40 protein-coding genes and 3 pseudogenes (1 of these 43 running past the window's edge) are annotated in these 57,283 nt (G+C 61.2%); 28 read left to right on the top strand and 15 right to left on the bottom strand.

The window, feature by feature from the left end:
• The first annotated feature begins 147 nt into the window (after positions 1-147).
• Positions 148-1,806: an ATP-binding protein gene (locus tag ACLFKU_RS22205; protein WP_410850497.1), complete on the top strand. Its 1,659-nt coding sequence runs from the start codon at positions 148-150 to the stop codon at positions 1,804-1,806.
• Here the strand turns inward: ACLFKU_RS22205 and ACLFKU_RS22200 are convergent.
• Positions 1,795-3,051 carry an ABC transporter substrate-binding protein gene (locus tag ACLFKU_RS22200; protein WP_410850496.1) on the bottom strand — a complete coding sequence of 419 codons (1,257 nt, stop codon included), beginning with the start codon at positions 3,049-3,051 and terminating at the stop codon, positions 1,795-1,797. The genes ACLFKU_RS22205 and ACLFKU_RS22200 overlap by 12 nt on opposite strands.
• A gap of 609 nt (positions 3,052-3,660) precedes the next feature.
• Positions 3,661-4,395 carry a GntR family transcriptional regulator gene (locus tag ACLFKU_RS22195; RefSeq protein ID WP_368624046.1) on the bottom strand — a complete coding sequence of 245 codons (735 nt, stop codon included), beginning with the start codon at positions 4,393-4,395 and terminating at the stop codon, positions 3,661-3,663.
• A gap of 71 nt (positions 4,396-4,466) precedes the next feature.
• On the opposite strand from ACLFKU_RS22195, the gene ACLFKU_RS22190 reads away from it, so the two are divergent.
• From ACLFKU_RS22190 to ACLFKU_RS22160, 7 genes and pseudogenes are all read left to right on the top strand, one after another.
• On the top strand, positions 4,467-5,615 hold the full coding sequence (locus tag ACLFKU_RS22190; protein WP_410850495.1) for a mandelate racemase/muconate lactonizing enzyme family protein: 1,149 nt from the start codon (positions 4,467-4,469) through the stop codon (positions 5,613-5,615).
• Between the two features lie 35 nt (positions 5,616-5,650).
• Complete coding sequence (locus tag ACLFKU_RS22185) at positions 5,651-6,910, top strand: ABC transporter substrate-binding protein (RefSeq protein WP_410850494.1); 1,260 nt, start codon at positions 5,651-5,653, stop codon at positions 6,908-6,910.
• Positions 6,911-7,070: 160 nt separating this feature from the next.
• Entirely contained in the window at positions 7,071-8,012 is a 942-nt protein-coding gene (locus ACLFKU_RS22180) for a carbohydrate ABC transporter permease (RefSeq protein ID WP_410850493.1), read from the top strand.
• A gap of 11 nt (positions 8,013-8,023) precedes the next feature.
• Positions 8,024-8,857: a carbohydrate ABC transporter permease gene (locus tag ACLFKU_RS22175; protein ID WP_184138932.1), complete on the top strand. Its 834-nt coding sequence runs from the start codon at positions 8,024-8,026 to the stop codon at positions 8,855-8,857.
• Between the two features lie 147 nt (positions 8,858-9,004).
• Positions 9,005-9,235, top strand: a pseudogene (locus ACLFKU_RS22170) (IS110 family transposase); the annotation flags it as partial.
• Positions 9,236-10,002: 767 nt separating this feature from the next.
• Positions 10,003-13,626: an AAA family ATPase gene (locus tag ACLFKU_RS22165; RefSeq protein WP_410850492.1), complete on the top strand. Its 3,624-nt coding sequence runs from the start codon at positions 10,003-10,005 to the stop codon at positions 13,624-13,626.
• Positions 13,627-13,683: 57 nt separating this feature from the next.
• Positions 13,684-13,941 carry a DUF4242 domain-containing protein gene (locus tag ACLFKU_RS22160; RefSeq protein ID WP_176379811.1) on the top strand — a complete coding sequence of 86 codons (258 nt, stop codon included), beginning with the start codon at positions 13,684-13,686 and terminating at the stop codon, positions 13,939-13,941.
• A 635-nt stretch (positions 13,942-14,576) separates the two neighbouring features.
• Here the strand turns inward: ACLFKU_RS22160 and ACLFKU_RS22155 are convergent.
• On the bottom strand, positions 14,577-15,233 hold the full coding sequence (locus ACLFKU_RS22155) for a hypothetical protein (RefSeq protein ID WP_410842448.1): 657 nt from the start codon (positions 15,231-15,233) through the stop codon (positions 14,577-14,579).
• A 443-nt stretch (positions 15,234-15,676) separates the two neighbouring features.
• Positions 15,677-15,973 carry a hypothetical protein gene (locus ACLFKU_RS22150; protein WP_410850491.1) on the bottom strand — a complete coding sequence of 99 codons (297 nt, stop codon included), beginning with the start codon at positions 15,971-15,973 and terminating at the stop codon, positions 15,677-15,679.
• A gap of 441 nt (positions 15,974-16,414) precedes the next feature.
• Here ACLFKU_RS22150 and ACLFKU_RS22145 point away from each other — a divergent pair, with 441 nt between their 5' ends.
• Positions 16,415-19,345 carry a winged helix-turn-helix domain-containing protein gene (locus ACLFKU_RS22145; RefSeq protein WP_410850490.1) on the top strand — a complete coding sequence of 977 codons (2,931 nt, stop codon included), beginning with the start codon at positions 16,415-16,417 and terminating at the stop codon, positions 19,343-19,345.
• Here ACLFKU_RS22145 and ACLFKU_RS22140 read toward each other — a convergent pair.
• Entirely contained in the window at positions 19,315-20,859 is a 1,545-nt protein-coding gene (locus tag ACLFKU_RS22140) for an ATP-binding protein (protein WP_410850489.1), read from the bottom strand. The two genes, ACLFKU_RS22145 and ACLFKU_RS22140, sit on opposite strands and share 31 nt — an antisense overlap.
• A gap of 364 nt (positions 20,860-21,223) precedes the next feature.
• Between ACLFKU_RS22140 and ACLFKU_RS22135 the strand changes: the two genes are divergently transcribed.
• From ACLFKU_RS22135 to ACLFKU_RS22105, 7 genes are all read left to right on the top strand, one after another.
• Positions 21,224-21,904 carry a winged helix-turn-helix domain-containing protein gene (locus ACLFKU_RS22135; RefSeq protein ID WP_410850488.1) on the top strand — a complete coding sequence of 227 codons (681 nt, stop codon included), beginning with the start codon at positions 21,224-21,226 and terminating at the stop codon, positions 21,902-21,904.
• A 43-nt stretch (positions 21,905-21,947) separates the two neighbouring features.
• Positions 21,948-26,933: an AAA family ATPase gene (locus ACLFKU_RS22130; RefSeq protein WP_410850487.1), complete on the top strand. Its 4,986-nt coding sequence runs from the start codon at positions 21,948-21,950 to the stop codon at positions 26,931-26,933.
• A gap of 15 nt (positions 26,934-26,948) precedes the next feature.
• Entirely contained in the window at positions 26,949-29,255 is a 2,307-nt protein-coding gene (locus ACLFKU_RS22125) for an ATP-binding protein (protein WP_410850486.1), read from the top strand.
• A 38-nt stretch (positions 29,256-29,293) separates the two neighbouring features.
• On the top strand, positions 29,294-30,406 hold the full coding sequence (locus ACLFKU_RS22120; RefSeq protein WP_410850485.1) for a response regulator: 1,113 nt from the start codon (positions 29,294-29,296) through the stop codon (positions 30,404-30,406).
• A 221-nt stretch (positions 30,407-30,627) separates the two neighbouring features.
• Entirely contained in the window at positions 30,628-32,118 is a 1,491-nt protein-coding gene (locus ACLFKU_RS22115) for a winged helix-turn-helix domain-containing protein (protein ID WP_410850484.1), read from the top strand.
• Positions 32,119-32,123: 5 nt separating this feature from the next.
• Entirely contained in the window at positions 32,124-32,525 is a 402-nt protein-coding gene (locus ACLFKU_RS22110) for a response regulator transcription factor (protein WP_410850483.1), read from the top strand.
• Between the two features lie 26 nt (positions 32,526-32,551).
• The gene (locus ACLFKU_RS22105; RefSeq protein WP_410850482.1) at positions 32,552-34,258 is read left to right on the top strand and encodes an FAD-dependent oxidoreductase; all 1,707 of its coding nucleotides are present in this window, start codon (positions 32,552-32,554) and stop codon (positions 34,256-34,258) included.
• Positions 34,259-34,278: 20 nt separating this feature from the next.
• On the opposite strand, the gene ACLFKU_RS22100 is transcribed toward ACLFKU_RS22105, so the two are convergent.
• Together ACLFKU_RS22100 and ACLFKU_RS22095 are read right to left on the bottom strand one after the other, a co-directional pair.
• Positions 34,279-35,859, bottom strand: coding sequence for a cation:proton antiporter (locus ACLFKU_RS22100; RefSeq protein ID WP_410850481.1), 1,581 nt, complete (start codon positions 35,857-35,859; stop codon positions 34,279-34,281).
• Positions 35,860-35,908: 49 nt separating this feature from the next.
• Positions 35,909-36,184: a DUF1427 family protein gene (locus tag ACLFKU_RS22095; protein WP_368582184.1), complete on the bottom strand. Its 276-nt coding sequence runs from the start codon at positions 36,182-36,184 to the stop codon at positions 35,909-35,911.
• Positions 36,185-36,466: 282 nt separating this feature from the next.
• On the opposite strand from ACLFKU_RS22095, the gene ACLFKU_RS22090 reads away from it, so the two are divergent.
• Positions 36,467-37,153, top strand: coding sequence for a hydrolase (locus ACLFKU_RS22090; RefSeq protein ID WP_368582183.1), 687 nt, complete (start codon positions 36,467-36,469; stop codon positions 37,151-37,153).
• Between the two features lie 56 nt (positions 37,154-37,209).
• Here ACLFKU_RS22090 and ACLFKU_RS22085 read toward each other — a convergent pair whose 3' ends face one another.
• Entirely contained in the window at positions 37,210-38,145 is a 936-nt protein-coding gene (locus ACLFKU_RS22085) for a LysR family transcriptional regulator (protein WP_410850480.1), read from the bottom strand.
• Between the two features lie 145 nt (positions 38,146-38,290).
• Between ACLFKU_RS22085 and ACLFKU_RS22080 the strand changes: the two genes are divergently transcribed.
• The 7 genes from ACLFKU_RS22080 (at position 38,291) to ACLFKU_RS22050 (ending at position 49,357) form a co-directional block, all read left to right on the top strand.
• Positions 38,291-38,458, top strand: a complete 168-nt coding sequence (locus tag ACLFKU_RS22080; RefSeq protein WP_368582181.1) for a DUF1427 family protein — start codon at positions 38,291-38,293, stop codon at positions 38,456-38,458.
• A 28-nt stretch (positions 38,459-38,486) separates the two neighbouring features.
• Positions 38,487-40,376, top strand: coding sequence for an amidohydrolase (locus ACLFKU_RS22075; protein ID WP_410850479.1), 1,890 nt, complete (start codon positions 38,487-38,489; stop codon positions 40,374-40,376).
• A gap of 1 nt (position 40,377) precedes the next feature.
• Positions 40,378-40,824 carry a DoxX family protein gene (locus tag ACLFKU_RS22070; protein ID WP_410850478.1) on the top strand — a complete coding sequence of 149 codons (447 nt, stop codon included), beginning with the start codon at positions 40,378-40,380 and terminating at the stop codon, positions 40,822-40,824.
• A 40-nt stretch (positions 40,825-40,864) separates the two neighbouring features.
• On the top strand, positions 40,865-41,779 hold the full coding sequence (locus ACLFKU_RS22065) for a glyoxalase (RefSeq protein WP_368582178.1): 915 nt from the start codon (positions 40,865-40,867) through the stop codon (positions 41,777-41,779).
• The gene (locus ACLFKU_RS22060; protein ID WP_410850477.1) at positions 41,776-42,471 is read left to right on the top strand and encodes a YoaK family protein; all 696 of its coding nucleotides are present in this window, start codon (positions 41,776-41,778) and stop codon (positions 42,469-42,471) included. The genes ACLFKU_RS22065 and ACLFKU_RS22060 overlap by 4 nt, the downstream gene beginning before the upstream one ends.
• A gap of 47 nt (positions 42,472-42,518) precedes the next feature.
• Positions 42,519-44,012: an alginate export family protein gene (locus tag ACLFKU_RS22055; protein WP_410850476.1), complete on the top strand. Its 1,494-nt coding sequence runs from the start codon at positions 42,519-42,521 to the stop codon at positions 44,010-44,012.
• A gap of 431 nt (positions 44,013-44,443) precedes the next feature.
• Positions 44,444-49,357, top strand: coding sequence for an ATP-binding protein (locus ACLFKU_RS22050; protein WP_410850475.1), 4,914 nt, complete (start codon positions 44,444-44,446; stop codon positions 49,355-49,357).
• Between the two features lie 53 nt (positions 49,358-49,410).
• Here the strand turns inward: ACLFKU_RS22050 and ACLFKU_RS22045 are convergent, their stop codons facing one another.
• The gene (locus tag ACLFKU_RS22045; RefSeq protein WP_410850474.1) at positions 49,411-50,091 is read right to left on the bottom strand and encodes a response regulator transcription factor; all 681 of its coding nucleotides are present in this window, start codon (positions 50,089-50,091) and stop codon (positions 49,411-49,413) included.
• A gap of 210 nt (positions 50,092-50,301) precedes the next feature.
• Here ACLFKU_RS22045 and ACLFKU_RS22040 point away from each other — a divergent pair, with 210 nt between their 5' ends.
• Positions 50,302-50,832 (top strand): hypothetical protein, encoded by a 531-nt coding sequence (locus tag ACLFKU_RS22040; protein WP_410850473.1) that lies wholly within the window; start codon positions 50,302-50,304, stop codon positions 50,830-50,832.
• Here the strand turns inward: ACLFKU_RS22040 and ACLFKU_RS22035 are convergent.
• A pseudogene (locus ACLFKU_RS22035) lies at positions 50,802-51,069 on the bottom strand (alkene reductase); the annotation flags it as partial. The gene ACLFKU_RS22040 and the pseudogene ACLFKU_RS22035 overlap by 31 nt on opposite strands.
• Positions 51,018-51,182, bottom strand: coding sequence for a hypothetical protein (locus ACLFKU_RS22030; protein ID WP_410850472.1), 165 nt, complete (start codon positions 51,180-51,182; stop codon positions 51,018-51,020). The gene ACLFKU_RS22030 and the pseudogene ACLFKU_RS22035, both read right to left, overlap by 52 nt.
• A gap of 657 nt (positions 51,183-51,839) precedes the next feature.
• Between ACLFKU_RS22030 and ACLFKU_RS22025 the strand changes: the two genes are divergently transcribed.
• Positions 51,840-52,418 (top strand): GNAT family N-acetyltransferase, encoded by a 579-nt coding sequence (locus tag ACLFKU_RS22025; protein ID WP_410850471.1) that lies wholly within the window; start codon positions 51,840-51,842, stop codon positions 52,416-52,418.
• A gap of 167 nt (positions 52,419-52,585) precedes the next feature.
• Here the strand turns inward: ACLFKU_RS22025 and ACLFKU_RS22020 are convergent, their stop codons facing one another.
• The 4 genes and pseudogenes from ACLFKU_RS22020 to ACLFKU_RS22005 form a co-directional block, all read right to left on the bottom strand.
• Positions 52,586-53,095, bottom strand: a complete 510-nt coding sequence (locus tag ACLFKU_RS22020; RefSeq protein ID WP_410850470.1) for a GNAT family N-acetyltransferase — start codon at positions 53,093-53,095, stop codon at positions 52,586-52,588.
• Positions 53,096-53,194: 99 nt separating this feature from the next.
• Positions 53,195-53,584 carry a VOC family protein gene (locus tag ACLFKU_RS22015; RefSeq protein WP_410850469.1) on the bottom strand — a complete coding sequence of 130 codons (390 nt, stop codon included), beginning with the start codon at positions 53,582-53,584 and terminating at the stop codon, positions 53,195-53,197.
• Positions 53,585-53,688: 104 nt separating this feature from the next.
• Complete coding sequence (locus tag ACLFKU_RS22010; RefSeq protein WP_410850503.1) at positions 53,689-54,222, bottom strand: GNAT family N-acetyltransferase; 534 nt, start codon at positions 54,220-54,222, stop codon at positions 53,689-53,691.
• 558 nt (positions 54,223-54,780) lie between these two features.
• Positions 54,781-54,911, bottom strand: a pseudogene (locus ACLFKU_RS22005) (integrase); the annotation flags it as partial.
• A gap of 811 nt (positions 54,912-55,722) precedes the next feature.
• Here ACLFKU_RS22005 and ACLFKU_RS22000 point away from each other — a divergent pair.
• Positions 55,723-56,295, top strand: a complete 573-nt coding sequence (locus ACLFKU_RS22000; RefSeq protein ID WP_410850468.1) for a helix-turn-helix domain-containing protein — start codon at positions 55,723-55,725, stop codon at positions 56,293-56,295.
• A 338-nt stretch (positions 56,296-56,633) separates the two neighbouring features.
• Positions 56,634-57,283: the beginning of a TonB-dependent receptor plug domain-containing protein gene (locus tag ACLFKU_RS21995; RefSeq protein ID WP_410850467.1), read on the top strand. Its footprint extends 2,104 nt past the window's final position; the window shows 650 of its 2,754 coding nt (coding positions 1-650); the start codon lies at positions 56,634-56,636; its stop codon lies beyond the right edge, outside the window.

Here is a 57,283-nt window from a genome sequence, read left to right as displayed (position 1 = left end):
GATGTCATGCGCAACGCCAATCCTGCCGTCCGGTCCGCTCGGTCACGTTCCCGAAATGACCGGTCACGTTGCCGAAATCCCCGGTCACGATCCCGAAACGGCCGGTCACGTTCATCCGAAATACGCACCGACGAGGCCACGCTTTCGATGGTCGCCGATATTTGCCGACGGCTGGACGGAATTCCCCTCGCGATCGAACTTGCCGCGTCTCGTACAGCCAGCCTCGGGCTGGAAGCGATTAAGGCAAACCTCAACCGAAGGTTTGCCATCCTGACCGGCGGTTCACGCGACGCGTTGCCGAGGCATCAGACGCTCAGGGCTGTCTTTGACTGGAGCTACCGATTGCTCTCTGCGAAGGAGCAGTTAGTGTTCCGGCTCGTCGGAGTGTTCGTCGACGGGTTTTCTCTGGAAGGCGCGTGGTCGCTCGCAACCGGCTTTGGCCTGACATCGCAAGAGACGACTGAGGCACTCGCAAGCTTAGTGTCTAAATCGCTGATCTCGATGGACCGCACGCGTGCGAAACGATATCAACTACTGGACAGCGCGCGGGCCTATGCAATCGATTGCATGGAGGCCAACGGTGAAAAGGCCGCCGCCGATCGAGCTCATGCAGAGTTTTTCAAGAGCCTTGTCGCCGATGTGCGCATAGCGGTACGCGAAGCGGCGGGTATTCCAACGTGGCCCGAGTTTGAGGCTGACCGGGGTAATCTGCGCTCCGCGATGACGTGGGCGTTCAGCCCACTCGGTGACGTGCGATTCGGCATTGAACTCGCATCGCAGTCTGCATCGCACTTCTTCGAACTGTCGGCCCTGGACGAGTGCACGTATTGGTCTTCGAAGGCACTGCAGGCGCTGCGCGATGCCTCGCTTGAAGAGCAGTTGCCGACGGTTCACCTGAATCTGCTGTGTGCGTATGCAGCTGCGCTTGTGTACATTGAAGGTCCAAGCCCTCTTGTGTACACGTTGTGGGAACAAACGTTGGCTGTTGCCTTGGCGCACGACGCGTTAAGCCACCAGTTACGTGCGATGTGGGGTCTTTGGAACGCGAGCCAGTACGGCGGATTCGCCTATACCGCGCTCAACCGCGTAAAGGAGTTCGACAAGGTCGCTTCAACGCGCGGAAGCACCTTCCAGGCAACCCTGAGTCACCGACTGTACGGCATTGCCTTGCACTACCTCGGACGTCACCACGAGGCTGCGGTCGAGCTCAAAGCGGCGCTCAGTTCTGACGAACTTGACACGAAGAAGTGGGTGATCACCGGGATACGAACAGGTCAGGCTGCGGTCACCAAGGCGACGCTTGCCAGAGTGTTGTGGTTTCAGAGCGATCGAGAGGGCGCCCTTGCCATGACGCGTGAGGCCGAGGACGATGGAAGGACATTCGGCCACGAATTGACGTTAGCTTATATCCTGCTTGAAGCGAGCGTATCCATCGCCATATTTACCCGAGATTCCGTTGCCCTGGTGGATGCGGTCGAGGAGCTTGCTCGTGAGTGCAAAAAAGCCGCACTCCATATTTGGCTCCAGTGTTGTGATGCGTTTATGTGGGTCGCGCGCGCGATGAACTCGCGCCTCGATTCGAGCGAGCTCCGTAGCTTCGAGACTGCCATCGTACGACTCAAGCAGACACACTATCTGGCGGTCTATCCGCTGGTTGCCGTTGAGTACGCGCGCGCGTTGCACACTGCCGGCCGTTCCTCCGGCGCAGTCGATTTCCTGTCCGACGTCATTGGCGAGTGCGAACTGTCGGGCAACCTTTGGTATATCGACGAGCTTCGAGCAGTGCTCCGCGACCTACCTGGATGATGTGCGAGTCTGATCGAGTTCCGACGTCGCGGCCTCCACCGACATCGATCCGGCAAGCATACGCTGCGTATCTCGACGCAAGACTTCAACTTCGGACAACCCGATAGAGTTCTGCGGCATCGGAGCGCGACAGCAGGAAATCCATTCAAGAATTTTCTTTCCATTCGGGCTGTCGATGCCATCACGCGAGAATTGGCCATCGGACACCATCGCTCCGCCTGTTTCGAACAGCGTCCTGAGGTGTGTGCTCGAGACCATCGATTTCACGTAAGCGAGTGCAAGGTCTTTATGCGGAGACCAACGCGTGATCGCCCACCCGATGCCGCCGGCAATGGGCAGCGAGAGTTTCGCACCCGGGGCATTGGCACCCGCTGAGCCCGAGAGCGCGACGGGCAAATAGCTTCCGACCTTATCGGGCCCGACGACCGCTTCGAATTGCTTCCAGTGTGCGGTGTCCGAGACGAGACCGATGACATTTGCGGCTTCTCCGCGCATGAATCGATCGTATTGGTCTGGGAATGTCGCTGTCGAGTTCACCCCTTTGGTGTACCAGCCTGCTTTTGATTTCTCGACCCAGACACGCAGGATGCTGCTCACAGCAGGGTCGCTCCACGCGAGCTTTCGGTCCGCCCAGGCGGCTCGCTGTGCGTCGCTCCATGAATTCGCCGCAATAGAATTGAAGAAGAACATCGAGCCATAGCCATCCTTGTTGCCCATCGTGAAGCATGCGACATGCAATCTCGCGATGAGCCGGGTGCAGTCGGCTTCGAGTTCCGCCCAATTGACCGGAGGCTTGTCTGGATCGAGTCCGGCCTTACGATAAAGATCCTTGTTGTAGTAAACGACCTGGCCTTGCAGCGTGAGCGGAACTGCGTAGATCGTATTGTTCTCAGCCGAGAACGCTTCCCATCCGACAAGCCGGTCTCGAAGCCTGCCGAGATCTGGATTCAGCGCCACGAGCGCACCGGCCCGCTCGCGGGTCGGGGTGCCTCCGTGAAGCATCACGATATCCGGTCCTTGATTCGCACCGATCGCGGCACCCAGCAGCGAATAATACTGGTCGTGGGGCTGCGCGACATGCTTGACGATGACGCCCGGATGTACCGCTTCAAAATCTTTGACCGTCTGCTGGAAGTATGCAGCGATCGAGGGGTCCGCCGATTTAAAATCCCAGACCGTGATCGTGGTGGTTTCTGCCGAGGCGATTCCGCTAGATGCCGCCAATGTGACGAGAATGACCCACATCGCTACGCACTCGCAAAGCTGTTGCCATATAACGCGGTACTGCTCAAAACGCATTGAAATTCTCCGATGGAGGTTAAATCAGTTGCTGGCGAAACACCTGCGATCGCTCCGTCGTGCGGTGGCCACCGCCGTTTGTTAGCGCAAGAGAATATAGCTGAAAATATAAGGTCGTCTTCGCCGCCCAGTCGCGGTGACGTTGCGAGTGGGTAAATGGATCGCTGCGACGTCTGTAACACAGGGCTCGCCGCCGGCAGCCCCCTCATTACCAGACGGCGTAGTTTCGCGACAGACGTTGGCGCGAGTTTGCACGCCTACACTGCGAACCGGTTGGAACTCGTTCTGCCTTCGGCGTCGTCCATCCGGAGAGAGCCCCATGTGTCATTTATCTTGAGAACGGAGAGCGTACATGTCGAACGACAATGCAATACTGGTTTTGGGCGCATGAGAACTCGGCCTGGCCGTGCTGCGCAACCTGGCGCGACGTGCGATGCGTGCGGCCGGCGTATCCATCAATACCGGATCGCGGCGACTCATCGGCACCGGCATATTTGCCTGAACCCTGCGATGCGTCTCAGATACGAGACGTTGTCGAGCGCGTGCGCTTCTCGCTCAATACATCCCGAGATTGCGCTGCAACGCCGCCGCGAAGTGCGCCGTGACGGCGGCTTCGGCGGCATCCGGATCACGCAGCCTGCAAGCCTCGAGAATCGCGAGGTGTTCCTTGAGCGTGCGCAGTACTAACGGCGCAGTGAGCTTGCGTTCGAGGCGCAACAGCTTCAGGTAATTGTGCATGCGCCGGTAACTGTTCTCGACGAGCGGATTGCCGAGCGACGTGATGACCGCATGATGCAGCGAGGTTTCGAGCGCTTCGACTTCGGTGAGGTACTGCGCATTGAGACCTTGCTTCTCGATCGCGGTCACCAGCGCGAGATGGCGCTTTTCGAGTGAACCAATCGACTCTTCATCCGCGGTCTCGGCGAACACGCGAATCGCCGCGCGCTCGATGATGCTGCGGAACTGATACGTCGCACGAGTAAGTTCGAGCCCCGGCTTGATGAACTGAATGCCCGAGCGCGGGTGAATTGTCAGTACCCCTTCCGCTTCGAGCACGCGCAATGCGTCACGCAGCGGCGCTACGGGTATACCCAGAAGCTGGACGAGTTCGTTCTGCGAAACGAATGCGCCGGCAGGCAGTTTGCGCTCGAACAGCCCCTCGAGAATCCGCTCGTACGCAATGTCGCTGAGCCGCCCGCCGCCGCTTGCAGTCTCGGTGGCCGGAGAACTCTCCACGGCCGTTTTAGCGGATGCCGGCTCGGCGAGGGCATCTTTTCTCGTTCTACCCACTTGTGATCTCCGATCGCAACGACTAACATGATATATCAATTACGGCATCTGATCTATCAGAGCACTCGATCATGCGTATCGTTGACTTCCGTATTACGCGTTTCCAGTTTGCCCGAGATCGGGTGATCGGCGATAGCCAGGTCCGGGCCGACGATGCTCACGTCGTGGCGCTCGAGCTGATCGGTGAGAACGGGCTCACCGGCCTGGGCTTTGCGCAGTCATTATTCGTACCGTTGCCGCCCGAAGCGGAAATCGAGCGCATTTTCCGCTTCGAAGTTTGGCCCACGCTGGAAGGAGAGCGGCCGCTCGCACTGGTGCACCGTGTAGCGCGTCCGCGAGGCGGCAACCACCGCGCGTGGACGTTGCCTTTCCATGAAGCAATCCAGGTCGCGCTATGGGACCTGGCCGCGAAGCAGGCGGGCATGCCGCTTTGGCAGATGCTCGGTGCGCGGCGCGACCGGATCAAGGCGTACGCAAGCGGGCTCGACTTTCATCTGAGCGACACCGACTTCGCCGAACTTTTTGGACGTGCCGACGCACTCGGCTATACCGCGTTCAAGATAAAGGTCGGGCACCCGGACTTCGAGCGCGACCTTCATCGCCTCGACTTGCTCAAGAAGGCCGTGCGGGCCGACGCGCACGTCATGATCGATGCGAACGAAGCGTGGTCACCCAAGGAAGCCGTCGTGAAACTCGAACGCATCCGCGACGCCGGTCACGCCTTGCTCTGGGTCGAGGATCCGACGTTGCGCGACGATTTCGAAGGCCTGCGGCACATCCGGCACAACGCCACGTGGACCGCGCTGAATACCGGTGAGTATCTCGATGCCAGTGGCAAGCGTGCATTGATGGAGGCCGGCGCGGTCGATATCCTCAATGTGCACGGGCAGGTGACGGATGTCATGCGCGTGGGCTGGCTCGCGGCCGACCTCGGTGTGCCGGTCAGCATGGGCAATACCTTCCTCGAAGTCGGCGTGCACTGCGCATGCGCGCTGCCCGATGTCGAATGGCTTGAATACTCGTTCCAGAACTTCGACGCGCTCGTCGAAGAGTCGATCGCCATTGTCGACGGCATTGCGATGGCACCCGATCGTCCCGGACACGGGCTCGAACTCAGCGAATATGCGCGCCGCGAACTACGGCGGCCCGATGTGCGTGACCGGAGCGAGCTTGGCCCGCCGCCGCTCTCGAAACCGGCGGCCGTACCGACGGCCGGCTAGCCATGGATTTCATATAAAAACCATTGGAGACAGCTGTGCGAAGCCCATTCATCTCACGCATCGCGGTGTGTCTTGCCGGACTCGCATTTTTCGCCGCCGCCGCGGCACAGACCCTGACGGTCTGGGACTGGAAGTCGAGCGATCCCGTTACGTCGACGTATTTCAAGAAGGTCAAGAAAGACTTTGAAGCCTCGCATCCGGGCGTCACGGTGAAGTTCGTCGGCCAGCCGATCGAGCAGTACTACACGATCCTCGGCACCTCGCTGTCGGCTAACGCCGGGCCCGACGTGTTCCTGATGAACGGCGGCGCGCAGGCACGTGCACGGATGTCGGACCTCGTCGACCTCAGCGGGCTCGACAAAGGCATGCTCGGGGTGAAGGAGTTTCAGGACGCGAGCGGGAAGACCTATGCATTGCCGCTGACGCTTCAGGGGTTTGTCGTGTATTACAACAAGGCCCTCTACACGCAGGTCGGACTCGATCCGAACAAGCCGCCGAAGAACTGGGACGATCTCAAGCGCGTTTGCGCGGCCTTCAAGGCCAAGGGCGGCAAGATCCCGTGCTTTGCGCTCGGCAACAAGGAAGGCTACGGTGCCGAATTCGTCTTCTCCTCGCTGGCCGCGACGTCGATGACACCCGACGAACAGGCGCAATTCGCGGCGGGCAAGCTCAAGTGGTCGAGCCCGCAGGTCAAGGGGATTCTCCAGGCGTGGGTCGATACGCAAAAGGATGGCTGGTATCCGAAGGGCGCGAACTCGACGACGAAGTTCATGGATGAATACGAGCAATTCATGCGCGGCGATGCGGGCAACACGATCGGCCTGATTTCCGATGTCGCGCACTGGAAGCAGTTCGAGAATTTCCTCACGCCCGAAAAGCTCGGTGTCTACAAGATGCCGTCGCCGACCGTTGCGGCCGGCGATCCGCCCGACAATCCGCGTGTGCCCGTGTCCGGCGGTATCGGCTACGGCGTGAACAAGGCGTCGAAGAATGTCGCGCTGGCCAGGCAACTCGTGCAAGAGCTGGCGAGCCCGGCGGCCCTCCAGGTCTTCGCCAACGATGCGGGCGCGCTGCCGGCGAACAGCAGTGTCGACCTCACTTCGTTCAAGGGCCCGACCGTCAAGATCATTCTCGGATGGCTCAAGGACTCCGCCGTGACGACGACGCTGCTCGGCGCATCGGCGGCCGAGATGGAGGAGTGGCACCGTCAGAGCCAGCTGTTGCTTAATGGCGATACGACGGTCGACAAGGCCGCTGCGCGTATGGATGAAGTCCAGGCGTCGGCAAAGCGGTGATGTGTAGCTTGTTGGGCGCGCCGGATTGTTGCAAGGTGAAGCCATCGCAGCACCCCACGTGGTGCGACTCAGGGGGCAGCGCCACCCGATAGTGAAGCGAATCAGGCCAGCCCTTGGCGATTGTGTGGCACTCGAAGGCACGTTGAACTACGACCCAGACATGTCGAAACCTTCTGCATCTATGACGAGCGGCGCGGCGCCCGCATCAAAGGCGTCGCCTGCGGTGGCCAGGTCGGGCGGTGACCGTTCGGAGCAGCGCATGGCGTTCGTGCTGTTGCTTCCCGCGTTGCTGCTCGTCATCGTCTTCCGCATCTTTCCGCTCGGATGGGGCGCAGTGCTGTCGTTCCTCGGCGTGACGTCGTCGGGTGCGGTCGGCTTTGTCGGTGTGTCGAATTACGTCGCGCTCGCGCACGATCCGTCGTTCCGCGATTCGATGGTCAACACACTGATCCTGCTGGCCACGCTGCCAGTCTGGGTCATGCTGCCGATGGTGCTGGCGATTCTGATTCATCAGGGGGTGCCGGGCGGCAAGGTGTTTCGTGCGGTCTATTTCTTCCCGGCCGTGTTGTCGAGCGTGATCATCGGCTCGATCTTCAATGTGGTCCTGCGATACGACGGCAACCTCAATGCGATGCTGGATACGTTTGGCATCGATGCGGTCGACTGGCTTGGCAACGGTTCGACTGCGCTCATGAGCCTGATCGGCGTGCAGATGTGGTCGACCTTCGGCATGGGCGTGCTGATCTTCATGGCGGGCCTGTCGACGGTGCCCGATGAGATGATCGAAGCCGCGCGGCTTGACGGCGCCAATTTCTGGCAGACGTGGATCTACATCATCATCCCGATGCTGCGGCCGATCATCGAATTCGTGGCCGTCGTCACGACGGTCGGCGTGCTGACGTCAATGTTCGGACTCATCTACGTGTTGACCGATGGGGGGCCCGGCACATCGACGACCTTGCCGGAATTCCTGATCTGGATCGAGCAGGGCAAGATGAATCGCCCATCGTATGCGGCGGCGATCTCCGTCGTGCTATTTGCGCTGATGGGCGGCATTGCATGGCTGCAGATCCGGATCATGACCCGTAACGCGAACCTCTGAGGGCTCATGGCATGGCGATTACCGTCAAGCAGGACCGGCGAGTGCTCTGGACGCTGTCCGTTCCGATGGCCGTGCTCGCCGTGTCGTGCGTCTATCCGCTGGCGTTTGCACTCAACAACGCGTTCAAGTCGACGCGTGACTATATCCTTGATCGTTTCGGCATCGCGGGTCATCCGACGTTCGAGAACTTCATTCAAGCTTGCGTGCAGGCCAATCTTGGCGAGTACTACATCAACTCGATACTCGTGACGGTCGGCGCGGTCGCGTGCTTGCTGTTCGTTTCATCGCTCGCGGGCTTTACGTTCGCATTTCTGCGGTTCCCGCATCGCAAGCTGATTTTCGTGGTCATTCTCGCGTCGCTGATGATTCCGGTGCAGGTGGTGCTCGTGCCGTTCTATCAGACGATTATTGCGTTGGGCCTGTTGAATACCCGCGTGGGCCTGATCATTTCCTATACGGCCTTCTTTCTTCCGTTTAGCGTGTATCTGATGACCGCGTTTTATTCGAGTTTGCCGCGTGAGCTGCTCGAGGCCGCGCGGATCGATGGCGCGAGCATTCTGCAGGCGTGGTGGTACGTGATGCTGCCGATGGGCAAGCCTGCGCTCGTCACGCTCGGCATTCTGAACACGCTGTATTGCTGGAACGATGTACTGATTTCGCTGCTCGTGCTTCAGGACAAGCGCACGCTAATGGTCGGTATCGCCGCATTGCGCGGCGAATATACGACGAATGTTCCGCTGTTGTGCGCGGGTCTTGTGCTGGCCGCGGCGCCGATCGTCGTGCTTTACGTCGTGTTCCAGCGGCGCATCGTGTCCGGCATCGCCGTGGGTGCGGTAAAGGGGTGATCCGCTGCGGCCGGCATCAATCGTCCGGACATGATTCAGCGCCTCGGCCAATATCCACCGCCGCTGGCGCGCCGCGCATTCTCGGCCTGGAGCTTTCCGGCACGATCGTCGGGGCCGGCCCAGAAGCCGATCCCGGTTGCTCCATGCGGTGAATCGAGGCGTGGCGACCCGTACCTGCGTACGTTGTTGATACATGGGGCGCGGTCTGTGCTGTGTCACGCCAAGGTACCAACCGCTTGGAAAAAGGCGATGCAGATGAGACGCCCAGCAAATGTAGTGGCGGTAGCCTTGGCAAACGAAATGGCACGAACTGCCTGGGCGATCCTCGCTCACGGGACGTCGTACGAAGTGCATCACGTAAGCAATAGACCCATTTAGAAGTTTTGTCTCTGAAGCGTCGAGGCACTGGTAGGTTACTAAGGTTGATTTCAATGTGATGGCGAGACAGGTTGGACCAGCCCGATCCACGTGCGCAGAGTGCATTGGTGGCGGGCGCCACGCCCGAGGCGAAGTTGTCGCTTTGTCTAGGTGGCCAAATCACTTGCTCATTGCTTGAGAAGTGCATGTCTCCCGAGAGCGCCATCCAACGAAGTATCGACCGGCATCTCGCGTAAACCTTGAACAAAAAATCTCTCCCGACTGCTCTCTGCATCCAGATTCGCAGGTTTAAGGCTGATTGCTCGTATAAGGACATCGTCCGACGAATGTCCGCCCCTCGAAACTTGCCATTGATGCAGAGCGGACTCCGCGGACCGCCTCGGGTCGGATATGGACGTTCACCGACCAAGTGGGCCGATCCAAGCATCGGCCGGCTGTGAACTTCCGGGCTCGGCCACGAAGCGTCAATCGCTTGTCCGGACACTTGGACGTTCAGACGTCGGCTCTGCCCAAGTCACCGGGCATTCGATTGTCTTAACACGAAGAAGCACTATAACAATAGAGCGGTTACGCATGCAGGAAGTCGGTCGCGGACCGGACATGTGAGTCCTCGATACCGGGTCATCAACCCGCAATGTTCGTCGCGCCTACTTAATAAAACCCATCGCATGCGCCTGTCCCGACACTCATGGGAAAGAGGCGCGAAGCGGCGTGGACAGGCTACCACGCCGATGATGACGGTGGATGGGGCCTCCAGAGATCCAGCAATGACCGACGATCTGACGACATGGTTAGCGCAGATTGGCCTCGGCGCCCACACTGCGAAGTTCACCTCCCAAGGAATCGACTGGGATGTGCTCAGCGATCTTTCCGACGGTGACCTGAAGGAACTAGGCCTTACGCTTGGCGACCGCAAGCGGCTCGCAAAAGGACTTGCAGCGCTAAACGAAGCCCACGCACATTCGCTTGAGCGGGTACGGGAATGCCGAGACCCGCCATCGTCGCCTGCATCCCCAGCCATCGAGGCCGAGAGGCGTCAAATCACAGTAATGTTCATCGACCTCATCGATTCGACAGCGCTGGCGGAGCGCTTCGATCCAGAGGATATGCGACGTTTGCTAGGGGTCTACCATCAAGCCTGTGCGCGGGCAATCGAAGCTCATGAAGGTCACATCGCGCTTTATATCGGCGACGGGCTGCTCGTCTATTTCGGCTATCCGGGTGCGCACGAAGACGATGCCATACGTGCGGTACTCGCCGCGCTCGCTGCCACCACGGCGCTTCGCGATGCCAACGATCTCATCGAAACCGAGTATGGCGTGCGTCTGCACATGCGGATCGGGATCGAAACGGGACTTGTCGTCGCCGGCGCGATTGGCGCTGGATCTTCGCTGGATCACCAGGCAATCGTCGGGGAGGCGCCAATCATCGCAGCAAGGCTGCAGTCGCTCGCTCCGCCCGACGCGGTCGTCGTGGGTCCGGCCGCCCAACATCTGATCGATGGGTCATTCAAGCTTGAAGACCTTGGCTGGCGCGAACTGAAAGGGGTCACTAATCCGGTCAGGGTCCAACGTGTGCTGGCGCAAGCGGACATGATCGACCGCTTCGAAATCAGAGCCGTCCATGGGATGACGCCGCTCATTGGTCGGGCTGCGGAACTCAAGATGATCTGGCGGCGCTGGAAGCAAAGCGTCGATGGCGAAATGCGCTGCGTGCTGCTGACCGGCGAGCCGGGAATCGGAAAATCTCGTGTGCTGCGCGCGCTCTGCGACGGCATCAGTGACGACTCGCATGTGATCGTTTCGCTTCACTGTTCCACGTACTATCGCAACAGCCCATTTTGGCCGGTACACCGCTGGTTACAGCGCACTTTTGGCGTCGGGGCCGACACGTCAGATGCGTCGGAAACGGAACGGATAGAGGCCGGAATCGCAAGACTTGGGGTCGATGTCGACGAGGCACTCCTGGTACTTACGAACTTGCTTGGGATTCAGACAGGCGCGCGCCATCCGCCAATTGACACATCTTCTCCCTCCTTCAAGCGCCGGACGCTGGACGTGCTGGTGGCCGTACTCGAAACGATGACGCGCGTTCAGCCGGTTCTTTTCGTTGTTGAAGACGCCCACTGGATCGATCCGTCATCCCTCGAGTTCGTTCGGCTCGTGGTTGAACGGCTGCTGGCCGCCCGGTTAATGGTACTTATCACGGCGCGGCCCGAGTTTGAACCGGGGTGGACTTACCCTCATCTCGTACAACTCAGTCTCGATCGGTTATCGCGCCGCGATTGCGTTGCGATGGTCGAGCGGCTGACGGGTGGCAAGCGGCTGCCGGATATCATGCTCGATCAGATCGTCTCCAAGACGGACGGCGTGCCGCTATTTGTCGAGGAACTGACCAAGGCCGTTCTCCAGGGCGATCTGTTGCTGGATGCCGGCGTCAGCTACGAGTTGAAAGGCACGCCGCAGACGATCGCAATTCCGGACACGCTGCAGGGCTCGCTGCTGTCGAGGCTCGACCGACTGGAGCCAGCCGTCAAGGAAACTGCGCAGGTCGCGGCCACCGTGGGACGTGAGTTCGGCAGGACGTTGCTTGGCCTGATTGCTTCGAGGTCAGAGGACGAACTGCAGGAGTCGCTCGACCGCCTGATTGCAGCCGAAATCATTGTTCCTGCTTCAGGGAAACTCGGTGAAGGAGACGCCTTTTTGTTCCGGCATGCATTGATCCAGGAGATCGCATACCAATCCCTTTTGCTTGCGCGTCGCCGCCACTTCCACGCGCTAATCGGCGCTGCTCTCGAAGAACACTATCCGGACATCGTCGAGCGGCAACCCGAATTGATCGCTCAGAACTTCTCCGCGGCCGACCTGCCGGATCGCGCGATTGGCTATTGGCAGCGTGCCGGAGAACGGGCGCTTGCGGGTGCCGCCTACGATGAGGCGATCGCCCATGTGCAGCGCGGACTTGAACTGGTCAACCGATGCTCCTACAGCGAGCCGGATCGGGCCGCTCACCTGCTGCCTCTCCTGCTGACAAGAGGCAGGGCAGAGTTCAGACTGGCCCAACGCGAGGCGATTGCGACCTTCCGCGAGGCCGCGCGAATTGCGCGCGAACGGAAGCTCACATCGTATCTCGTGCAGGCAGCGTTGGAGTTCGACACCGCCGAGACCTTCCTCGAAGGTTCCGGCGATGCATCGCTTTCGTTGCTGGAAGAGGCCCTCGCCCTGGTCGGCACCGAGGAATCGGTCGAGCGTTGCCGCCTGTTGAGTCGCCTCGTTCGCACCGTTCATATGACGGGTGCACGCGAACAAAGTAGTGAATTTGCCCAAGAGGCCGTCGCCCTCGCCAGACGCCTGAACGATCTGCCAAGCCTGTTCGATGCATTGGCGTGCGAGTTGATGCATGTCGGGGCTCTCCCCTTACCCGCGAACAGGTTTCTGGAGCGTGAAAGCGTGTTGCTGGAGTTGAGGCAGATGGCGGAAGATCTCGGCGATGCGCAAACCATCGGTCATGCATGCGCCCGATGTCTTGCCGGCTACCTGGAAATTGGCGAGGTGGACCGTTTCGAGAGCGCGCTGGAACGGTATCGGCAGATCGCCGCCAGCGGACAGCACTTCGTCGACAAGTGGTGCGTGACGGGGGCACAGGCGATGCGGGCCATACTCGTTGGTGACTTCGCCGAGGCGGAGCACAAAACGCGCGACTCGTTGCGGATGGCGCAGAACGCCGACGCGAATCTCGCTACGGGTGTCTACGGCATGCAGATGTTCGCGATACGTCGTGAACAGGGCCGGCTCGCCGAGGTCGCGCCCATATTCAAGCGGTTTGTCGACGAGCATTCCGAGGACGCTACGTGGCGGCCGGGATTCATGTTGATCTGCAGTGATCTCGGCTTCGAGGCGCAGGCCCGCGACAATCTCGTCCGGCTTGCGCAATCCGAATACAGCATCCCCGTGGACAGCAAGCGACTCGTCACATTGACATATCTGGCGGAGGTTGCTGCCCGCCTGCGGGACGTCGAACATGCCAAACATATTTATGCCCTTCTTCTGCCGTTCCAGGATCAGGTCGTCACGGTTCCAGTCTTTACGCTCTGCTGCGGCTCTGCGGCACGGTTTCTGGGCATATTGGCCCGTGCTCTGGGCGACTGGTCAGCCGCCGAACAGCATTTCGAATACGCGTTGCGCATGGACGAGCGCTTGCGAGCATGGCCTTGGCTCGCGCACAGCCGGCACGAATACGCGCTCATGCTGGCGGCACGCAATGGCATTAGAGATAGAGCACGTGCGCAAGATCTGCTCTCGATGGCAGCCGCCGCAGCCAAAAAACTTAAGATGTTCGCACTCGTCGAGCGTATTCGTGGCGCGCAGGCAAGAACAGGGCTCAAAAGTTAGCACAGGCTATCGCACAGTTTGACGGGCAATGTGCAGTCGCTACTCAAGGAGAATCATATGCCGCGGTTTATGATTGAACGTAATTTTGCAGAACAACTCGAGGTCACGGGCGAAAGTGCTGCAACCGTGAAGAGAATCAACGACGAGGAAGGCGTCGAGTGGCTCTTTTCGTTTCTCAGCGCGGACAAGAAGAAGACTTATTGCCTGTATGAGGCGCCCAGCGCCGACGCCATCCGCGCCGCAGCGCGCCGGGCCAATCTGCCGGCCGATGTGATCATCGAGGTAAGCGACTTGCGGCCGGAAATGTTTAACTAGAGGAAGGGGAACGATGCATCGTCTAATGGCTGAGCACCCGTATGCAACGACAGGATTGTCGCCAACGTCATCGGACAGCGGCGGCAGCGAGGAATAGACGCATTCGCGGCTGCCTGGCCACAGCTCGCCTTTAAGCCATAACTCGCATTTGCTCAAAGCGAGGACAGGGTCGAGCCGTTGAGGACGCGACGCCGAAAGGCAGAAAATGCCTGGGTGTCGACGGCCCAGTTGATTAGCCGTTGCCGATTCCAATCGGTGGTGGTCGCCCTACTAGATAGCGTCAAGCAACATGGCCAGTCGGCCAACCGATCACACAGTCCGCGCACTAACATCGGGCCCAGCTACCAGGTCCAGACTAAATGCCACCTTGTACTCGTAGACCATAAGCCTAGGGACCGCCAGCATCGCATATCGCAGGTTCTGGCCAATCTCACGCGCAACTATCACGCCATGAACCAGTTTGCCAGCTGCGATACATGTTGTCACCCAGCCCATATAGCGCGCCACCTGGCCAACGGCTTTATCGGCGCCACTCGCACGCTTCAGCTGGAAGAGGAAGCGTATTCATCGCCATTCTGTTTGCTACACGCCGTTATGCCGCCTCTCCGCCAACTTCGTCGCCCGAGAGTTCCATCTCACGACTCACCGGCGGTGAGCGGCTGCGGCCGAGACGCCCGATGTACTGACAACCTCGAAAGCAATAGCCCCAGCACAGCAATCACGGATGTGAGAATTACACTGTCTATCCGCATAGCTTCCGGAAAAGCCGTCAGATTACTAACGTGAACGTAAGTAGCGACAAGCAAAAACCGGCAAGCAAGGAACAGTGCCGTCGATAGCAGGACCGTTGCAGCTTCATGGCAAGCCGTCGTGACATGCCAACGGGCGACAATTCCCAGCACGAGGGCCGGCAATGAAAGAGTGGCGAGCACGGCAATGGCTGTTGCAAGTTCAACCTTACCGGCGAAGCGATCTGCGAGGATGAAGGACGTGTTCACGGCGCAAAAGGCAAACATCGCTCGCGCGAAGAGGTCTCGCATCGAGAGCGATCGCTTCGCGGCTCGTGGATGAGCAAAATATGTCCTTGCCGAAGGAGCAAGGAAAAACAGCGCCAGAATTGTGGAACCTATCAGTAGGGCGAGTACGTATGAATAGATGCCTTGAGCATTTTGTACGGGGATGGTGATAGCCGCAGTGGCGAGAATAGTCGCCGCGAGAATCCAGCGTACCCAAGACTTGCCGTGGACCAAGCCCACACCAACAACGACAGCGACCGGCAACAGACTGGCCATGTAGGTCCATTGCGCATGCACAGAGAGCGGCGAACCAATGTATAACGGGACTCGATTGATATACGGGCTATCGAATGCCTTGAGTATGTGTACAGCAGTCAACAACTGGACGTACGCGATTCCTGCGATGACAGATGGCCTGCGCATCATATTTGTTTGCGGTTTGGACGTGGGATTGTATGCGATGGACAGCGCAAGATCATCCGCACTCGGCCGAATGACCAAGGTGCCGCGCTCAACGGTCGCTCGATGACCATGTGATGAGAGGCCGCTTCGTGTCGGGCTGAGTCCATCCGCGCTTCGAACTCATCGCCGTAAACCGGTCATTGGTATTTCGCCTCCCGACAGCGGCCGGTCGCCAACGCGCACTCACGACCGGTATCGGTCGATCGTCGCAACAGTGCCAACGTCTCTCACTCGTTCAAGCGCGGCCATCGAGGCTGTCAATTGCGACCTGGCCAGCTTGAGTAGTTTGCGGGCGAAATCGTGGTGAGCAACAGACCGGTCTCAGCCAGAATGGAGGCCAGCTCGTGCGGACGGGCGAGCGCATCGCGCAGCAGCGTGCCGAACTGCGTCGAAACCGCGTCGCCGTTCGACAATCGCTCGATCAGAATCTCGAGATTGCGCCCGTATGTGGAATCCGGCTCCCATGCTCCGTGGTCCCTCGGGAGTTGGGCAAGCGACGCTGCTGCCTGCGATGCGAGTCGGGAAAGATCAATCCTCGACATGCGATACATCAAGTTTTGACGTCGGACGCGGTAGCGCACACGCAACGGCCATGGCGGCCTGCTTTGATGCGTTGCGTGATGTCAGGCCGGATGACACGCATCCACCGAAGGGCAAGTAAATCAAATAATTTCGTATAGCTTTCGTTTATGTTTCGTTTTAGTTATATATTCCGTCGCTAGTCGCGAGGGCTGCCAGGTACCGATTGCATCCAATGCGGCAGAACGCGTGCGCGTCTAATGCATCACCCCGCGAACCGAGCTAATCTGTGCAACACTGGGTAAGAATCTTCAAGAAATCGTTTCGCGGGCGGGGCATCATTCAAGCGCGTGACCGCGAGCAATGCGGTCTGACTGACGAGAGTCAGATTTATTCGTGTGGCGGAGCTTTGAGGGTATGTCGAGCCCGCCATCGGCACGTGCGTCGCTATTGATATCCATTGACGTCGCAGCATCATGATCAGATTCGGCCACGTTGAAGTCGACATAAGTAGGCGCATGGTACGCAAGGGCGACGAGGTCCTGCACGTCGGGTCACGCGCATTCGAAATTCTAGCGTTCCTAGCCTGCTCCAACGGACGGCTCGTCGCGAAAGACGAACTGATGAGCGCCGTCTGGCCGGATACGGTCGTCGAGGAGAACAACCTCAAGGTGCACCTTTCGGCGCTGCGCAAAGCGCTCGGTGAAGATCGTGACTGCATCGTCACTGTGCCGGGCCGAGGTTATCGGCTGATCCAGCATCCGGCTGCATCGCTGCCGTCCGAAAGCGCTGCGCCAAGCGACACACTGTGCACGTTGCCGCCGTTGGCAACAGGATTGATCGGCCGCGATGCGGACATCGCGCGGATTCGCGCAGCCTTCGATTCGGCACCCGTTCTGACGCTGACTGGCGCTGGCGGTATCGGAAAGACGACGCTGTCGATCGCTGTCGCGCACCAGATTGCCGAAGTGCACTCCGAGCTTGTCTGTTTCGTCGAACTGGCGGGACTGACGGAAAGGCAGTCGATCCTCGCGTCCATCGCGCAAAGCTGTCACCTGTCTTCCGACGGCGACGTTCCTTGCGTCGACATGATCGCGGCGATGCTCGCGGACCATCCCCGGACGCTGGTTCTCGACAACGCCGAGCACGCGATTGCTCACGTGGCCGAGATCGTCGAAGCGCTGACGGACGGTAACCCTGCGTTGCGCGTTCTGGTCACGAGTCGGGAGCCATTGCATATTCCACGGGAAAGGACCATTCGCATCGAACCTCTCAGCGTGCCCGCGCGCGACGCCTCCGAACAGGAGGTCCTTGCGCAGTCTGCAGTCCACCTTTTCCTCGCGCGCGTAAGGGCGCTAGGGGGAAAGCCCAGCTTGGACAAAACAGAAACGTTGATGGCTGGCGACATATGCCGTCGGCTCGACGGTATGCCGCTGGCAATCGAACTGGCGGCAGGTCGCGTCTTTTCGTTCGGTATCAAAGGCGTCTATCAGCGCCTCGACGACCAGATGTCGATCCTGACGGGCGGCTATCGCACCGCGTTGCCACGCCATCAGACGCTTCGTGCCACATTCGACTGGAGTTTCGCGCTGCTCGATCCAGGCGCTCAGGCTCTGTTCCGGCGACTCGCGATGTTCGGGGGTGCGTTCACGCTCGAAGCGATGTGCGCCGTCGCGTGCGATTCGGGCTTGACTATCGGTGCCGCGATCGATGGGATCTGCGAACTCGTGGCAAAGTCGATGGTAAGCGTCGGCCTCGAGGGTCCGGTCGCAGAGTACAGGATGAATGAATCGACTCGAGCGTATGCGCTCGAGATGCTTCAGGCAAACAACGAAACACAGGAAATCGCATCGCGTATCGCGCGCTATTTCGCGTCGCGTTTCGACGCGGGGGTGGGCCGTACGTATTCGCTGCAACTGGCGGACGGCTCCTCTGAGCTGCGGCAGACGCTCGACGATGCGCGTGCCGCGTCCGAGTGGGCATTTTCCGCTGGCGATCTGCATCTCGCCGTCGAGCTGACGTCGACGTTGACGGGCGTCCTGCTGCGTTGCTGCCTGATCGAGGAATGCGCCGCGCGAGCGGAACGTGCGGTGTCTGCGCTCAGCGAGTTGCCGGCCCGAGCGATAGATGCCGTGAGCGAGATGCGTGTTCGAGCGGCGTTGGCTGCGACGTTGCCTAATCTGTGTGGTCCGATCGGGCGTTGCGCGCAACTTTGGAACGAGGTTCTCGATCTGGCCATCTCGTCCGCTAACGACGATTTTCAGGCTCGTGCGTACTGGGGGCTCTGGAATGCCGCGCTATACGGCGGCAACGTGCACGACGCAATTGATTATGCGCTGCGTTTTCAGACCTTCGCGCGGGACCGCGGTCATGCATGGCAGGAGACGCTGACAAGCCTGCTTGCCGCAGTCGCGCAGCACTGCTCCGCGCAGCACGATCTTGCGAAGTCCCGGATCGAAGCGGCCATGCGGCATCTCGCTCTTCACCCGGACGAAGCGGAGCAGATCACGAGCTTCGCCGTCGATCCTCTTGCCATCTGCTACGGCACGCTGGCGCGCATCGTCTGGTTGCAGGGCGATGCCGAAGAGGCGTTGGAGTACGTCGACCAGGGCGTCAACCTGATCAGGCCGGAGACGATGGAGCCCTGGCTCACGCATGTGCTCGGCGTGGTCGCCGTGCCGATCGCATTGCTCTCGGGCGATTTGGGGCGCGGCCGCCGCTATCTGGAGATCATGCGCTCGCAGACGGCACTGCACGGTTTCACGATCTGGCGTGAGTACGGCAATTGTCTCGGCGGCTATTGCGATCTTCTCGAAGGAAAGATTGAAAGTGGCTTGCCGGTGCTCGAGGCGTCGCTGGATGCGCTGATTGCACGAGGCTTCAGGCGCCTGATTGCACCCTTCGTCGTTGCGTGCGCGGAGGGGCTGATCGCGCGCGGCCGCTTCGCCGAGGCTTCCGCGCGACTGCACGATACGTTGGCATTCTGCGGACGGCACAGCAAGCTGTTCTTTCTGCCTGAAGTATGGCGGGCGCTTGGTCTCGTCGCGCAAGCGCGAGCCAAGCTCGAGCCGAAGGGAGGCGATGCGTGGTGCGACGCACTCGTCGAAGCAAGAGGCTGCTTCCTGGAGGCGATGCAGTTATCGCAACAGCAGGGCGCCCGGATGTTGGAGCTGCGTGCTACAGCCGCGATGGCGCGGCTGCTGGACGAGGACGGGAAATCGGCAGATGCACTGGTCCTGCTGCAAGATCTTTCAGGCGGCTTCGATCGCGGCAGCGCAAGCGCAGATGTCCAGGCACTGTTCGAACTGATCGATGCCTTGGGCGCTCGTCATGCGGAACAAGTCGAGGATGGCGCGGCTGAGGTCGCGCCGGCCCGTCAGACGGCGGGCATTGCGTCACTCGCATAAGCCCCGACAGAAAATGCCTGCAACGCGGCGCCGTCGGGGACAAGTGCCGGAGAGTGTTCGCCGATGTGGCGGGTATGCCGCTCGAAAATCGTGCGGCTTTCTCCGGCCGCGAGCAGCTTTTCACGACCATACGCGCGAGCTGCGGCCCACAGGTAGTACCGCGCCTCCGCGCCATCGAACTGGACTTCGATGAGCGACTTGTCGATAAGCTCGCCGACACAATCCATCACGGCTTCAGCCGGGAGAGTGGCGTCGCGTGCGATCCGGGACGCCGCTTCGGCGCAGAAAGCGTGGCCGAAGACGCTCAGACGCCTGAACACCGTCTGCTCGCTGATGTCGAGCATGTCGAAGCTCCAGTCGAGCGCTGCCCGCAGGGTCCGATGTCTGGGCTGAGCGGTCCGATACCCGCCCGCGAGGTACAGCAGAGGTTCGTCGAGCCCTGCGCAGATGCCGTGCAGGCCTAGTGCACACGCACGGCCCGCCGCCAGTTCGAGCGCCAGTGGGATGCCTTCCAGACGGCGGCATATTTCTTCGACGAGCCGGAGGCGATCGTGATTCATATCGACGTTCACGCCGTTCGAACTGAGCCGGTTCAGGAACAGACGGACAGCCGGGGAGCGGAGTATGGCTTGCGGGTCGTCGCGGGAGTCAGCTAGCGCCAGCGGGCCGACACGATAGACGACTTCGCTCGATACGCGCAGACGGAACCTGCTGGTGACGAGGATCATGGCCTGGTGACCGGCCTGGCCGATCAGTCCGACGATCTCGGCCACGTGTTCCACGACGTGCTCCGCGTTGTCGATAACGAGCAACCCGCGCATTCTTGCCAGCACATTGGCGACGCTCTGGATGTCGGGTTCATCGTCGTGCAGTCGGAGTCCGCAGGCCTCGACGAACGCACGGATCACCGCATGGCGCGTTCTGTGCGCGGCGAGTTCGACAAAGTGGACATCGACGGCCTGCTCGCTGGCGAACTGGTGCGCGATTTCCCGGGCAATAGCTGTCTTACCGATGCCGCCCGCGCCAATGAGCGTCAGGACCGGTGCCGAGGCCATCATCGAGCGTATTTCGGCGATCGCGGATTCCCGACCGAGCAGCGCTTCGCTCGTCCGCGCCTGATAGGGCTCAGGCGCGAGCGTGCACTGACGGCGTGGCAAATGCACGATCGTGCCGCCGGACACTGGCGAGACGAGCTGATAGCCGCGCCCCGGCACCGTCACGATCAGTTTTCTATCCGGGCCCAGCGCCTTGCGGATTGCCGAAAGCTGCACGTGGATATTGTTTTCCTCGACGATCGTATCGGGCCAGACCGCATCCATGAGTTCGTCCTTCGACACGATTCGACCACCTGCCAAGGCGATGGTAGCGAGCAACTCGAACGCGCGCGAACCGAGTTCCACCACTCTGCCGCCGCGGCGCAGCGCCCGGACGCCGAGATCGACGTCGCATTCGCCGATCTGGATGACTGGCGGGCGGGGAGCGAATGTTCGAAAGTCGGCTATCGCGTGATTCATGGCTAAATCGTCCGACGTTGATTGGGGTGAGGCCGGGCGCCACATGCCGGTTGGTCGTTGCTGGACTGTTGGCGCGCCGGCAGTGTCGAGACGGATGATAGGTGAGCGGTGTTTTCCTCCCGGTGATTGTTAAATTAACTTTTGTTAATCTACGGCCGCGCGAGAGCATTTCGATAGCGAATGTCAATGCCGCATCGCGTATGCATTCAACGCTTAAGGGAGCGTTAACGAAATTTAAGGGGTGTCCAAAAGAGCAATGCTCCGCTCTCGACGGATAATTGAGGCAAACGATCAATGCAAAGGAAGACTAGGCTTTGCGTGTGCCCTATTGCGCTGCGACCCACTGGAAACGCGAGTGGCTGGGATGAAGATTTTGTTAGTGGAAGACAATGTGCAAGTTGCCGGCTTTCTGAAGAAGGGGCTTGCGGAGGCAGGGCACGTGGTCGACTTTGCAGATAACGGCCGCGACGGCATGTTCTTCGCCATGCAGGGCGCGTACGATGCGATCGTCCTCGACCGCATGTTGCCGGGCGGAGTCGATGGGCTTGGTATCGTGACCGCGCTGCGGGCCACCGGGAGCAAGGTGCCGGTACTGATCCTGAGCGCCCTCGACGCCGTGGACGAGCGCATTCGCGGCCTGAAGGCCGGCGGCGACGACTATGTCGTCAAGCCATTCGCTTTCGGCGAGGTGCTGGCGAGGCTCGAGGTACTGATGCGCCGCTCGCAGAGCGACGTATTCGAGACCACGCTCAGGGTGGGAGACCTGTGCATCGATCTGCTTTCGCGAAGGGTGACGCGGGCCGGCAAGGCGATCACTCTGAAGCCGCGAGAGTTCAAATTGCTTGAATACCTGATGCGACATGCCGATCAGGTCGTCACGCGCACGATGCTGCTGGAAAATATCTGGGAATACCACTTCGACCCACAGACCAATGTGATCGACGTGCATGTGAGCAAGCTCCGGCAGAAGATCGATGCGGGGTTTGAGCGTTCTCTTTTGCGCACCGTGCGAAATGCCGGGTACATGCTGTCGGCCGACGCATGACTTCCAAAGCTCCGTGAAGCTGCGTATCGATACGGCAGCCGCCATGAACCTCGAAGAATCGAAAACGCAAACGCTGTGGGACGATGGTGTCCTCGTCCTCTCCCGCATCAGGACGCGAGGCGCCGCGCAAACCCGGCTGGCCGTGAGGCCATCGGCTGGACAACCCTCCGCGCAAACGCTGGCGTTGCTCGAGAACGCCTATGGACTGCGCGCGCGCCTCGATAGTCCCCGCTTTGCGCAACCGGACGTCCTGTTGCGGGAGCGTCAACGCATCACGCTGTTCCTCGACGATCCAGGCGGCAGTGTGCTGGCGTCGATGCAAACGCAATCCCTGGCGCTGGGTCACGTTCTTTCTATCGCAGCGAATGTCGCGGCCGCGCTCGAAGCCTTGCATCAACGCGACCTCGTCCATAGCGATCTTCGCCCCGCGCACCTGCTCGTGAACCCAAACACTGGGGCGGTCGCGCTCACGGGCTTTGGAATGACTGCCGCCGCCGCTCCTGAAGGCCAGGAAATCAGCCAGCCGGTGCTGTATGCGGACGCGTTGCCCTACGTCGCGCCCGAGCGTACCGGCCTCGTGAATCGGCGGCCCGATGGCCGTTCCGATCTGTATTCGCTGGGCGTTCTGATCTTCTGGATGCTCACGGGCAAATATCCTTATGTGGCGAGTTCACCGGCCGAATGGCTGCACTGCCATACCGCGAGAACACCCATTTCGCTCAAGGAATGTGCCGCCGACATTCCCGCTCCGCTAGCCGCGATCGTCGAGCGCCTGCTCGCAAAAGCCGCCGAGGACCGCTACCAGACAGCGCGCGGGGTGGAGCACGACTTGCGGCTATGTGTCGAGCAATTGCGGCGCGGTGGGCGCATCGAACCATTCTTACCTGGCGCGGCGGACAACAGATTGCTGATTCCTGAGCGCCTGTATGGGCGAGAAAAGGAAATACGAGCGTTGCGCGCCGTTTTGGACCGGGTCGCTCACAGTCGTCTCACGGAATTCGTTCTCATATCCGGCTATTCGGGGATCGGCAAATCGTCGTTGGTCGAAGAATTCCATCAGATGATTGTCTGTTCGGGCAGCCGGTTTGCCTCGGGCAAATTCGATCAGTTCAAGCGGGACATTCCGTACGCGACGATCGCGCGGTGCATGCAGGTGCTCGTAGAACAGGTCCTGGAGGAGGGGGAGCCCGACATCGCCAGGTGGCGAAAGCATCTTCAGGATGCGCTCGGTTCTCACGGGCAACTGATCCTCGATCTGATCCCCGAGCTCGAACGTGTCGTCGGTCCTCAGCCCGCCGTGGCGGAGCTTCCGCCACAAGACGCCCAGAAGCGGTTCGTCGCGGTGTTGACGCGATTCATCGGTGCCTTCGCCTTTCCGGCACAACCGCTGGTGCTGTTCCTCGACGATCTCCAATGGCTCGATTCCGGCACGATCTCGGTGCTCGAGGCACTGGGCAAGGCACCGGACATCCAGCACCTGATGCTCATTGGGGCCTTTCGTGACAATGAAGTAGGGCCCACGCATGCCTTGGCGGATGTTGTCAGGACCATTCGCGCGGGGCGGGTTCCTGTTCATGAATTGTTATTGGCCCCTCTTGGTGTGAGCGAGGTGGCGCGTCTCGTGCGCGACGCGACCCACAGCAGCACGCCACACACGGCGCAACTCGCGCAAGTCATGTTTGAAAAGACGGGGGGAAATCCGTTCTTCGCCGTCCAGTTCCTTCGTGTTCTGGCAGACGAAGGCTTTCTCAGCTTCGACCGGGCACGTCGCGAGTGGGCGTGGAATGCGGATCAAATCGCAAGCAGAGGGTTTCCCGACAGCGTCGTTGACCTGATGGTCGATAGACTGGGTCGTCTGTCCAGCTCGACTCGACGAGCGCTTGCCGACTTCGCCTGTCTCGGCGCCAGTGTTTCCACTTCGGTTCTCGCACGCGTGAGTGGCGAGTCGAGCGAGACAGTCGAGGCCGTGCTGGCGGAAGCTGCCTCACAGGGTATCGTCTATCGATTGACCGATGGCTACGCTTTCGTACACGACAGGATTCAGGAGACCGCCTACGCGCTCATTGCGGAGGCGGATAGAGCGAGGGCGCATCTGCGCATCGGCGCGATGCTGGATGGCGGCGACAGTGACCCTGACGTAGAACGGAATATTTTCGAAATCGTCAATCAATACAATCGCGCGATCGATGCGATCGACGATGTCGAGGTGCGCACCCGCGTGGCCGGACTTAATCTGCGCGCCGGACGCCGTGCGAGGGCGTCGGCTGCCTACGGTTCCGCGCTCACGTATCTGGCGCTTGGCAGCGATATTTTCGGTAGCGGGGCGTGGGACACGCACTATGGCGAAAAATTTTCGCTCGAGCTGCTTCGCGCAGAATGCGAATTCCTGACCGGAAACGCCGAGGGTGCCGACGCGCGCCTGTGCGCTCTTGCTGCCCAAGCGAATAACGTGCCCGACAAGGCTGCGGTGGCGTTTCTGCGCGTCACGCTGCATACGGCGCTCGATCGGATGCCGGCCGCCATCGATATCTGCCTCGACTATCTGCGTGATGTCGGCATCGATTGGGTCGCGCATCCTGCCCGCGAGGCGGCCAAAGCGGAGTTTGCGACGCTGCTCGGCCAAATCGGGCAAAGACCGATTTCGGCCCTGATCGACCTCCCTTTGCTCGAGGACGAGGCGTTGGAGGCGACACTCGATGTGTTGACCGCGGTCTTGCCCCCCGCGTTCTTTACTGACGAGAACCTGGTTTGTCTGGTGCTGTGCCGCATGGCGAACCTGAGCATCCGTCATGGGAACGCCGACGCTTCCTCGCTGGGCTTTGCCTATCTTGGCATGGTGGCGGGCCCAATTTTCGGCGATTACCGCGCGGGCTTCGAGTTCGGCAGACTGGGACTTTCGCTCGTCGACGAGAGGGGCCTTGGCCGGTTCAGGGCGCGCGTGTACATGTGCTTCGCCTATCACGTGATGCCATGGACGCAACCCATGCGCGCGGGACTCCCGCTGCTGCGGCGTGCCTTTGAAGCCGCGACGCAAAGCGGCGATCTCACGTACGTCGGCTTCAGCAGCTGCTGTCTCGTCACGAGTCTGCTTGCGGCCGGCGACGCGCTGGCCGAGGTCGAGGATCAGGCCGTCGAGCGTCTGCGCATCGTTCGCGCGGCGGGGTTCGGGCTGATCGTCGACATCATGACCGCGCAGTTGTCCCTGATTCGCGGGCTGCGTGGATCGGCGCCCTGGCTCGGCTCGGCCGAAGCGGACTATGCGGACGAGGCGAGCCTCGAGCAGCATCTCGAAGACGATCCGGCGCTCGCCATAGCAGCGTGCTGGTACTGGATACGGCAGCTGGAGGCACGTTATTTCGCGGGCGATATCGCAGGTGCGCTCGCGGCGGCAAACAGGGCCTCGCCATTGCTGTGGACTTCGTCGGGCCACTTCGAACTGGCGGAATACCATTTCTTTTCCGCGCTGGCGCGTCTGCAATCGCACGACACCTTGGCGCCCGGCGAGCGGGCTGCCAACCTGGCGGCTCTCGCCGACCATGTCGACAAGTTGCGCGACTGGGCCAGTCACAGTCCCTCGAACTTCGCTTCGCGCGCCGCGCTGGTCGAGGCCGAAATCGCTCGTACGGAGGCCCGCGAGTTCGAGGCAATGCGCTTGTACGAGCGTGCGATCGAGAGTGCTCGCGAGCAACGCCTGCCGCATGTCGAAGGCCTCGCCAATGAAGTCGCTGGCCGGTTCTACATGGAACGCGGGTTTGCAGCGATCGGCGCGGTCTACTTGCGCAACGCGAGGCTGGCCTGGTTGAACTGGGGGGCAATGGCGAAAGTCAGGTCGCTCGAGGCTCGATACCCCGAGCTCGCGGCGCAGGGCATCGGGAGTCCACAGAGCGGAGCGGTGGCGAATCAACTGGAGGTGGAGACGGTCGTCAAGGCGTCGCAGGCGATTTCGAGCGAGCGGGCCCTGGAGCGTCTAATGCATACGCTGATGTCGATCGTGCTCGAGCACGCGGGCGCGAGGCGCGCGTTGTTGATCCTGCCGCACGCGGAGCAGCTTTGCGTCGAAGCGGAGGCCACGGCAATCCGGGAGGGCAGCACGGTCAACGTGGAGCGCCGGGCCGCATCTTTCAAGGAGGTGCCGCTCGCGATGCTCCATCACAGCCTTCGTACGCGCGAACCGGTGCTGGTGGATGATGCCGCAGTGGAGAATCCGTTCGCGTCGGATGAGTACTTCGACGGCCGGCAGGCTCGCTCGGTGCTGTCCCTGCCGCTCGTCAAGCAGGCCCGGGTGATCGGCGCCCTGTACCTCGAGAACGAACTCGCGCCCGGCGCTTTTACGCCGTCGCGCATGGCTGTGCTCAGGCTGCTCGCTTCGCAGGCGGCGATATCGATCGAAAATGCCAGCCTGGAGGAAATCGAAGCGCTGCTCGACGAAAAAGACGCTCTGCTGCACGAGGTGCATCACCGGGTCAAGAACAACCTGCAGTTGATCAGCAGCCTGCTCAACCTTCAGGCCGGACGCACGGACGACCGCTCGACAGCGGAACTCCTGCTCGACAGCAGGAACCGGGTACGCTCGATGGCGATGGTTCACGAGAATCTCTATCGGGCCGGCAATTTTGCGCGCATCGATATGGCGTCGCACATCCGGAATCTGTGCGCGCATCTCTCGCGCGCCTATGAATTGAGCCGGTTGAACGTCTCGCTCGACGTGCTCGTCGACGACGTGCAACTCGACATGAATCGGGCCGTGGCTTGCGGGATGATCGTCAACGAGCTGGTGTCGAACGCACTCAAGCACGCCTTTCCGGACGGACGGCACGGGCGCTTGCGCGTCGAGCTGGCGTCGGACGATGAGCGCAGGTGCCGGCTCAGCGTGTCGGACGACGGCATTGGGCTGTCGCCCGATTTTTCTATCGAAGAGGCGGATTCTCTCGGGTTGCAGCTCGTTTCCGACCTTTCGCGCCAGCTGCATGCCTCGCTACAGATCGGTCGCGATACGGGCACGAGCTTCGTCATTCACTTCACTCTCTAACAGGCGGGCTTGATCATGGCGCCGGCGCGCATCCTCATTGTGGAAGACGATCGGGTGGTCGCACGCGACATCGCGCAACAGTTGACGCGCTGCGGTCATGCGGTTGCAGGCAACTGCGCGAGCGGCGAGGAGGCGCTAGCGGTCGCCATGCAAACGCCGCTGGACCTCGTACTCATGGATGTTCAGCTCGAGGGAGAGCTGGACGGTATCGATACGGCCCGACGCTTGCGCGAAGCGCTCAATCTGCCGGTGGTGTTCCTCACGGCGTACGCAGACGAAGAGACGGTGCGGCGCGCGACGGTGACCGAGCCGTTCGGTTATGTCCTGAAGCCATTCGACGACCAGCAACTGCGCACCGTCGTCGAAATGGCGCTGTACAAGCATGCCGCTGAGCGCCGCCTGCGCGAGAGCGAGCAGCGTTACGCGGTCACGCTTGCCAGTATCGGTGACGGCGTGATCGCGACGGACTGCGATTCGCTCATTACGCTGTTCAATCCCGTGGCCGAAGCGTTGACCGGATGGTCGCGAGAACAGGCGCAGGGGCAACCTCTCGCGAATGTTCTGGTGCTGGTCGACGAGGATACGAACACGCCATTGAGCGATGTCGGCACCGCGGTGCTGCGCAAGGGGGCGCCGGTCGATCTGCCGGCACGAACCAGACTGATTGGCAGACACGGGCGTGAAGTGCCGGTTGAAAACCGGCGCACGCCCATTGTCGACGATGCCGGTCAGGTCGTCGGCGTGGTGCTCGTGATTCGCGACGTGACCGAGACACGGCGCGCGGCCCAGGCGGAAATCCTGCGCGAAACCAACGAGCGTCTTGGCGCGGCCATGCGCGGGTCGAACGTCGGCGCATGGGAACTCGAACTGGCAGGCGTTGATGAGCGTCACTGGTCATTGCGCAGCTGGAATATCCGGGAGTGGCTAGGCTATGGCGACGATGCCTGCCCCGACAGTTTCGACGGATTCATGGCGATCGTTCACCCTGACGACCGGCTCCGGGTTGCCGAGATGTTCACCAGCCAGAACAGGGATTCCAGCGGCGCGATCGAGATCGAGCACCGCCTGCTTCATCGCGATGGCTCATGCCGTTGGGTGCTCACGCGCGGCACACAGCGCAATTCGGCAAGCTGTTCGCTCTGCCTGAGCGGCACGCTCATCGACATTACCGAGCGCAAGGCGCTCGAGGCGACGGTGCTGATCGCACGAGACGAGGCCGAAGCGGCGAACAAGGCAAAGGATCAATTCCTCGCCAACATCAGCCACGAACTCAGAACGCCGCTGAACGGCATCCTCGGCTACGCGCAGATCCTGCGCCGCGACGAGGCGCTCGGAACGCAGCAGAGATCGCGTGTGTTGGTCATCGAGCAAAGCGGGACTCACCTGCTGACGCTGATCAACGACTTGCTGGAGTTCGCCCGCATTGGCGCGGGCAGAATCGAACTGCAGCCGGGTGACGTGTTGCTTGCACCGTTTCTGGAAATGCTTGCCGAGCTGATCAGCGTGCCTGCCCGCGAGAAAGGCCTCACGCAGACCTGCATGATTGCGCCTCGCCTGCCGAAGGTGATCCGCGCTGACGAAAAGCGCTTGCGCCAGGTATTGCTCAACCTGCTTTCGAACGCGGTGAAATTTACGGACCACGGAGAAGTTGCATTCATGGTCGGACAGGGGCGCGCCGATAACGTGCGCTTCGAGGTACGGGACACCGGAATCGGCATCAAACCCGATCATATCGAGCGCATCTTTCAACCGTTCGAGCAGGCCGGCGATAGCGAGCGGCGCAGCGCGGGTGTGGGCCTGGGGCTGGCCATCAGCCAGCATCTGGTTCGACTCATGGGCAGCGAGATTCATGTGGAAAGTGAACACGGAAGAGGAAGCCGGTTCTGGTTCGATCTTGCCGTGCGAGACTCAAATGCAATGGCGTGCGACGCCGATGACACGAGCGGCACCACACGGCAAGACATCGACGCTGCGGTCGAAACGATGGCGCGCAACAGCGGAAATCGTGCGCTCGCGTCGGTGCTACCGGGGAACCCGTTCGCGGAGGCCGCGTGCGGGCCGGGTGATTCGGCGCCGGTCGCGGCGTGTCCTGGTCATCCCGACGCGTCCGCTACGCTGATCGTTCCAGCGCAGGAGGCCATCGAGGTTCTGCATCGCATGGCGTTGCGAGGCCAGATGCGCGACGTCATGAGGCACGCCGACTCACTGCTGGAAATCGATAGACGTTATGAGGCATTTGCCCTAAGGGTGCGCAAGCTCGCGGAAAGCTTCGAATCGCGGGAATTGCTTGCGTTCATCGAGCGGCATTTGGACGGGAAATAGTGGTCATGCCATATAGATCCAATAACAATCCGCCGCTCGTGCTGGTGGTCGACGATATGGCGTCGAATCTGGGCCTCGTGGTTGACTTTCTGGAAAGCAACGACCTGTGGGTCTCGATTGCCCGTGATGGAGAAGAAGCGCTCAGGCGGGCCGAACTCGTGTGCCCGGATCTGATCTTGCTCGATGTCATGATGCCCGGCGTGGATGGCTTCGAGGTGTGTCGGAGATTGAAGGCAAATCCGCAAACCAGTGAGATTCCGGTCATCTTCATGACGTCGCTTTCCCAGACGGAGGACAAGACGTCCGGCTTCGACGTCGGCGCAGTCGACTATGTGACCAAGCCGCTGCAAATGGCGGAATTGCTCGCAAGGGTAAAAACACACCTGAAGCTGGGGCGGCTGCAAAAAGCCCTCAAAGAGCAGAACGCGCGCCTCCAGGAAGAAGTGCGCAGCCGCGAAGCCGCGCAGGAAGCGCTGATCGAGATGATCCATAGCGTTCGCAACACGTCGAATGCCATCGCTCACGATTTGCGGACCCCGTTGACCGAGTTCCGTTCGAGGATGGAGGTGATGATCCTCGACCTGAAGAAGAAGGTCGATGTCGAAACGCTGGAGCGGTTTGAAAGCGCATTGGCTGACATCGATCGTGTCATCGGCATCTTCAACGCGCTTTTGCGGCTCGCTGAAATCGATGCGGGACTGCGTAACTCCGGATTTTTGCCCAGCGACGTGGTCCATATCGTTTCGGAAGCCGTGGAGTTTTATCAGCCGCTGGCGGAACTGCGCTCTCTCACCCTGTCGCTGCATTGCCCGGACAGTCTGCCCGCGTTGGTGGACCCTTTGCTGGTCGCGCAGGCGATCGGCAATCTGATCGACAACGCACTGAAGTTTGCGCGCACACGCGTCGATGTCGCGGTACGCGACTATGACGGCGTGATCGAGGCGAGCGTGAGCGACGACGGGCCAGGCGTTCCCGATGCCGAAAAAGACAAGGTAACCGAACGGTTCTACCGCGGTGACGCCAGCCGCGGGACCCCTGGCGTGGGGTTGGGGCTGGCCCTCGTCAAAGGAGTCGCGACGTTGCATCGCGGCGAACTTCGACTCGAGGACTGCCATCCTGGGCTGACCGTAAAGTTGACGCTAGCGCGCTGAGGCCAGCGCGCCGCGTGAAGGGTCGGGCTGCGCCCGGCCGGCGCGGCTCGACGACATGGGTCGAAGGGATCTTAGACCTATGGATAATGGTTCGGATTGCGTTCGCACACTAGCATACGTTCAAGCCCTGCCGCACTGCCGCCGAATCATGAACGCGGCAGTTGAATCTGGCAGGTTGGCCGTGCCGCAAGGCACCGGCGGACGTGTGGAGAGAGTGCGAAATGCTCAATTTTGGTCGAGTGACGGTCTCTCTCGAATGCCGTCAAGTGTTCGCCGATGGCCAGCCTGTGCATATCGGCGTGCGGGCGTTCGAGATCCTGGAACTTCTCATCGGTGCCGAGGGAGGGTTGGTCACAAAGGACGAGATCATGCGTACCGTGTGGCCGAACACGATCGTCGTCGAGAATAACATTCAGGTCCACGTTTCGACGCTGCGCAAGCTGTTCGGCGGCAAGTACGGCTGGATCCGGACCGAGGCGGGCAGGGGATACCGGTTCGCGCCGCCCGCCGACGGCACGCGCGCATCGGCATGGGATGCCGTGCCCGTGCCCGTGCCCGCTTCCGTGCCGCGCAAATTGCCGTTGATTGGCCGCGAAAGCGAAACCGCGGAGCTTCGGAGCCTGATCGAGCGGGAATTGCTCGTGACGGTGGTGGGCACGGGCGGGGTCGGCAAGTCGCACCTCGCTCTGGAAGCCGCTGCAGCTCTCGCGTGTTCGCGCGGCACCAGGGCGTGTCACATCGAGCTTGCCAACCTCGCCGGACGTGAAGCGCTCGTGGCCGCGGTACTGGGTGCGCTGCGTGGTTCAGTGCAAGCCTGCGAGGGCGGCATGGGTGACGTATTGCGCGAAATCGCCGCTCGCAAGTTCGTGCTCGTGTTCGACAACGCCGAGCGATGCGCGGATGATCTTGCGGGCATTTGCGAGGCGATCGCCGCGTCGAACTCGGGGGCGTCGATGCTCGTAACGAGCCGGGAGCCCTTGCGGGTCGCCTGCGAACGCATTTATCGGGTTGGCCCGCTCGCCGTCCCCGATGCCGGGGCGAGCGACAGCGATCTTGCGACGTGCGGCGCCGTCAGGATGTTCATCGCGCGCGCGCGTGCGGTTGGGGCGGAGTTCGTCGAGGACTCGAAAACGCTAAGGGCCATTGCGAGCGTATGCCAAAGGCTCAACGGCTTGCCCCTGGGCCTGGAGCTTGCGGCCGCACGTGCTGCGTCGCTCGGCGTCAAGGGGCTCGTCGCGGATCTGGACCGATCGCTGCTGTCGCTCTCGGGTGGTTTGCGCACCGCGCATCCGAGGCAACGGACGCTGCGGGCAACCATAGAGTGGAGCTACGAGCTTCTCAGCGAGGTCGAGCGTACCGTATTGCGGCGCCTCGCCGTGTTCCCGGGTACGTTCAGGCTCGAAGCTGCCTGCGCGCTCGCTTGCTGCGAGCAACTAGGCCGCGACGCCGTGCTTGACTGCGTGGTCAGCCTCGCGTCCAGGTCGTTGCTCGTAGTACACGCGACGGGCGAGTCGAAATGCTATTCATTGCTGGAGTGGGTGCGCCTCTATGCGCTCGAAAAACTCGAGCAGGGTGGTGAGCGCGCACATGTTTGCGATCGTTACCTTTCGAATGCGGGAGCCGAAACGTCGCTGGCCGCCACCCGTCGAGCTTCACCGATGGCGCTGACGGTCGCCGCGCGGTCGCCATATCGCGACACCTATATGGTCTAGATTAAATGGCTATTGTCTGCATCATCGATGACGACGCATTGATACGCAAGAGTCTGACGAGTCTGCTGAAGTCGGCCGGTCATACGGCCGCGCCGTTTGCTTCCGGAGAGGCGTTCCTCGCTTCCCCTCATGCCGGCCACTCTGAGTGCATTCTGCTGGACCTGAAGCTGAAGGGCGCGAATGGGCTCGAGATTCAGCGGCAACTGCTCGAACGGGGCGTCGATGCTCCGGTGATATTCATCTCGTCGCTCGGCGACGACGCGTCCGTTGGGCGGGCGCTGGAACAGGGCGCGCGTGCGTTCTTGCACAAACCCTTTTCGTCCGAAGAGATACTCGAGCTGATCGATCGTTTCACCCCGCGCCGCGTGCCCAAGGCTGGCAGCCGCGGCGACGCCGGCGAGGCATGAGCATGGTTGGAACAGGCGAGGCGCACATGACTGTCGCAGACGACACGAGCATCACCCCGCTCGAACCTGAAGTTCCATATTCGTCTCTGGAACATCGGGCGCACCAGATGTTTCCGCGTCTTTCCGGTACCGAGATTCTTAGCGCGAGCCGCTTTGCCCGCTCACGGTCGTTCAACGCCGGTGATTCGATTTTCCAGATGGGACACGTCGCCGATGGGCTGTTCATCCTGTTGCGCGGACGCGTGCGGATCTCTTCGCGCGACCCGCAAGGACATACCACGCTCGTAACGGAGCACGACGAAGGGCATTTCATGGCTGAAATGGCCCAGCTCACCGGCAAGCCTTCGCTCGTGGACGCGGTCGCGATGACCGGCTGCGATACGCTCGTGCTGAGGCCCGATCAGCTACGGGAGCTGATCATCGCGGATGCCCAGCTCGGCGAGCACATCATGCGCGCGTTGATCCTGAGGCGTCTCGGGCTCATCGAGCAGGGGCTGGGTCCCGTCATCGTCGGTCATGGCGACGACACGCGGCTGCTTCGTCTGCAAGGCTTTCTGCGGCGCAACGCCTATCCGGCCGCGGTGCTCGATGCACGCAACGATGCGGACGCCGTGGGGCTGCTTGCCGGCCTCACCTCGACTCCGGACGACTTCCCGCTCGTCTTTTGTCCGGACGGATCGGTCCTGAGAGCACCGGACGAAGTGGAACTCGCCACACGGCTCGGACTCGTGCCGACCTTCTGTGCTTCGCAATGCTATGACATCGCAATCATCGGGGCCGGGCCGGCTGGTCTCGCGGCTGCGGTCTATGCGGCTACGGAAGGCCTTTGCGTCGTGGTCTTCGACCAGCGCGCCCCCGGCGGCCAGGCCGGAGCGAGCGCGCGTATCGAGAACTATCTCGGCTTTCCTACTGGAATATCGGGGCAGGCGCTCGCGGCGCGCGCGTTCCAGCAGGCGCTGAAATTCGGCGTGCACGTGGCCATTCCGAGCGCGGTCACGCGTATCGAGCGCTCGCGAGGCCGCTTCATGCTCGGGCTGTCCGATCGCCAGTGCGTTCGGGCGCGCACGGTCGTCATTGCGAGCGGCGCCGCCTATCGAAAGCCTGCTATGCCCGGATTCGACCGCTTCGAGGGCGCCGGGCTCTACTACTGGGCATCGCCGATCGAGGCGCGTCTCGTGAAAGGCCATGACGTCGTGCTGATCGGTGGCGGAAACTCGGCGGGCCAGGCGGTCGTATTCCTCGCCAACTTCGCCAAGAGCATACGCGTCCTGATACGCGGCCATAGTCTCGAAGCGACCATGTCGCGCTACCTGATCGATCGAATCGGCGCGCTCTCGAATGTCTCCATTTGCACGGGATGCACGCTCGAATCACTGGAAGCGAACGACGGGCGTCTCGCGCGCATTCGGGTTCGCCATCGGCAATCAGGAGCCGAGATCATCGAGACGCGGTATCTGTTTCTGTTCATCGGCGCCGACCCGAACACCGACTGGCTGGCGTCGCTCGGCGTTCGACTGGACGAGCGTGGATTCGTCCTGACCGGGCGCACCGAGGCCAACAACGGTTCGGCGTGTCTCCCACTGGAGACGAACGTGCCGGGCCTTTTCGCGATCGGCGACGTGCGCTCTGGCGCGCCGAAACGGGTGGCCGCGGCGGTAGGAGACGGCGCGGCGGTCGTGAGCCAGATTCATGCGTGGCTCAGTCGAGATGCAGAGGAGAGCGAGGTTTCCTGAACGGTACGGGGAGCGCCTCGCTACGGTTCGAGCAGGCGTAAGAGGCGCAGCTCCTCGAGATCCAGTTCGGACTCGATGCGATGCAGCACGCCGTCGTCCACCTTGCCGTCACGATGGAGATCGAGCAACGCCTCGCGCGACACGCCTACCAGATCGAGTTCGACGCGCAGAAAGCCTGCGCGGTGCGCGACCCGCTCCGCGCCCGAGGCGTGCGCGTCTTCGTTCGCCGCGACGCGGACCCGGTACTCGGCGAGCAGGCGATCGAGCGTCGCGCGGTCCAAGCCGGAGGTGCGCTTGCCGGTCTCTTCGAGCGCGGCGAGCGCCGCGCCGAACGTATGCGCCCGCGCCTCATGCTCGGACATGGTGTGACGTGCGCTCGGGCGCAATTTCAGCAAGCGGATGAGAGGTGCCAGGCTCGCGCCTTGCACGACGAGCGTCGCGATGATGAGCAGGAAAGTACTGAAGACGATCAGGTCTCGGCCCGGAAAATTACCCGGCAGCGCAAGCGCCGCTGCGAGGCTGACGACGCCGCGCATGCCGGCCCAGCCGAGCACGACCGCCTCGGCGAACGACCACGGCTGGCCGCCCGCTGTCCCCGCACGGATGCGGCCCGGTAGCCAAAGCGCCGCGAATACCCACAGGAGGCGAGCGACGATCGCCGCCGCGGTCGCCGGCAACGCGACGCGCAGGCCCGCCATCAATACAGCGCCTTCGTGATTCACGCGCGCGAGTATGCCGTGCAGTGCGAGCCCAATCAGGATGAAGACGAGCGCGTCCAGCACGAACACGATCGCCTGCCAGGTCGCCTTGGCCTTGATGCGCATGTCGGCGTCAAAGACCCGATGCTGGCGGATGCCGAGCACGAGGCCACAGGTCACGACGGAAAGCACGCCTGATCCGTGCACGGCCTCGGCGACGCCATAGCTCGCCCATGCCGCCATGAAGGTCACGACGATGCCGAGCATGGGATCGTGCAGACGCGGCAGCACCCAGCACATCGCCTGGCCACAGACCAGACCGACCGCGATGCCGATTAGCGTCAGCATGAAGAACAGGCCCGTTCCACCCGCAACGGTGACCGTGGCCGCCAGCGCCGCCGAGACCGCTATCTGGTAGAGCAGCAGGCCCGAGGCGTCATTGACGAGGCTTTCTCCTTCGAGCACCGCTACGAGTCGTGCGGGCAGCGGGTTGCGCTGCAGGATCGCCTTCGCGGCAACGGCGTCGGGAGGCGAGACGATCGCACCCAGCGTGAAGCACGCGGCCCATGGCAGGGCAGGATTGAAAGCGTGCACGGTGGCGGCGACCGCGACCGTCGTGAACGTTACAGCCCCGAGCACGAGCGAGACGATCGTGCCGATTGACTGCCGGAATTCCTTCCACGCCGTGTAGAACGAGCTCGACATCAGCAGTGGCGGCATCACGGCCGCGAGCAGCAGGTCGGGGTCCATGTCGGGCACGCGCTTGCCGGCGACTGCAATCACGCAGCCGCCCGTCAGTAGCACGACCGCAGGCGGGATGGCGGCACGAGCGGCGAGCCAGGTCAGCGCGCCCGCGCCGCAGATCAGGAGCAGCAGGTATTGAAAGAGCTCGACGTTGTTCATTCGTGTACCGGCGGATCACGCAGCGTGCACGAGTGTGAGTGGCAGCCCATCACGATGATCGCTGGTCTCTTGGGGCCGCGTCGGATGCGTGAGCGCCTGGCAGCCGCCCGAACATGTGCTGGCTGCATTTGGCTTCGCGCCATGCCGCGCCCAGATGCAGGCCCGATAGCACCTGCCGTGCGAGCGGAAGTATCTGCTCGCCTGCCAGCATGCCGAGCAGGCCGAGCAGCGCGATCGTGGGCGGGGCCGGCGACTGCACGCCGATCGCAGCGTAAACGATACCGGCGAGCAAGCCGGCGCAAAGCGAAAGGAAGTAGGGTTTCATGTTGCGGATCTCGTTGACTAGCATCGGGTTGCGCTGGCTCTGCGTGGAAAAGTCGTTGAAAGCGTATCGGCTTCCAGAGCCTAAGAGAAGGCCGATTAAGGTTTATTAAGGGTAAATTTTTTGAATTAGATTAATTCGATTTTTTAGTTGTTGGTTTCCCGCCTTTTCATGTCAAATGCATGCAGCTGGACGACACCCTACCAGCTCAGCGCACATTGGAATCCTCCCGATCATTGCGGCGAGGTGGATTTTTCTCCCACCGGTTCAAAGGACATTTAAATCATGAGTAATCCGAAACTTGAAGTGCTGACCCCGCAGAACAGTCAGCTGATCATCATCGATCAGCAACCGCAAATGGCTTTCGGCGTGCAGTCGATCGACCGTCAGGTGCTGAAGAACAACGTGGTCGCGCTCGCCAAGGCGGCCAAGGTCTTCAAGATTCCGACCACGATCACGACGGTCGAAACGCAAAGCTTCTCGGGTTTCACGTATCCCGAACTGCTTGACGTATTTCCTGATCACAAGCTGCTCGAGCGCACTTCGATGAATTCGTGGGACGACCAGAAGGTCCGCGATGCGCTCGCCGCAAACGGCCGCAAGAAAGTGGTCGTGGCGGGCCTGTGGACGGAGGTCTGCAATACGACTTTCGCGCTCTGTGCAATGCTCGAAGGCGACTACGAGATCTACATGGTGGCTGATGCATCGGGCGGCACGTCCAAGGACGCGCACGACTATTCGATGCAACGCATGGTGCAGGCCGGTGTCGTGCCCGTCACGTGGCAACAGGTGATGCTCGAATGGCAGCGCGACTGGGCGCACCGCGAAACCTACGACGCGGTCATGGCGATCGCCAAGGAACACTCGGGTGCATACGGCATGGGCGTCGACTATGCGTACACGATGGTCCACAAGTCCCCGCAGCGCACGAGCGTGCAGCACGAGTTGCTCGCAGCGGTGCCTGCGAAATAAACGCGTTCGTCACGATTGCGGGAGCTGTCGCGTCGCGTTCCGTTCGAAGGCGTCGCTCACTCCCGCGTCAAAGGCTCGGACATGGCCCAGGGAGCGTGTGCCAGATGTTCAACGAGAAAGTTGATCAACACGGTAACGCGTGTGGTTCGAAGCATGCCAGGCGGCGTCATCAGGTTGACGTCGACGTCGGCGACTTTCCAGTCGCACATAACATGCTCGAGCTCGCCACGCTGCAGCGCGTCCCACACCAGATACTCGGGCTGGACCGCGAGGCCACGCCCCGCGATCAACGCCGGCAGGATCGCTTCGGCATTGTTGGTGCGAATGCGCGCGTGCAGCGGCACCGTGTACTCGTCGCCCGATACCGTGTTGCGAAAGCGCCAGTATTCCGGCATTTGCAGGTTCGTGTAGACGAGGCTCTGATGGCGCTCGAAGTCGCGCGGGTGCGTCGGGCGCCCGTGCTGCTCGAGATAGGCAGGCGCTGCGACGACCGGCCTGCGCACCGCGCAGAGTCGCCTTGTCCGCAACGAGGAATCACCCAGATCGGCAATCCGGATCGCGATATCGATACCGGCGGACACGATGTCGACCAGCTCGTCGCTGAGCACGAGATCGACGTCGACGCTCGGGTAGCGCTCGAGAAAGCCAGGGAGCAAGGGTGCCAGATAGCGCAAGCCGAACGACGCAGGGGCGGCCATGCGTACGAGCCCGTGCGGCTCGAGCGCGAGAGCGGACGTTTCGCTCTCGAATATAGCGGCGTCCGTAAGCAGCTGGATCGCCCGGTCACGCAGCGACTCGCCTGTCGCCGTGAGCGACAGTTTGCGCGTCGTGCGGTACAGCAGCATTGCGCCGAGGCGTTGCTCGAGCCGGGCGATCGCTTTGGAGACTGTCGGTTTCGAGATGCCAAGCAGTTCGGCGGCTTTCGCGAACGAGCCGGTCTCGGCAACACGCGCGAAGATGGCCCAGGCTTCGAGGTCGGGTAGGTTTTTCATGTCGGCAGTCGAATCGAAGAAGGTATGACATATCTCTTCTTGAGATAAGGACCGCCAAATACTACCGGGAAATAGCGAGCCTGACCCGGCGGCTTTAACCGGAATGTGATGGCTTGCATTCCGATCTGACAGTGAGAGTGAGCGTATGGAATCGTATCTGGTGTCACTGGGTGCGGGCGTGCTGATTGGCGTGATCTACAGCGTGATCAAGGTCCGCTCGCCGGCGCCGCCGATGATTGCCCTCATCGGACTGTTGGGCATGTTGATCGGCGCCCAAGCCGTTCCATCCCTCAAGTCGTTGTTCGGCTTTTAAACGTATTGAGTCAAGCGAGGAAACGCACATGAGTGCCACCAGTACCCAACCCGATCTCATTCTTCATAACGGACAGTTCACTACACTGGACCGTTCGAATCCGGTCGCCACCGCGGTGGCGATTGCCGACGGCCGCTTCGTCGCGGTCGGCAGCGATACCGAGATCGTGCCGCTCGCAGGCAGCGCGACGAGAGTCATCGATCTCGCTGGCCGGCCCGCGCTACCCGGCCTGATCGACAACCACCTGCATCTGATCCGCGGTGGCCTCAACTACAACATGGAGCTGCGCTGGGACGGCGTGCGCTCGCTCGCCGTCGCCATGGAGATGCTCAAGCAGCAGGTTGCGATCACGCCCGCGCCGCAATGGGTGCGCGTGGTCGGCGGCTTCACCGAGCACCAGTTCGTGGAAAAGCGCCTGCCAACGCTCGAGGAGCTCAACGCGGCGGCGCCGGATACCCCGGTGTTCATCCTGCATCTGTACGACCGCGCACTGCTCAATGCAGCCGCGCTGCGTGTGGTCGGCTATACGAAGGACACGCCGGAGCCGCCGGGAGGCAAGATCCTGCGCGACGGCGCGGGCAATCCGACCGGGCTGCTGCTCGCCAATCCGAATGCCGCGATCCTTTATGCCACGCTCGCGAAAGGCCCCAAGCTGCCGGCCGAGTATCAATACAACTCGACGCGCCATTTCATGCGCGATCTGAACCGGCTTGGCGTGACCGGTGCAATTGACGCTGGCGGCGGATCACAGAACTACCCCGACGATTACGAAGTCATTCGCAAGCTGCACGACGCGGGCGAGATGACCATTCGCATCGCGTACAACCTCTTCACGCAAAAGCCGAAGGCCGAGAAAGAGGACTTCGTGAACTGGACCAGCTCGGTCAAGTATCACGACGGAACGGACTATTTCCGCCACAACGGCGCGGGCGAGATGCTCGTGTTTTCGGCGGCGGACTTCGAGGACTTCCGCGTGGCGCGCCCAGAGCTGGCGCCCGAGATGGAGGACGAACTCGAAGGCGTGGTGCGCGTGCTTGCGCAGAATCGCTGGCCGTGGCGGCTGCATGCCACCTACGACGAAACTATCAGCCGCGCGCTCGACGTGTTCGAGAAGGTCAACAAGGACATTCCGCTCGAGGGCATCAACTGGTTCTTCGATCATGCTGAAACTGTCTCCGAACGTTCAATGGACCGCATCGCGGCGCTGGGTGGCGGCATCGCGGTCCAGCACCGCATGGCCTACCAGGGCGAATACTTCGTCGAGCAATATGGCGCGCGCGCAGCCGAAGCGACCCCGCCGGTCGCGAGGATGCTGGAGAAGGGCCTGAAGGTATCCGCCGGCACCGACGCGACGCGAGTGGCGTCGTACAACCCGTGGGTGTCGCTTGCGTGGCTCGTGAGCGGCAAGACGGTTGGGGGCTTGCGCATGTATCCGCAGCGCAACCTGCTCGACCGTGAAACGGCTCTGCGCATGTGGACGGAGTACGTCACGTGGTTCTCGAACGAACAGGGCAAGAAAGGCCGCATCGCGGTCGGACAACTCGCCGACCTGATGGTGCCGGACCGCGACTTCTTCAAGTGCGCCGAGGACGATATTGCCGATACGACCGCATTGCTGACGGTGGTCGGAGGCAGGATCGTCTGGGGTGCGGGCCCGTTCTCGCAGTATGACCTTCCGATTCCCCCGGCGATGCCCGACTGGTCGCCGGTGCGCGAGTATGGCGGCTACGGCGGCTGGGGCGCTACGCAGCGCAGCGGCGCACCGCTGCAAGGAGCCGCCGCGGCGGCGCTGTGCGGCTGCGCGAGTGCCTGCAACATGCACGGCCATGCACACGCACGCGCATGGAGCAGCGCGTTGCCGACCTCTGACGCGAAGGGCTTCTGGGGCGCGTTCGGCTGCTCCTGCTGGGCGGTCTGAGATGGCGACCATGACTGCCCGAAGCAATCCCGCGTGGGTTCGCGCGCTGCTTTCGCAGCCGTGGGTAGGGCCGCTCGTGCGCCTCGCGCTCGTGTCGGCGTTCCTGATCGGCGGCATCGACAAGGCGTTGAACTTCGACGCGGCGATTGCCGAGCAGGCGCATTTCGGCCTGCATCCGCCCGCCCTTTGGGCAGGCCTCGCGGTCGTGGTGGAGATCGTCGGTTCGCTGTGCGTGGTGTTGCGACGCTACACATGGATCGGCGCCGGCGGACTCGCCGTGCTGACCGTGGTCGCGATGCTGGTTGCCAACGACTTCTGGAACCAGACCGGCAACGCGCGCTTCATGGCGCTCAACAGTTTTTTCGAGCACCTCGGTCTCGTCGCTGCACTCGTGCTCGCGACCATGTCCGGCGATTCAGGAAATGCCGCGGGCAGCGATCGCGCCTGATGGCTTCAACAGTATGACGAAACAACAAGGGAATATCGTGATGAAAACCATTCGCTCGGCGTTGCTCGCCTTGATGATTGCCGGCGGTCTCGCCGCCGCGCCGGTGTCGTTCGCCAAGCCGCCGGTCATGGCGGCGGAGACCCCGGCCGTAGCCGTCGCACCGCAGTACGACACGACGCACGTATATGTCGCGCCGGAGGACTACGACCGCTTCACCGACAGCTTCGTTGCAACGTTCGGTGGCAGCAAGTCGAAACAGGGCGTTTTCCAGGTGACGCCCACGCCCAGCCAGACGATGTCGCAACTCGTGTTTACGCCGGTGGGCACGATCTCCGTATTCGGCTTCAAGACGCCCACGCCATACCCCTTCGGCGAGGAGCGAACGGGCTACCTCGTGACCGACATGGACGCGGCCGTGAACGCTGCGCGCGCCCACGGCGCGGACGTGATCGTCGACACGTTCCCCGACCCGATCGGTCGCGACGTGGTCATCCAGTGGCCGGGCGGCCTGAACATGCAACTGTATTGGCATACGCAGGCACCGCACTACGATGCGCTGCAGAGCGTTCCCGAGAACCGCGTCTACGTGTCCCCGCAAAGCGTGCACAAGCTCGTGCACGATTTCGTCAAGTTCTCGCACGGCAAGGTGGTGTCCGATGACCTCAAGGCGCCGGGCGTCGAAATCGGCCGGCCGAACGACACCTATCGCCGCATTCGCATCGAGTCGGGCTTCGGCAAGATGACCGTGCTCGTGACGGATGGCCATCTGCCTTATCCGTTCGGCCGGGAAACCACGGGCTATGAAGTCTCGAAGCTCGACGAGACGCTGCAGAAGGCGAAGGCCGCTGGTGTGACCGTGCTCGTGCCGCCGTTCTCGTCGGACGGACGCGAAGCCGCGCTGGTCCAGTTCCCTGGCGGCTACGTCGCCGAGATCCACGCCAGCGTGTCGAAATGAAATCCGAGGACACGATCCTTGCCGCGGTCGCCGGCTTCGTCGATACGTTGAGCTTCGTCGCGCTGTTCGGGTTGTTCACCGCGCACGTCACGGGCAACTTCGTGCTGATCGGCGCGGGCGTCGCGGGCTTCGGCCGGGGCGTGCTGCTCAAGCTCATCGTGTTTCCCGCATTCGTGGGCGGGGTGGTCGTGAGCAGCCTGCTGGTGCGATCGCTCTCCGAACGGTATGAGCGCCAGGGCGCGCGTCTGCTTCATGCGGTGCAGGCCGTGTTCATGTTCGGCTATTGCCTCGCCGGCGTCTGGGCGACGCCCATCACCCAGCCCGAAAGCCTCGCGGTCACGGTGGCGGGTATCGTCGGCGCGTTTGCGATGGGCGTGCAGAATGCGCACCCGAAGCTCATCAAGCGCCCCGGCGTGCCGAATACGGTGATGACGGGCAACGTCACGCAAGCCATCCTCGACATGGTTGACATGCTTTCGGCGGACACCGCCGAGAGCGTCCGCGAAGCCGCGCACGCACGATTCGCGACGATGATGCCAGCCATCGTCGCATTCGCGATCGGGGCGATAGCCGGAGCTTTGGGCTACCGGTACACGGGCTTCTGGGCGCTGCTCGCGCCGGCGTGCGCACTAGCTGTGCTCGCCTTGACCACTGGCGAGCACGAGCGCGCCGCGTTACCGGGGCGCACCTGAGTGGCGCGCACGAATACAACCACAAGCCGGTAATGGCAAGGAAACTCATGGCATCGACTACGAAGCGCGCGCGTCGATTCGACAAGACCGCAAGCTTGACTGCTCTCGCTGGGCTATTGCTGACGGGCGGCAACTCTGCGTTCGCGGATTCGGTTGCCGCGCCCGTTGCAGATGTGAGCCTCGCGGCTGATTCTGCCAATGCGGCCAGCGGCGCCACGGCGGCTGCGTGCAACGCCAAACGTCCCATCGTCCTGTTCAATCGCTGGCAGGAAGACTGGTCGGTGCTCGCGAATCCCTGTGTTCAGCGCGAGCCGCTCGACAGCCTCAAATACATTCCGCTCGGTGGCAACCCGTCGTCGTATCTGTCGCTCGGCATGAACCTGCGCGAGCGCCTCGAAAGCAATAACGCGCCGCTGTTCGGCATCGGCACTCAGTCGGACACGTATCTGATCCAGCGCATCCAGGTTCATGCCGACGCGCATCTTGCCGATCACTGGCAATTCTTCGTGCAACTCGTGGACGCGCGCGCATTTGGCAAGAACGTGGTGACGCCCGTGGACAAGAATCCGCTGGATCTCGAACAGGCGTTCGTGACCTACACGGGCGCACTCGGCGGCGGCACGTTCAAGTTCCGTGTTGGCCGGCAGGAAATGGCGTTCGACTTGCAGCGTTTCGTTTCAGTACGCGATGGTCCGAACGTGCGCCAGGCTTTCGATGCAGTGTGGGCCGACTACGAATACCAGAAGTGGCGCTTCATTGCTTACGCGACACAGCCCGTGCAGAATCGCAACGCGACGGTCTTCGACGACATATCGAATCGCGATCTCACGTTCAGCGGCGTGCGCTTCGAACGCCAGTCGGTGGGTCCGGGCGATCTGTCCGGCTACTGGTCGCGCTATAACCGTACCAACGCGCGATACCTCGACGCGAGCGGCCCCGAGCATCGTGACGTTTGGGACCTGCGCTATACCGGCACGCACGGCCGCTTCGACTGGGATATCGAAGGCATGCTGCAAACGGGAACGGTTGGCAACAGCACGATCGGCGCGTGGGCGATCGGTTCGATTGCGGGCTACAAGCTCGACATGCCATGGTCGCCCCGCATCGGACTGCAGGTCGACGCGGCTTCGGGCGACCGGCATCCGCACGATGGCCGGGTCGAAACGTTCAATCCGCTGTTTCCGAACGGGTATTACTTCACGCTCGCCGGCTACACCGGATACACGAACCTGATTCACGTCAAGCCGTCCATCACGCTCAAACCGACCGCGAATCTCGCACTACTCGGCGCGCTGGGCTTCCAGTGGCGCGAGACGACCGGCGACGCCGTGTATCAGCAGGCTAGCCAGATCGTGCCTGGCACTGCGGGCAAAGGCAGCCTGTGGACGGGCATGTACGTGCAGTTGCGCGCTGACTGGACGATAGCGGCCAACCTGATCGGTTCGATCGAAGCAGTGCACTTCCAGGTCGGCAACACGATACGCCAAGCGGGTGGACATAACGCCGACTACGCCGGTGTGGAACTCAAATACGGGTGGTAGGGCTCGCATCCGCTCCTGGTGGAGCGCGTATGAAGTGAATCCTCCATCGCGCGCTTCAGAACGTTTAACCACAATTAAGCCAATCGCATTTGCAAACGTTGAGACTGGCATGCATGCTGGATCGCCTGCAGCCGTCCCGCGCGTTCAGCTCGCCGGCGGCCGGGAGAAATTGAGCAGGCGATAGGTGGGCGATGATGGCGGAAAGCGAACAGTATCCTTCTGATGACGGCATCGTTTGGGACGAAGTCCAATATGCGCAGACAAAACCGCGCTTCCTCGGATCGTCAGGGAACATAGCGGAGTTCAGTCTTCTCCAGGCTCGCACCGGCACGCAGTGGCGAGCACGCCAAACCACCTGGGCGTTCGGCGAGCGGTGTCGTCAGTTCGAGCACGAGTACGATCTGCGAAGCCGGCTCGCACCGGAGTGGGCCGTGACGCCGAGCGCGCTGATCCGCGCCGGCGACGGGCCGGTGCTGCTCTACCCCGAGCCCTTCGGTATCACGCTCGACCAATTCGCGAACGGTAGCCTGTCGATTTCAGAGGTACTGCAAATCGCTCGCGGCATGGCTCAGGCTCTTGCGCAACTGCACGCCCGCGCGCTCGTGCATGGTGACGTGCAACTCGTTAATTTCGTGCGGGCCGTGGATGGCCGCGTTCGGATCCGTTCGTTTCTGACCACGCGCTCGACCCACGAGAACCTGCCGCTCGACGAGCATCTCGGTACCGTTGCAGCGCCGTATGCCGCGCCCGAGCGTACGCGTGCCGAGAAAAGATTCGCTGACGAGCGCAGCGACCTCTACTCGCTCGGAGTCGCGATCTTCCGCCTGCTCACAGGAACGTTCCCTTTCAACGCGAGTTCCGCGGAGGAGTGGCTTCACGCGCACGTCGCCATGCAGCCGGCGCCTTCGTGGCAGTTTCGCGCCGACGCTCCGGCCATGTTCGACGAGCTGATTGCAAGGCTGCTTGCCAAGGAAGCTGGCGACCGGTATCAGACGGCAGAATCGCTGTGCCAGGATCTGATTCACATGCAGGCGGAGTGGGACGCGTCTCGCGCGATCGCCCGCTTCGAGATCGCCCGTGGCGAGCGGCTCATGCACATCGAGAGCGAGACGTCGCTCGTCGGCAGACAAACCGAGGCCTCGCAGCTCGCCCATGCCTATGGCGCGGTGTTGCAATCGGCAGAGGCGCGGATCGTGCTGATCGAAGGGGCGCCTGGCGTAGGCAAAACCATGCTCACTGCGGATCTCAGGAAGCGTCTGCTGCCGTCGTCGTTCTGGTCTTCGGGCAAGGCGAGCCAGTATCAGTCTCCACCTCCGTATGGCCCGGTCGTGCAGGCTTTGAAGTCGTTGTGCATGAACGTGATCGGCAAGGGTGGCGCCGCGCTCGCGGAGTGGAGCGCACGATTGAACGCTTGCGCGGGCGATTACCTGGATGTGCTAGTGCGGCTCGTCCCCGAGGTGGAACTCGTGGCGGGGCCGGGCAGCGCCGACACCGAGCCAGGCGCGGACACGCCGGCTCGGCGCATTCAGCTTGCGCTCGTGCATGCATTTGGCGCGTTCGCGTCGGTAGGGGCTCCGTTGGTGCTGTTGCTCGATGACCTGCAATGGGCCGACGAAGCAACGCTTGCGTTCGTCGAGACCGTCGCCGCCGAACGGCCCGCGAATATGCTTCTCGTCCTTGCGTGGCGTAGCGAAGACGCTGCCCGGAGCAGCCCGTTCGGCGATTTCGTCGAGCGTGTCAAAGCTCGAAGCTCGCTCGCCATCACACTCGGGCCAATGTCGGTAAAGGACGTGGCGCAACTCATCGGCGTGCTCATCGACGAGCAGCCTGCGCGCGTCGAGCGTCTCGCACGCATCGTCCGGGCGAAGACGGGGGGAAATCCATTCCATGTCCGCCAGATCATGCGGGCGCTCTTTGACGAGCGGCTCGTCAGGTTCGACGGCACGAAACGCGAATGGATCTGGGACGAAGAAAGCATCGAGGCGCTGCGGCAAACGGACAGCATCATCGAACTGGTGACGGCCAGGCTTGAACGTCTGTCGCCTGAGGTGCGGAAGGTTCTGGAGTGGCTTGCCTGCATGGGCATCCAGAGCGATGAAGCACTGCTAGGGCGCGTGTGCGGTCTACCCCTGGTGGAGCTTCGCCGGCGGCTCGATGTGGCTCGCCGCGCGGGACTCGTCGAAGCGCGCGATGACGGCTGGTCCTTCGTGCACGACCGCGTGCACGAAGCTTCGTATGCCTTGCTGGATCTTCGCGCGCGGCCCGGGCGACATGCGGCCATCGCGATGGCGATGATCGATCTGCATAGCGATCGCGTCGATCAGATCGCACTCGACATCGCCACGCAGATCGAGCTTGCCCGCGAAGCATCGCTGAGCGGCGCGCAGGCCGACGCATTTGCGGGCGTGCTCGTCGAGGCCGCCATGCGGGCGATCGTGGCGGCGGCGCGCGATCGCGCGCTCGCGTATCTCTCGCGCGCCGCCGAGCTGCTTGGCGAGACGCGCTGGACCAACCGTTACGAACTGGCGCTGAGGATCGCGGTGCTGCGCTGCGAGAGCCTGCTCGCGCTTGGGCGTCTCGACGCCGCTGCGCAGGAGATCGACGTGCTGATGGCGCAGACGCGCTCGAACGTGGATCACGCGCAGGCGCATCGCCTCAAGGCGGCCTTGCTCACGGTGCGCTCGGACTACGCGGGCGCAGTGAACGTCGCGCTTGCAGGCCTCGCGCGCCTGGGCGTGCATCTGCCGGTGCGTCCATCGGACGATGATCTGAACGCAGCGCGAGATGCGCTCAGGGCAGAACTCGGTGAGCGGCAGATTGGCGATCTCGTGCGTCTGCCCAGAATGGAAGACCCACGCATCGAGGCCGTGATGGCCTTGCTGACGGCGCTGGAAGCCGCGATGTTCGAGCCGAGCGGCCTCGCGCTGCTGCATTGCGCGACCGTGGTGCAACTGACGTTGCGCCACGGCGTGACGGGCGCTTCCGTGCAGGGCCTGGCATGGTATGGCGTCTACGTCGCGCAGACCTGGGGAGACTATGACGAGGGTCTCGAATACGCGAAGGTCGCGCTCGCCCTGGTGAACCACCATGGCTTCGAACGCTACCGGGCCCCGGCGTTGATCGCGCTCGATCAGGTGGCGGTCTGGACCCAGCCGCTGTCGTGGGCGCTGGCGCGGGCCCGCGAAGCCAAGGCGGCGGGCAACCTGAGTGCCGAGTTGCGCTGGATGTGCTACAGCTGCAACCACATCGTGGCGGACCTGATCGCCATCGGCGAAGCGCTACCGAAGATTCACGAAGAGCTGGCGCCGCTGCTGGCGGCGGCGCGCGGCACGGCCTATCGGGACATCGTCGATCTGCTGGCGACGCAGGCGGAATTCGTCATCTCGCTGTGGCACGGCAATGGCCCGCGAATCGGCTCATGGCTCGCGCCAGACGGCGCCGGTCCGGCTACCGCGGCCGATAAGGCGCCGCGCATGCCGGTGCTGACCTTCTGGACGCTCGTGTTGCGGGGCCAATCCGGGTTTCTGCTTGGAGACCTGCAGGCGGCCGGGGACGCTTTGCGTGACGCGGCGGCGTTTGCGTGGTCGTCCCCGGCGCATATCCTGCTCTCGGACTTCAGGCTCTATGGCGCGCTCACGCTCGTCTATGGGAACTCGCGGCAAACCGGCGACGCGTCGTTACAAGCTGCACTCAAGGACCATCTCGATCAGTTCTCCGTCTGGGCCGCGTTGAACCCCGGCACGTTTCAGAACAAGCTCGCGCTGCTCGAAGCGGAGCGTGAACGCATCGCGGGCAATCACGTAGAGGCCATGAGGCGCTACGAAGCGTCGGCCAGCGCCGCCGCGGCGGCGGGTTTCGTTCACGAACAGGCGCTTGCGCACGAGCTTGCGGGACGCCATGCCGCAGGCCTCGAACTGTTTGGCGTGGCACGGCATCATCTGCGGATTGCGTACGCGTGCTACAGACGCTGGGGGGCCCTGGCAAAAGCCGCCCAACTCGAGAAGGACTACGCATTTCTCGCCATCGACGACGTCACCACGCCGCGTTTGCTTCCCGCTCACGGCAAGGACGACCTCGATTTCATGGTCGCGATGCGCACGGCCCAGTCGCTTTCAGAAGAGATCATTCTCGAACGGCTGATTCAGAATCTGATGAAGAACATGATCGTGCATGCGGGAGCCCGATACGGCCTGCTGCTGCTCATGCGCCACGGCAAACTGCAAATCGAAGCGACGGGCCGGGTAGTGGAAAGCGAAGTTCTCGTCGATATCGGCTCCGCGACACCGACCGATCAGCACATTCCGCTCTCGATACTGAACACCGTAGTGCACACGAAAAAGCCGCTGGTGTTCGACGACGCACCGCAGGAGGGGGAGGGTGCACACTCGGAAAGCTTCAGCATTCATTCGGCCCGCTCGGTATTCTGTCAGCCGCTCATGAAGCAAGGAATCCTGATCGGTGTGCTGTATCTCGAGAATTCCCTGATGCATAGCGTATTCACGCCCGGCAAGATCGCCATGCTCGAAGTGCTGGCGCCACAAGCGGCGAATTCGCTCGAAGCGGCACGGTTGTATGCGGAACTCGTGGAAGAGAATGCGCGCCGTCAGGAGACCGAGGCTGCGTTGGGCCGCACTCGGGCGGACTTGGCGCGGGCCGCGCATTTGACGGTGCTGGGAGAAATGGCGGCCTCGATTGCCCACGAAATCAATCAGCCGCTCACCAGCATTATCTCGAGCGTCGGTGCTGGCGTTCGCTGGCTCAATGGCAGTAGTCCCGATTTCAAGGAGGCGGTGCTCGCAAGCCTCGAGGACGTCCGGGCTGCTGGTCTGCGAGCGGCCGACATCGTGCGCTCCCTGCGATCGCTGGCAAAGCAGGAGCCGGCGACCCTTGCGCCTGTCGCGATTGACGACGTGCTGCGCGAGATGCTGAAGCTGACCGGGATGGAAATCGACACGAAGGGTGTCGTGCTGCACGCCGAGTTCGATGCCGGCAGCGTAGAGGTGCTCGCTGATCGAACCCAGGTTCAGCAGGTAGTGCTGAATCTGATTACGAATGCGCTGGACGCGATGGACGGCGCGAAACATGCGCGTGAGCTCACGGTGGCGTCACAGCGGGACGGCAACTGGGTGATCGTGACCATTGCCGATACAGGAACCGGCATCGCCGAGGACATCGCCGAACGCATTTTCGAGCCCTTCTTTACGACCAAGGAGCGCGGCATGGGGATGGGGCTCGCCATCTGCAGATCGATCATGGAAGCACACGGCGGCTCGCTTCACGCTCACGGCCGTGCTTCGGGCGGTTCGTCATTCGTGTTCAAGCTGCCGCTCGCATTTTCCGGCTAGCGGGCACGACGCGCGGCACAGGCATGCATGAGGCTCCGGGGCGATTGGCGCGATCAGCCGCTGATTCGCGTGTCGTGCGGCTTGATACCCAGCGCTTCGGCCTTGCGAACGAGGTCGGGGACCGAGCGTGCTTCCATTTTTCGCATCACTTGAGCGCGGTGCACTTTCACGGTGACTTCATGAATGTTCATGGCCGCCGCGATCTGCTTGTTCATCATGCCGGCGATGACGAATCCCATGACCTCGCGTTCCCTGGCGGTTAGCAATTCAAACGTTGCCTTGAGTGCAGCAAGCTCACGTTGCGCATCGAGACGCCGCGCGTCGACCTGCAGCGCCTCGGTGACGGCGTCGATCATCTCCTGATCGTGGTACGGCTTCGTGAGGAAATTGACGGCGCCGCGTTTCATCGCCTTGACCGACATCTGCACATCGCCATGGCCAGTCATGAAGAGGATCGGGATCGCGATGCCGGAGCGGTCGGCTTGCTCCTGGAACGCGAGGCCGCTCTCGCCTCGTAGACGAACGTCGAGAACCAGGCAGCTGGGGACGTGAGGGCGCTCATACTCGAGGAACTCGCGCGACGACGCAAACAATTCGACCTGCAGGCCAACGGAGCGCAGCAGCGAGCCCAGCGAGCGCCGAAGTAGTTCGTCGTCGTCCACCACATAGACGATGGAGGTGCTCGCATTGGCGATAGAGCCATCCGGCGAGCGCGAGACGTTCACGCCTTCCATTCCTGTTGCCTTCCCAAAGGTTCGGTCGAGTATTTGAGGGCCACCGTTACTCAGCATTCGTCAGATCGCTTAAGTCCGCCATTGACGACTTTTAAGGCGCCGCCGCGAATAATGACCACATGCTACTACTGCGTCGCGCCAGCGCGCCAGTCGTTCACCAATACGCGCGATTTCGAAAGCGGGCGGCATCGCCTGGAACGGAGCATAGTCATGAGGATCGAAGACACGCCGCCGAGGTTCACGGGTGATGCCAGCATATCGGATTTCGGGAGCTATCTGGCAGCTACTCCAAACCCGGTTCGCAAAAAACGCGCGGAAAATTGGAACTACGTAACCGGACTGCTCATCCTCGCCGTCGGCATATTGTCACTTGCACAAACGCGGATCGAGCTGGATGCAGCGAGCCCCAGTTCGTCCGCAATGTGTGCGGTCGTCGTTGCGAAACTGATATGGATCTGCATTGGGAGTCTCGCAATCTCGGGAAAGCGAAGCTGTCGAGGTGTCTTCGCGTTTCTCTGCTGCGCAAGCGTGCTCGCGGTCGGGCCAGCGCTCCCTTCGGTCTTTTCGATATCCAGACCGCTCTTCTGGCTGTTGCTCACGGAATATGCAATTAGGGCGCTGTGTCTGGCCGCATTGCTGTGCAATCGCATTTCGCCGCCGCTGTTCTGCCATGACACGCTGAGCGGGCGTGAGCGCGCTCCCGCGGAAGCTCAAGCCGCCAGGTTCTTAAGCACCGGGTAATCCGTGAGACCGTTCGCGCCGCCGCCGAACAGCGTCTCCCGATGATGTTGCGCGAGCGGCGCGCCGACGCGCAAACGCTGCACGAGTTCGGGACTGACGACGAACGGTCGGCCGGAGGCGATGAGGTCGGGCCAGTCCGACTCGACGGCGCCGCGCGCGTTCGCCTGTGTATTTGCCGGTGTAGATCAGCACGCCTGGATAAGCAGCGCGCAACTTGTACTTGAACTTGAGCGGAAGGTGTTCGCTATGTCGAGCCCGCCTTCGTTGCCACCTTGTCCTGCGCCGACAATCGTGTGCACTTCGTCGATGAAAATCAACAGGTCGTCGCGGCTAGCAACGATTTCGGCCATAATCTGTTTGACACGCTCTTCGAATTCGCCGCGATACTTCGGTCCAGCGACGAGGGAAAGTAATCCTCGAGCAAAACGAACAAAAGCCAGTGAAGACGGAAGTTGCCCTCCACGTCCCCTTTGGCTGCTCGCTCAAGCATCTTCTCTGCCCAGATTTTTCTTACTTCTAATTCCGGGATTGGCACATCGTCAGGTCGTGCGTCAAAGAGCGCCTTCACACCATCAAGAACCTTGTCGCCAAGTCCGTTCTGCTGAAAAAGTACTCGCCCACCGATGATCCTGATCCAACTGCGATCCGCTTCGTCATTCGATGTGTGTACGAATAGAACGAGGAACAGACCATTTCATCGCGACGCGACGTGCTGGCGGTCATCGGTGTTCCGAAAGGCAATTTCATTTTCAACCGGCACATGTTGGTGATATCACGATGGTCGCGGATTTTGGCGGCGATGCGGACGACGGACTGTGGTCGACTAGCGCCCGACGGCCGAGTGCGGCGATCACATCGGGTCCCCAGTCCATACAAACGGTATGACACGACCGGAGGCCGTCTCGTGGATTTTCCACCGCGGACATTGAATCAATATGTCGCCGGCCGATTTGTTGACGAACAATTTCTGATTACACTACTTCACCGTGCTTTCAATGGAGGACGACGTGACGAGGGTTCACATCGATGTACTACCGCGTGAAATTTTAACGGCACGCCTGAAACTTGTACCGGCATGTGAGCAATTCACGCATGAGTTGCACGAATACTCCATTGAAAATCGCGCTCACCTGCAGCCTTGGGAGCCGCTTAGAGCCGAAAGCTTCTTTGAAAAAAAATCAGTTCGCCGACGGCTGTCTATGATGGCGCACAACAACAACTCGGGAGTCGCAGTGCATCTACTCCTATTTTCGCTTGGAACCGGCGAAATAGTCGGTGAATGCAACTTCACCAACATCGTGCGTGGCCCGTTTCAGGCATGTCATCTTGGGTTTTCGCTTGCCAAACGGTTTGAGGGACAAGGTTTGATGCGCGAAGCATTGACCTCTGCGATCACCTATATCTTTGACGAAATCGGCTTGCACAGAATAATGGCGAATTTTAGACCTGAAAATGTTCGTAGCGAACAACTATTGAAGCGGCTAGGGTTTGAGCGTGAAGGCTTGGCTCGTTCCTATCTGAGGATCAATGGGGTATGGGTCGACCACGTTCTCACATCGCTCATCAACCACATTCGAGAACGTTGAACCGGTCTGGCAGCTTTCGCTCCTACCTTTCTATCTTCGCGGACTTAAAGCTGGCGGCGCCGTCGGAAGGGCGGAAATAAGTTGAGCCTACCGGAAAAGGGCCCAACGGATCTTCATCGTCAGCGATCCATTTCGTCACGTCCGGGCCGCAGTCGCCGGTCGCCGGCTCAGGCGCACGGGATATCCAACGAGGTCCGAATCCGCTTTCCCATCTCGAACGCGCGAATCTCGTAGCCCAATTCTCGGTACAGATTGACCGCCTGTTCGTTAAACTCCCAGACGGCTAGTCTGATATCGGTGGCACCCTGCTTCCGCGCCCACTCTTCTGCGAGTTTAATAAGAGAGCTGCCGACCCCGCGTCCTCTGATTTTTTCTAAAACTGCGACGGAACCGATGCGACCGACGACCATCGGCTGCAATAGCGGGCTTATCGGTTTCACCACCTGAATCGTAATGAAACCGACGGCGTTGCTGCCAAACTCGGCAAGAAACGTCGCTCGATCTTCTCCTTGGAGGCTGGCGAGCCAGTGCTGCTCGTCTCGGCCGAATTCTGTGGTGGCATCTGCGTAGATGTCGGGGCGTGCCAAGTGGTGGCTCGCATTCAAAATTTGACCCAATTCGCAGATTGTCAGAACGTCTTCGATTGTCGCGCGTCGATAGCTTATCGGAAAGGTCATCGTCAGCCCTGATGAGGGAAATTTTCGGGGGCGGTCGCCTCAGTGCGACCCCACAAGCGACGTGCGGACCGCCGGTAAGAAGACCGATACGCGATAGGGTCAGGCGCTCCATGCTGCATTTTGCAAGACGAGCCGATAGCCGTGAGGATCCTCGAATGTTCGACCCGACACGTCCCAGTAAGGATTGAACGACTTTACGCAAACAAATCCATTTTCGACAAGGCGATCACACATCGCCCTCCACACTTGTCGATCCGGTATGTAAAACACCAGCAAGTCCTCACTCGTTGGGCGAGGCATCACAGGATGTTCGCTGCAATGGGTAAACTCAAAATGATAGTCCATGCTGGGACTTCCAAGCATCACCCCGTCGAATTCCTGATGATCCTGAAATCTGGCGAGCACGGCCAGACCAAGCGCTGAGCAATACATGCGTTCAGTACGGGCAAGATCGGAAACGGGCCGAGCGACTCTGAGATGCATCTTCATCGAATGGAATCGTGGAGCTTGTTGAAAACGTATCAAACATCGGTTTGCAACACAAAGCCGAGCGACATCTGTGCCGAAGGATGTCGATCTGAAGGCCGAACCGCTTACACCTGGTTTGTGACTGGCCGGCGTGGAATTCGGTAAACGCAGGATGTGTACTTTGGCGTCACGCGGCTTTCCACGATGACGCCGCCTAACGATTCGGCAATGTGCCGGCTCGAGCGGTTCTCTTCCGCGACCGGATAGGTGAAGCTTGCACAGCCAATGGTTCGCGTTGCCCATTGCGCAACGGCAGTTACGGCCTCGCGGCCGAAGCCATTTCGATGACGATCTTCACGAATCCATATGCCGAGTTCCGGGCTCTCCATGCGTACGCGGTGCAGTCCGGCCAACCCAAGAAAACTCCCGTCTGCGCGGTGCCGCATCGCGAATACATAGTCTGACCCGTCGTCTATCGACGGTATCCACGACTGCCAGACCTCGTCGAAGTCTTGCCGGGATGCCGGCGTCTCCCAGGCCATGTGACGGGTGAGCGAAGGGGTGATGCATGCGAACGTGGCATCGGCGTCGCTGGCCGTGAACGGTTTAATCAGGAGCCGGGTTGATTCAATCTGGATTTCTGTCGGCCGCTGCAGCATCTCAGGCTTCCGTCGAGGTTTGTTCATATGTCGACGAATTAGAAACATGCATCGACTGGTTGAATCCGCCGACAGGGCCGCTCTGGGATAATGCTCAGCGCACGCAGCATGCACCGATGTTTTACGGATATCCCACGCGTCGAACGCGTCATCGCGATTCGCTTTTCGCATCGTCAGCACGCAACGCTCCTTGATTCGAGCGGCCAAAACGGCACGTCGGCACCGTCACCGAGAACGGAAACACCTACTCTGTCATGCATGCAATCATTCCTATTTGCGCCAACGCAATTCGGAGCGGCATAAAAGACGCGGCCCCGTCATGATTCGCGGGGCCGTTGGAAAAAGCTGTGTACAGTGTATGGACGTCGCGATCCCCACGCCTCGCCACTGGCGGTCATGGTGCACAGGATGAAATTGAGCGCGTCGGAGCTCATTGAAGCATGTTGCCTTTCGAAGAAAATGTCGTCAATGTCGATTTGCAACTGATCAACAACCCGCGGGGCGTCGTGAATCTCTGCAAGTAGCCGGTCAGCGTCCCCTCGCTGAGGGGCCATCATCCTACTGCTCAGTCTGTTCTGCCATTTCAGGTGCGTCGTCTACCTCGATGCCGAGGCAGCGGACCGTACTTTCCAGTTTGTGTGGCCACGCAGTAACTGCACAGCCCGGAAGTTCCTGCTGCGACGATAGATCGTAAGCGGTCTTTTGACGACGTCTCTCGGAGGCCTGGCGCAGCCGGGGAGTGCTTATGGCATGAGCGCGGCATAGTCGTCGGCGTTTTTCGACGAGCGAGTAAAGATCAGCACTGGCTTGCGCCCCGGCAACGGTGTGGGCGAACAACCATGACTTCCGGTCAACAACGACTGGAGTGATCATGAGCGATGCCGTTGCATAGCTCGTTCATTCACTTTGTTAAGGGCTCTTACGCTAGCCACTTCAATTCCTCAACGACAAGCTATGCAGGATCCCGCTCCTGTTTTTTTTGGGTGAAGCTCCATTCCACTAAACTTGTCCATGCCGGCGGTGTTCGCACCATGACTCTAAGCCTCCGTTTGGCTCGAACGGAGGGTGCTAGCCATCGAAATGCCAGAACTAGCAAGAAGGGCTGACTAGAGGCAGTAATCTAAAGCGACGTTCTGTGCATAGAGAACGCCATGACATTTTTGGTGCGAAATCCCCAATGCGATGCATTTAGGGGAATTGTGTATAAGGTCGTTGCGCCAAGGCGGCGAATTTCCGAAAGCCGGAACTTCAGATTTTCTCGGCCAACGTTTTTATATCGGTTGCCGCCCGTCGACGCTAGTCATTTGATAAACAAAGCAATCTTCATCAGCGGGGGCGCAATGCCGCTTTACCTTTCACAGTCCGAGCGACGCGCTGAAGTGAAACGAGTGCAAGCACCAATACGGCGCATTGGCGTAGCGTGGCCTAAAGGAAAAAAAATTTTGCTGTCATCAAACAAATTTTGACACTGTTTTTTTACTGATATCTTTGGTTACAGATATGAAACGTGATGACAGAAAAAGCAACGCCCCTCTATTGATGGGCAGCAAGATAAGAGCGCTGCGCAAGCGACTCGAGCGTACCTTGGACGAGACTGCAACGGCAGCCGGAATCTCGAAGCCGTTCCTTTCCCAGGTCGAGCGAGGGCAGGCGACACCGTCCATTTCGTCATTGGCCGGTATTGCGCAAGCGCTTGGAGTAACAATGCAGTACTTCGTCGAAACGCCGACCGAGGCGAAGTCCGTCCGCCGCGCAGCCGAAGGGCAGTACTTCAGCTTTGCCGACTCGGCGAATCGGTTTGCTCGCCTCACCAATGCAGCGGTCGGCAGGCAGCTTGACGCGATTCTCGTCCGAATGCCTGCCGGTCAGCCGCCGTCGGAAGTGACGACACATGCTGGAGAAGAGTTTCTCTATGTACTCAGCGGTCGGGTTTCGCTGAGCCTGGAGGGTCGTACCTTTATGCTTGATCCGGGTGACAGCGCGCACTTCGAGTCGACGGTCCCACACGGCTGGGCCAATGCGGCTACCGAAGAAACCGTGATTGTCTGGGTAGGTTCGCCGAGATTGTTTTAACCATTGTTGGGTTTGCCGCATTCGCGGCGCATCTTCGTTTCATACATTCGATTCTCCTAAGTGTATGAATATGTGTGAATACAAAAGGATCCATCGTATCCGTGCGAACGATGGCTGGGGATTCGCTTTGCCTGAAACTTCTTGTGACAAGAATCAGGACATTTTGTCATCCTCGTTGATCACCGAAATGGTTAAGGGATGACTTTGGCGTTCGCATAGTCGGTGGTGGGCGGAGGTCATGAAGTAACGGGGCGGTCTCGGACGGGTACCGCTCGGGGGAAAGTGCCAAAGGTGTTCTCTGGCATGTCGATTTGGGTCAATGACACACGAAGGGAAAAATGAAACTCACGGCTTTGGGATCTACCATAAGGAAAATAGTGTGGGCAGAGATTGCGCTGACGGCTGCGCTTGGAACCACGGCGTTTGCACAGGTTCAATCGCCGAGCACCGCAGCGGCGAAAACTGACACGGCCTCTGCTCAACCCGATGGGCAAGACGCGAATGCGGCGGGGGCCGCACCGACCATAACATCGGGCGCCGCGGCGGGAACGACGTCGGTGAAGCAGTTGCAGAAGTTCGAGGTGACAGGTTCTCTGATCCGCAGCGCAGACAAACAAGGCCGCACTGAGGTTCAAGTCATCACCGCGAAAGAAATTCAGCAAAGCGGCTACACAACCGTGGCCGACTTCCTGCGCGGCACAGCGGTCAACTCCGCAAGCAGCTGGTCGCAATCGACGGCTTCGAGCTCGGCCCCGGGCGGTGCAGGCCTCGCACTGCGCGGCCTCAGCGAAAAGTACACGCTCGTGCTCGTCGACGGGCAGCGCGTGGCCAACTACGCGCAGGCCGTCAACTTCACCGACACGTTCTTCGACATCAACACGATCCCGATGAACATCGTGGACCGCATTGAAATCGTGAAGACGGGCGCTGTGTCTGTGTATGGTTCCGACGCGATCGCGGGTGTCGTGAACATCATCACGAAGAAGAA

Origin of the sequence: Paraburkholderia sp. EG304, assembly GCF_046543485.1 — a bacterium.
GTDB lineage: Bacteria > Pseudomonadota > Gammaproteobacteria > Burkholderiales > Burkholderiaceae > Paraburkholderia > Paraburkholderia youngii.
Note: the sequence above shows the minus strand (reverse complement) of the source record. Positions and strands in the feature narration are given on the sequence as shown.

Bases quoted from the DNA above. Each gene is read 5' to 3' on its own strand.
- ACLFKU_RS22205 (WP_410850497.1), top strand. From the start codon at position 148: ATGGTCGCCGATATTTGCCGACGGCTGGACGGAATTCCCCTCGCGATC.
- ACLFKU_RS22200 (WP_410850496.1), bottom strand. From the start codon at position 3,051: ATGTGGGTCATTCTCGTCACATTGGCGGCATCTAGCGGAATCGCCTCG.
- ACLFKU_RS22190 (WP_410850495.1), top strand. From the start codon at position 4,467: ATGCGTATCGTTGACTTCCGTATTACGCGTTTCCAGTTTGCCCGAGAT.
- ACLFKU_RS22180 (WP_410850493.1), top strand. From the start codon at position 7,071: ATGTCGAAACCTTCTGCATCTATGACGAGCGGCGCGGCGCCCGCATCA.
- ACLFKU_RS22175 (WP_184138932.1), top strand. From the start codon at position 8,024: ATGGCGATTACCGTCAAGCAGGACCGGCGAGTGCTCTGGACGCTGTCC.
- ACLFKU_RS22165 (WP_410850492.1), top strand. From the start codon at position 10,003: ATGACCGACGATCTGACGACATGGTTAGCGCAGATTGGCCTCGGCGCC.
- ACLFKU_RS22160 (WP_176379811.1), top strand. From the start codon at position 13,684: ATGCCGCGGTTTATGATTGAACGTAATTTTGCAGAACAACTCGAGGTC.
- ACLFKU_RS22155 (WP_410842448.1), bottom strand. From the start codon at position 15,233: ATGGCCAGTCTGTTGCCGGTCGCTGTCGTTGTTGGTGTGGGCTTGGTC.
- ACLFKU_RS22145 (WP_410850490.1), top strand. From the start codon at position 16,415: ATGATCAGATTCGGCCACGTTGAAGTCGACATAAGTAGGCGCATGGTA.
- ACLFKU_RS22140 (WP_410850489.1), bottom strand. From the start codon at position 20,859: ATGAATCACGCGATAGCCGACTTTCGAACATTCGCTCCCCGCCCGCCA.
- ACLFKU_RS22135 (WP_410850488.1), top strand. From the start codon at position 21,224: ATGAAGATTTTGTTAGTGGAAGACAATGTGCAAGTTGCCGGCTTTCTG.
- ACLFKU_RS22130 (WP_410850487.1), top strand. From the start codon at position 21,948: ATGAACCTCGAAGAATCGAAAACGCAAACGCTGTGGGACGATGGTGTC.
- ACLFKU_RS22125 (WP_410850486.1), top strand. From the start codon at position 26,949: ATGGCGCCGGCGCGCATCCTCATTGTGGAAGACGATCGGGTGGTCGCA.
- ACLFKU_RS22115 (WP_410850484.1), top strand. From the start codon at position 30,628: ATGCTCAATTTTGGTCGAGTGACGGTCTCTCTCGAATGCCGTCAAGTG.
- ACLFKU_RS22110 (WP_410850483.1), top strand. From the start codon at position 32,124: ATGGCTATTGTCTGCATCATCGATGACGACGCATTGATACGCAAGAGT.
- ACLFKU_RS22105 (WP_410850482.1), top strand. From the start codon at position 32,552: ATGACTGTCGCAGACGACACGAGCATCACCCCGCTCGAACCTGAAGTT.
- ACLFKU_RS22100 (WP_410850481.1), bottom strand. From the start codon at position 35,859: ATGAACAACGTCGAGCTCTTTCAATACCTGCTGCTCCTGATCTGCGGC.
- ACLFKU_RS22095 (WP_368582184.1), bottom strand. From the start codon at position 36,184: ATGAAACCCTACTTCCTTTCGCTTTGCGCCGGCTTGCTCGCCGGTATC.
- ACLFKU_RS22090 (WP_368582183.1), top strand. From the start codon at position 36,467: ATGAGTAATCCGAAACTTGAAGTGCTGACCCCGCAGAACAGTCAGCTG.
- ACLFKU_RS22085 (WP_410850480.1), bottom strand. From the start codon at position 38,145: ATGAAAAACCTACCCGACCTCGAAGCCTGGGCCATCTTCGCGCGTGTT.
- ACLFKU_RS22080 (WP_368582181.1), top strand. From the start codon at position 38,291: ATGGAATCGTATCTGGTGTCACTGGGTGCGGGCGTGCTGATTGGCGTG.
- ACLFKU_RS22075 (WP_410850479.1), top strand. From the start codon at position 38,487: ATGAGTGCCACCAGTACCCAACCCGATCTCATTCTTCATAACGGACAG.
- ACLFKU_RS22070 (WP_410850478.1), top strand. From the start codon at position 40,378: ATGGCGACCATGACTGCCCGAAGCAATCCCGCGTGGGTTCGCGCGCTG.
- ACLFKU_RS22065 (WP_368582178.1), top strand. From the start codon at position 40,865: ATGAAAACCATTCGCTCGGCGTTGCTCGCCTTGATGATTGCCGGCGGT.
- ACLFKU_RS22060 (WP_410850477.1), top strand. From the start codon at position 41,776: ATGAAATCCGAGGACACGATCCTTGCCGCGGTCGCCGGCTTCGTCGAT.
- ACLFKU_RS22055 (WP_410850476.1), top strand. From the start codon at position 42,519: ATGGCATCGACTACGAAGCGCGCGCGTCGATTCGACAAGACCGCAAGC.
- ACLFKU_RS22045 (WP_410850474.1), bottom strand. From the start codon at position 50,091: ATGGAAGGCGTGAACGTCTCGCGCTCGCCGGATGGCTCTATCGCCAAT.
- ACLFKU_RS22040 (WP_410850473.1), top strand. From the start codon at position 50,302: ATGAGGATCGAAGACACGCCGCCGAGGTTCACGGGTGATGCCAGCATA.
- ACLFKU_RS22030 (WP_410850472.1), bottom strand. From the start codon at position 51,182: ATGGCCGAAATCGTTGCTAGCCGCGACGACCTGTTGATTTTCATCGAC.
- ACLFKU_RS22020 (WP_410850470.1), bottom strand. From the start codon at position 53,095: ATGACCTTTCCGATAAGCTATCGACGCGCGACAATCGAAGACGTTCTG.
- ACLFKU_RS22015 (WP_410850469.1), bottom strand. From the start codon at position 53,584: ATGAAGATGCATCTCAGAGTCGCTCGGCCCGTTTCCGATCTTGCCCGT.
- ACLFKU_RS22010 (WP_410850503.1), bottom strand. From the start codon at position 54,222: ATGCTGCAGCGGCCGACAGAAATCCAGATTGAATCAACCCGGCTCCTG.
- ACLFKU_RS22000 (WP_410850468.1), top strand. From the start codon at position 55,723: ATGAAACGTGATGACAGAAAAAGCAACGCCCCTCTATTGATGGGCAGC.